53 protein-coding genes and 1 pseudogene (2 of these 54 cut by a window edge) are annotated in these 57,389 nt (G+C 59.3%); 26 read left to right on the top strand and 28 right to left on the bottom strand.

Features of this window, described 5'->3' with window-relative positions; genetic code table 11:
- The 5 genes from rng to mreB form a co-directional block, all read right to left on the bottom strand.
- Positions 1–1,437, bottom strand: the 5' portion of a protein-coding gene (gene rng, locus GJU48_RS04160; protein WP_053254407.1) for a ribonuclease G. The gene continues 21 nt to the left of window position 1, outside the view; 1,437 of the gene's 1,458 nt are visible here — the first part of the coding sequence; it begins with the start codon at positions 1,435–1,437; its stop codon lies off the left edge, out of view.
- Positions 1,438–1,507: 70 nt separating this feature from the next.
- Positions 1,508–2,104, bottom strand: a complete 597-nt coding sequence (locus GJU48_RS04155) for a Maf family protein (protein ID WP_094950417.1) — start codon at positions 2,102–2,104, stop codon at positions 1,508–1,510.
- A gap of 51 nt (positions 2,105–2,155) precedes the next feature.
- A complete protein-coding gene (gene mreD, locus GJU48_RS04150; protein ID WP_094950416.1) occupies positions 2,156–2,644 on the bottom strand; it encodes a rod shape-determining protein MreD in 489 nt (162 codons plus the stop codon).
- A complete protein-coding gene (mreC, locus tag GJU48_RS04145; RefSeq protein ID WP_094950415.1) occupies positions 2,644–3,789 on the bottom strand; it encodes a rod shape-determining protein MreC in 1,146 nt (381 codons plus the stop codon). Before mreC ends, mreD begins: the two co-directional genes overlap by 1 nt.
- Before the next feature lie 139 nt (positions 3,790–3,928).
- Positions 3,929–4,966, bottom strand: a complete 1,038-nt coding sequence (gene mreB / locus GJU48_RS04140; RefSeq protein WP_002555108.1) for a rod shape-determining protein MreB — start codon at positions 4,964–4,966, stop codon at positions 3,929–3,931.
- Between the two features lie 210 nt (positions 4,967–5,176).
- On the opposite strand from mreB, the gene gatC reads away from it, so the two are divergent.
- The 6 genes from gatC to GJU48_RS04110 all read left to right on the top strand — a co-directional run bounded on the left by gatC (position 5,177) and on the right by GJU48_RS04110 (position 10,420).
- Positions 5,177–5,464: an Asp-tRNA(Asn)/Glu-tRNA(Gln) amidotransferase subunit GatC gene (gene gatC, locus GJU48_RS04135; protein ID WP_083360145.1), complete on the top strand. Its 288-nt coding sequence runs from the start codon at positions 5,177–5,179 to the stop codon at positions 5,462–5,464.
- Positions 5,465–5,480: 16 nt separating this feature from the next.
- A complete protein-coding gene (gene gatA, locus GJU48_RS04130) occupies positions 5,481–6,932 on the top strand; it encodes an Asp-tRNA(Asn)/Glu-tRNA(Gln) amidotransferase subunit GatA (RefSeq protein ID WP_094950414.1) in 1,452 nt (483 codons plus the stop codon).
- 10 nt (positions 6,933–6,942) lie between these two features.
- Positions 6,943–8,388 carry an Asp-tRNA(Asn)/Glu-tRNA(Gln) amidotransferase subunit GatB gene (gene gatB / locus GJU48_RS04125; RefSeq protein ID WP_094950413.1) on the top strand — a complete coding sequence of 482 codons (1,446 nt, stop codon included), beginning with the start codon at positions 6,943–6,945 and terminating at the stop codon, positions 8,386–8,388.
- Positions 8,389–8,561: 173 nt separating this feature from the next.
- Complete coding sequence (locus GJU48_RS04120) at positions 8,562–8,933, top strand: septal ring lytic transglycosylase RlpA family protein (RefSeq protein WP_094950412.1); 372 nt, start codon at positions 8,562–8,564, stop codon at positions 8,931–8,933.
- A 60-nt stretch (positions 8,934–8,993) separates the two neighbouring features.
- Positions 8,994–10,040, top strand: coding sequence for a calcium/sodium antiporter (locus tag GJU48_RS04115; protein WP_094950445.1), 1,047 nt, complete (start codon positions 8,994–8,996; stop codon positions 10,038–10,040).
- A complete protein-coding gene (locus tag GJU48_RS04110; RefSeq protein ID WP_094950411.1) occupies positions 10,037–10,420 on the top strand; it encodes a carboxymuconolactone decarboxylase family protein in 384 nt (127 codons plus the stop codon). Before GJU48_RS04115 ends, GJU48_RS04110 begins: the two co-directional genes overlap by 4 nt.
- Before the next feature lie 134 nt (positions 10,421–10,554).
- Here the strand turns inward: GJU48_RS04110 and GJU48_RS04105 are convergent, their stop codons facing one another.
- From GJU48_RS04105 to kdgD, 5 genes are all read right to left on the bottom strand, one after another.
- Entirely contained in the window at positions 10,555–11,496 is a 942-nt protein-coding gene (locus GJU48_RS04105) for an AEC family transporter (protein WP_094950410.1), read from the bottom strand.
- A gap of 179 nt (positions 11,497–11,675) precedes the next feature.
- Positions 11,676–13,229, bottom strand: a complete 1,554-nt coding sequence (gene garD, locus GJU48_RS04100; RefSeq protein WP_094950409.1) for a galactarate dehydratase — start codon at positions 13,227–13,229, stop codon at positions 11,676–11,678.
- An 11-nt stretch (positions 13,230–13,240) separates the two neighbouring features.
- Entirely contained in the window at positions 13,241–14,605 is a 1,365-nt protein-coding gene (locus tag GJU48_RS04095; RefSeq protein WP_094950408.1) for an MFS transporter, read from the bottom strand.
- Positions 14,606–14,788: 183 nt separating this feature from the next.
- On the bottom strand, positions 14,789–16,234 hold the full coding sequence (locus GJU48_RS04090) for an aldehyde dehydrogenase family protein (protein WP_094950407.1): 1,446 nt from the start codon (positions 16,232–16,234) through the stop codon (positions 14,789–14,791).
- A gap of 54 nt (positions 16,235–16,288) precedes the next feature.
- Positions 16,289–17,200: a 5-dehydro-4-deoxyglucarate dehydratase gene (kdgD, locus tag GJU48_RS04085; RefSeq protein WP_064450699.1), complete on the bottom strand. Its 912-nt coding sequence runs from the start codon at positions 17,198–17,200 to the stop codon at positions 16,289–16,291.
- A gap of 236 nt (positions 17,201–17,436) precedes the next feature.
- Here kdgD and GJU48_RS04080 point away from each other — a divergent pair, with 236 nt between their 5' ends.
- Positions 17,437–18,594, top strand: a complete 1,158-nt coding sequence (locus GJU48_RS04080; protein WP_094950406.1) for a phospholipase — start codon at positions 17,437–17,439, stop codon at positions 18,592–18,594.
- Positions 18,595–18,727: 133 nt separating this feature from the next.
- On the opposite strand, the gene GJU48_RS04075 is transcribed toward GJU48_RS04080, so the two are convergent.
- From GJU48_RS04075 to rplM, 8 genes are all read right to left on the bottom strand, one after another.
- Positions 18,728–19,474: a FadR/GntR family transcriptional regulator gene (locus GJU48_RS04075; protein ID WP_083360156.1), complete on the bottom strand. Its 747-nt coding sequence runs from the start codon at positions 19,472–19,474 to the stop codon at positions 18,728–18,730.
- A gap of 159 nt (positions 19,475–19,633) precedes the next feature.
- Positions 19,634–20,053, bottom strand: a complete 420-nt coding sequence (locus tag GJU48_RS04070; protein WP_094950405.1) for a ClpXP protease specificity-enhancing factor — start codon at positions 20,051–20,053, stop codon at positions 19,634–19,636.
- A gap of 17 nt (positions 20,054–20,070) precedes the next feature.
- Positions 20,071–20,688 carry a glutathione S-transferase N-terminal domain-containing protein gene (locus GJU48_RS04065; protein WP_027604841.1) on the bottom strand — a complete coding sequence of 206 codons (618 nt, stop codon included), beginning with the start codon at positions 20,686–20,688 and terminating at the stop codon, positions 20,071–20,073.
- A 149-nt stretch (positions 20,689–20,837) separates the two neighbouring features.
- The gene (locus tag GJU48_RS04060) at positions 20,838–21,617 is read right to left on the bottom strand and encodes a cytochrome c1 (protein ID WP_094950404.1); all 780 of its coding nucleotides are present in this window, start codon (positions 21,615–21,617) and stop codon (positions 20,838–20,840) included.
- A complete protein-coding gene (locus GJU48_RS04055) occupies positions 21,617–22,828 on the bottom strand; it encodes a cytochrome b (RefSeq protein ID WP_094950403.1) in 1,212 nt (403 codons plus the stop codon). The genes GJU48_RS04060 and GJU48_RS04055 overlap by 1 nt, the downstream gene beginning before the upstream one ends.
- Positions 22,828–23,424 (bottom strand): ubiquinol-cytochrome c reductase iron-sulfur subunit, encoded by a 597-nt coding sequence (gene petA, locus GJU48_RS04050; protein WP_094950402.1) that lies wholly within the window; start codon positions 23,422–23,424, stop codon positions 22,828–22,830. The genes GJU48_RS04055 and petA overlap by 1 nt, the downstream gene beginning before the upstream one ends.
- Positions 23,425–23,689: 265 nt before the next feature.
- Complete coding sequence (gene rpsI, locus GJU48_RS04045; RefSeq protein ID WP_003216038.1) at positions 23,690–24,082, bottom strand: 30S ribosomal protein S9; 393 nt, start codon at positions 24,080–24,082, stop codon at positions 23,690–23,692.
- Positions 24,083–24,096: 14 nt separating this feature from the next.
- Entirely contained in the window at positions 24,097–24,525 is a 429-nt protein-coding gene (gene rplM, locus GJU48_RS04040) for a 50S ribosomal protein L13 (protein WP_003171742.1), read from the bottom strand.
- Positions 24,526–24,773: 248 nt separating this feature from the next.
- Here rplM and GJU48_RS04035 point away from each other — a divergent pair, with 248 nt between their 5' ends.
- On the top strand, positions 24,774–25,814 hold the full coding sequence (locus tag GJU48_RS04035; RefSeq protein WP_094950401.1) for an NADP(H)-dependent aldo-keto reductase: 1,041 nt from the start codon (positions 24,774–24,776) through the stop codon (positions 25,812–25,814).
- Between the two features lie 116 nt (positions 25,815–25,930).
- On the opposite strand, the gene GJU48_RS04030 is transcribed toward GJU48_RS04035, so the two are convergent.
- On the bottom strand, positions 25,931–27,067 hold the full coding sequence (locus GJU48_RS04030) for an acyl-CoA dehydrogenase family protein (protein ID WP_094950400.1): 1,137 nt from the start codon (positions 27,065–27,067) through the stop codon (positions 25,931–25,933).
- 220 nt (positions 27,068–27,287) lie between these two features.
- On the opposite strand from GJU48_RS04030, the gene GJU48_RS04025 reads away from it, so the two are divergent.
- Positions 27,288–28,208 carry a GlxA family transcriptional regulator gene (locus GJU48_RS04025; protein ID WP_176462922.1) on the top strand — a complete coding sequence of 307 codons (921 nt, stop codon included), beginning with the start codon at positions 27,288–27,290 and terminating at the stop codon, positions 28,206–28,208.
- A gap of 274 nt (positions 28,209–28,482) precedes the next feature.
- Positions 28,483–28,716: a hypothetical protein gene (locus tag GJU48_RS04020; protein ID WP_094950398.1), complete on the top strand. Its 234-nt coding sequence runs from the start codon at positions 28,483–28,485 to the stop codon at positions 28,714–28,716.
- A 60-nt stretch (positions 28,717–28,776) separates the two neighbouring features.
- Here the strand turns inward: GJU48_RS04020 and zapE are convergent, their stop codons facing one another.
- The 3 genes and pseudogenes from zapE to GJU48_RS04005 form a co-directional block, all read right to left on the bottom strand.
- Positions 28,777–29,871: a cell division protein ZapE gene (gene zapE / locus GJU48_RS04015; RefSeq protein ID WP_012722199.1), complete on the bottom strand. Its 1,095-nt coding sequence runs from the start codon at positions 29,869–29,871 to the stop codon at positions 28,777–28,779.
- 79 nt (positions 29,872–29,950) lie between these two features.
- Positions 29,951–31,307 (bottom strand): annotated as a pseudogene (locus GJU48_RS04010) (tryptophan--tRNA ligase).
- 24 nt (positions 31,308–31,331) lie between these two features.
- Positions 31,332–31,961 carry an alpha/beta hydrolase gene (locus GJU48_RS04005; RefSeq protein ID WP_094950396.1) on the bottom strand — a complete coding sequence of 210 codons (630 nt, stop codon included), beginning with the start codon at positions 31,959–31,961 and terminating at the stop codon, positions 31,332–31,334.
- 147 nt (positions 31,962–32,108) lie between these two features.
- On the opposite strand from GJU48_RS04005, the gene GJU48_RS04000 reads away from it, so the two are divergent.
- A complete protein-coding gene (locus tag GJU48_RS04000) occupies positions 32,109–32,546 on the top strand; it encodes a YhcB family protein (protein ID WP_094950395.1) in 438 nt (145 codons plus the stop codon).
- A gap of 190 nt (positions 32,547–32,736) precedes the next feature.
- Here the strand turns inward: GJU48_RS04000 and GJU48_RS03995 are convergent, their stop codons facing one another.
- The 3 genes from GJU48_RS03995 to GJU48_RS03985 form a co-directional block, all read right to left on the bottom strand.
- Positions 32,737–34,461 carry an ABC transporter ATP-binding protein/permease gene (locus GJU48_RS03995; protein WP_094950394.1) on the bottom strand — a complete coding sequence of 575 codons (1,725 nt, stop codon included), beginning with the start codon at positions 34,459–34,461 and terminating at the stop codon, positions 32,737–32,739.
- A 100-nt stretch (positions 34,462–34,561) separates the two neighbouring features.
- Positions 34,562–35,122, bottom strand: coding sequence for a response regulator transcription factor (locus GJU48_RS03990; protein WP_003171731.1), 561 nt, complete (start codon positions 35,120–35,122; stop codon positions 34,562–34,564).
- Positions 35,115–36,377 carry an ATP-binding protein gene (locus tag GJU48_RS03985; RefSeq protein WP_094950393.1) on the bottom strand — a complete coding sequence of 421 codons (1,263 nt, stop codon included), beginning with the start codon at positions 36,375–36,377 and terminating at the stop codon, positions 35,115–35,117. Before GJU48_RS03985 ends, GJU48_RS03990 begins: the two co-directional genes overlap by 8 nt.
- A 205-nt stretch (positions 36,378–36,582) precedes the next feature.
- On the opposite strand from GJU48_RS03985, the gene GJU48_RS03980 reads away from it, so the two are divergent.
- The 10 genes from GJU48_RS03980 to GJU48_RS03935 all read left to right on the top strand — a co-directional run bounded on the left by GJU48_RS03980 (position 36,583) and on the right by GJU48_RS03935 (position 50,159).
- Entirely contained in the window at positions 36,583–37,299 is a 717-nt protein-coding gene (locus GJU48_RS03980; protein WP_094950392.1) for an SIMPL domain-containing protein, read from the top strand.
- Between the two features lie 263 nt (positions 37,300–37,562).
- Positions 37,563–39,164, top strand: coding sequence for an ABC transporter substrate-binding protein (locus GJU48_RS03975; RefSeq protein WP_094950391.1), 1,602 nt, complete (start codon positions 37,563–37,565; stop codon positions 39,162–39,164).
- A 258-nt stretch (positions 39,165–39,422) separates the two neighbouring features.
- Complete coding sequence (locus GJU48_RS03970; protein WP_094950390.1) at positions 39,423–41,051, top strand: ABC transporter substrate-binding protein; 1,629 nt, start codon at positions 39,423–39,425, stop codon at positions 41,049–41,051.
- 363 nt (positions 41,052–41,414) lie between these two features.
- On the top strand, positions 41,415–42,959 hold the full coding sequence (locus tag GJU48_RS03965) for an ABC transporter substrate-binding protein (protein ID WP_371917669.1): 1,545 nt from the start codon (positions 41,415–41,417) through the stop codon (positions 42,957–42,959).
- 170 nt (positions 42,960–43,129) lie between these two features.
- Complete coding sequence (locus GJU48_RS03960; protein WP_094950388.1) at positions 43,130–44,524, top strand: OprD family outer membrane porin; 1,395 nt, start codon at positions 43,130–43,132, stop codon at positions 44,522–44,524.
- Positions 44,525–44,604: 80 nt separating this feature from the next.
- Positions 44,605–46,203, top strand: coding sequence for an ABC transporter substrate-binding protein (locus GJU48_RS03955; RefSeq protein WP_094950387.1), 1,599 nt, complete (start codon positions 44,605–44,607; stop codon positions 46,201–46,203).
- Between the two features lie 73 nt (positions 46,204–46,276).
- Positions 46,277–47,287, top strand: a complete 1,011-nt coding sequence (locus tag GJU48_RS03950; RefSeq protein ID WP_094950443.1) for an ABC transporter permease subunit — start codon at positions 46,277–46,279, stop codon at positions 47,285–47,287.
- A gap of 10 nt (positions 47,288–47,297) precedes the next feature.
- Entirely contained in the window at positions 47,298–48,209 is a 912-nt protein-coding gene (locus GJU48_RS03945; protein WP_094950444.1) for an ABC transporter permease subunit, read from the top strand.
- Between the two features lie 10 nt (positions 48,210–48,219).
- Complete coding sequence (locus GJU48_RS03940) at positions 48,220–49,188, top strand: ABC transporter ATP-binding protein (protein ID WP_094950386.1); 969 nt, start codon at positions 48,220–48,222, stop codon at positions 49,186–49,188.
- Positions 49,188–50,159, top strand: a complete 972-nt coding sequence (locus tag GJU48_RS03935) for a peptide ABC transporter ATP-binding protein (RefSeq protein WP_094950385.1) — start codon at positions 49,188–49,190, stop codon at positions 50,157–50,159. Before GJU48_RS03940 ends, GJU48_RS03935 begins: the two co-directional genes overlap by 1 nt.
- A 159-nt stretch (positions 50,160–50,318) precedes the next feature.
- Here GJU48_RS03935 and GJU48_RS03930 read toward each other — a convergent pair whose 3' ends face one another.
- The 3 genes from GJU48_RS03930 to GJU48_RS03920 form a co-directional block, all read right to left on the bottom strand.
- Positions 50,319–50,513, bottom strand: coding sequence for a hypothetical protein (locus GJU48_RS03930; protein ID WP_155295926.1), 195 nt, complete (start codon positions 50,511–50,513; stop codon positions 50,319–50,321).
- Between the two features lie 97 nt (positions 50,514–50,610).
- Positions 50,611–50,886 (bottom strand): hypothetical protein, encoded by a 276-nt coding sequence (locus GJU48_RS03925; protein WP_094953911.1) that lies wholly within the window; start codon positions 50,884–50,886, stop codon positions 50,611–50,613.
- Positions 50,887–51,124: 238 nt separating this feature from the next.
- Positions 51,125–52,708, bottom strand: coding sequence for a peptide chain release factor 3 (locus GJU48_RS03920; RefSeq protein WP_094948977.1), 1,584 nt, complete (start codon positions 52,706–52,708; stop codon positions 51,125–51,127).
- A 330-nt stretch (positions 52,709–53,038) separates the two neighbouring features.
- On the opposite strand from GJU48_RS03920, the gene GJU48_RS03915 reads away from it, so the two are divergent.
- From GJU48_RS03915 to GJU48_RS03895, 5 genes are all read left to right on the top strand, one after another.
- Positions 53,039–53,755, top strand: coding sequence for an ABC transporter permease (locus GJU48_RS03915; RefSeq protein WP_094948976.1), 717 nt, complete (start codon positions 53,039–53,041; stop codon positions 53,753–53,755).
- 20 nt (positions 53,756–53,775) lie between these two features.
- The gene (locus tag GJU48_RS03910) at positions 53,776–54,672 is read left to right on the top strand and encodes a glycine betaine ABC transporter substrate-binding protein (protein ID WP_094948975.1); all 897 of its coding nucleotides are present in this window, start codon (positions 53,776–53,778) and stop codon (positions 54,670–54,672) included.
- Between the two features lie 11 nt (positions 54,673–54,683).
- Positions 54,684–55,337 (top strand): ABC transporter permease, encoded by a 654-nt coding sequence (locus tag GJU48_RS03905; RefSeq protein WP_094948974.1) that lies wholly within the window; start codon positions 54,684–54,686, stop codon positions 55,335–55,337.
- Entirely contained in the window at positions 55,334–56,491 is a 1,158-nt protein-coding gene (locus GJU48_RS03900; protein ID WP_094948973.1) for an osmoprotectant ABC transporter ATP-binding protein OsmV, read from the top strand. Before GJU48_RS03905 ends, GJU48_RS03900 begins: the two co-directional genes overlap by 4 nt.
- 470 nt (positions 56,492–56,961) lie before the next feature.
- Positions 56,962–57,389 carry the start of a type III PLP-dependent enzyme gene (locus GJU48_RS03895; RefSeq protein WP_083360185.1) on the top strand. 736 nt of this gene lie beyond the right edge of the window, so 428 of the gene's 1,164 nt are visible here — the first part of the coding sequence; its start codon is at positions 56,962–56,964; the stop codon falls past the right edge of the window.

Genomic DNA, 57,389 nt, shown 5'->3' with positions numbered 1-57,389 from the left:
TTGTTCCTGTGAATACATGGTTTCGACCTGGAAGCGAATGGTGCGCCCGATAAAACCTTCCAATTCGGCGACGTTACCAGACTCCTCGTCCAGCAACCGATCGACCACTTTCTGGTTGGCGAGCACTCTATAACCTTCGGCCTGATAGGCACGCGCCTCCCGTAAGATTTCGCGGAAAATCTCGTAGCAAACCGTTTCTGGGGTCTTCAACTTGCCCCGCCCCTGGCAGCTGCTGCAAGGCTCGCAGAGCACTTGTTCGAGGCTTTCGCGGGTACGCTTGCGGGTCATCTGCACCAGGCCAAGCTCGGTGATGCCGATGATATTGGTCTTGGCGTGATCGCGCTCCAGCTGCTTCTCGAGGGTACGCAGCACCTGACGCTGATGCTCTTCGTCTTCCATGTCGATGAAGTCGATGATGATGATGCCGCCCAGGTTGCGCAGGCGCATCTGGCGGGCAATCGCGGTAGCCGCTTCGAGGTTGGTCTTGAAGATGGTCTCTTCAAGGTTGCGATGCCCCACGAACGCACCGGTGTTGACGTCGATGGTGGTCATGGCTTCCGCCGGGTCCACCACCAGATAGCCGCCGGACTTGAGCGGCACCTTGCGTTCCAAGGCTTTCTGGATTTCGTCTTCGACGCCATACAGGTCAAAAATCGGCCGTTCACCAGGGTAATGTTCCAGGCGATCGGCAATTTCAGGCATCAGTTCGGCGACAAACTGCGTGGTGCGCTGGAAGGTTTCCCGCGAGTCGATGCGAATTTTCTCGATCTTCGGGCTGACCAGATCGCGCAGGGTGCGCAGGGCCAGGCCCAAGTCTTCATAGATGACGCTGGGTGCGCCGATGGTTTTGATCTGCGCGCCGATCTGATCCCAGAGGCGTCGCAGGTAACGGATGTCCATGAGGATTTCATCGGCGCCGGCGCCTTCTGCGGCGGTGCGCAGGATGAAGCCACCCGCTTCCTTGATGCCCTCGGCAGCCACGCAGTCGCTGACCACCTTTTTCAGGCGCTCGCGCTCGGCTTCGTCTTCGATCTTCAAGGAAATGCCGACGTGAGCAGTACGCGGCATGTACACCAGGTAACGCGAAGGAATCGACAACTGAGTCGTCAACCGCGCGCCCTTGGAACCGATGGGGTCCTTGGTGACTTGCACCACCAGGCTCTGCCCTTCGTGCACCAACGCACTGATGCTTTCGACCGCAGGGCCTTCGCGCAGGGAGATTTCCGAAGCATGGATGAACGCGGCGCGGTCCAGGCCGATATCGACGAATGCAGCCTGCATCCCCGGCAACACGCGCACCACTTTGCCTTTATAAATATTGCCGACAATGCCGCGCTTCTGCGTGCGCTCGACGTGCACTTCTTGCAGAACACCGTTCTCTACCACCGCCACGCGCGATTCCATCGGCGTGATATTGATCAGAATCTCTTCACTCATGGCTGGGTCTCGTTCAGGCGTTTTCACAATAGTGACCGATCGCTTAAGGCTTGGCGCGCAAGTAAGGCGTTCAGCGCGCGGTAAGGTTTTGCCAACAGGGTATGCCGAATTGCTCGAGCAGTTGCGCGGTTTCGCACACCGGCAGGCCAACCACGGCGGAGTAACTGCCATTGAGCCCGGCGACAAACACCGACCCGAGCCCTTGGATAGCATAGCCGCCAGCTTTGTCCTGAGGTTCGCCACTGTGCCAGTAGGTCGTAGCCTCCTCGACAGAAATCCCGCGAAACAGTACGCGACTGCTTACACATCGGGTTTCGCAGCGCTCGCCGTCGGTGAGCGCAATGGCCGTGAGCACTTCATGTTCACGCCCTGCCAAAGCCATCAACATGGCCAAGGCATCCGCTTGATCCATCGGTTTGCCGAGGATATGACCCTCCACGATCACAGCCGTGTCGGCGCCTAAAACGCAGGCGCCCGCCGTTTTTTCAAGCGCAGCAAAACCCGCCGTGGCCTTGCCGCGCGCAAGGCGCTCGACGTAGGCAACAGCAGATTCGTTTGTAAGAGGCGTTTCATCAATGGCGGCGCTGACCACGGTGAAGGGCACACCGATCTGGGTCAGCAATTCACGCCGCCTTGGGGAACCCGAGGCCAGATAAAGCAAATTCATTGCAGACTCTCCCTGTAGGGTTCGATAACCAGGCAGAGCCTCGCAATCCATTCAATTGATTTTATAGCGACGAAGTAACCCACGCAGACCAAAACTGACCCATGGCCACAGCAATGCACTGACCAGCGCAGGCAGCACCAACGCCAGGGTTGGCTGGCGGTTACCGGTCAAGGCGCTGAGCCACAGTTGCACCAACTGCGCCAGGCCGAAGATCACCAGGATCACCAGGCACTGCTGCCACATCGGGAACATGCGCAAGCGCTGCTGCAACGACAGCACCAGAAAAGTAATCAGGGTCAGGATCAACGCATTCTGACCGAGCAAAGTGCCATAGAGCACATCTTCCGCCAAGCCCAGGCACATTGCGGTGACCATTCCGACTTTATGCGGCAAGGTCAGCGACCAGAACGCCAGCAGCAGGGCCAGCCATAAAGGACGCAGGACTTCCATGAATTGCGGTAACGGCGAAACGCTGAGCAGCAGGCCGACGGCGAAGGTCAGCCAGACGATCCAGCCATTGTGCGAATGAGTACCGGCCATTATTCCTCCCTCTGCCGTGTGGTGGCCGGGGCTGCGGCCGCTGGCCGGGCTGCCGGGGTGGTAGCAGCAGGCGGTTTAACCGCCGGAGTTGCAGCAGTTGGCGTCGTCGCGGGTGGCTTGGCCGCAGCCGGTTTGGCCGGGCGAGCGTTGTGGGCCGCAGGTTTGACTGGCGTTGCCACTGGCGCTGCCGCGGCGGCCACAGGGGCTGGCGGCCCCACGAACGCAGGTTTTGGCACCGTGGCAGGAATGGTCGGCGCAGCGCCGTTCTGCTTGTCTTCCGCTTCCTGCGCCTGAGCGGCGTCGTTGGCACGCTCTTCCGGCGTGCGGTTGTCGCTGAAGACCAGCAGCAGGTAACGGCTGCGGTTCAAGGCGGCAGTCGGCACGGCACGTACAATGGCGAAGGGCTGGCCGGAATCGTGGATCACTTCCTTGACCGTCGCCACTGGGTAACCCGCCGGGAAGCGCTGGCCCAAGCCGGAGCTGACCAGCAGGTCGCCTTCCTTGATGTCGGCAGTGTCCGCCACATGACGCAACTCCAGACGCTCCGGGTTACCGGTGCCGCTGGCAATGGCGCGCAAGCCGTTACGGTTCACCTGCACGGGGATGCTGTGAGTCGTGTCCGTCAACAACAATACACGCGAGGTGTAGGGCATCAACTCGACCACCTGACCCATCAGGCCACGGGCATCAAGCACCGGCTGGCCGAGGACCACACCGTCGCGCTCACCTTTGTTGATGATGATGCGGTGGGTAAACGGGTTAGGGTCCATGCCGATCAACTCGGCCACTTCCACCTTCTCGTTGACCAGTGCGGAGGAATTGAGCAACTCACGCAGCCGAACGTTCTGCTCGGTGAGGGCCGCCAGCTTTTGCATGCGCCCCTGCAACAGCAGGTTTTCAGTCTTGAGTTTTTCGTTCTCGGCGACCAGCTCAGTGCGGCTGCCGAATTGGCTGGCCACGCCCTGGTAGAGACGTTGCGGCAGGTCGGTGATCCAGTAAGTCTGCATCAACACCAGCGACATCTGGCTGCGCACGGGCTTGAGCAGTGCAAAGCGGGCATCGACCACCATCAGCGCGACCGAAAGCACGACCAGCACCAATAAGCGCACGCCCAATGAGGGGCCTTTGGCGAAAAGCGGTTTAATAATCCGCTCCTCCCAGGCAAATGTTCTCTTTATTCATACGGCATCAAACCGGCCTGGATGCAGATTGAAGAAGATAAACGCCAACAGGCAACACTGCAAAGTGCTGCCTGCGGGCGAAGCATGAACCATCCAAGCGATCTTATTCGCTGGAGAGCAGGTCCATGGTGTGTTTATCCATCATTTCCAGTGCACGGCCACCGCCACGGGCGACGCAGGTCAGCGGGTCTTCGGCGACGATCACCGGCAGACCGGTTTCCTGGGCCAGCAGCTTGTCGAGGTCGCGCAGCAAGGCGCCACCACCGGTCAGCACCAGGCCACGCTCGGCGATATCGGAAGCCAGTTCCGGAGGCGATTGCTCCAGTGCGCTCTTCACGGCCTGAACGATGGTGGCCAGGGACTCTTGCAGAGCTTCCAGCACTTCATTGGAGTTCAGGGTGAAAGCACGTGGAACGCCTTCGGCCAGGTTGCGACCGCGAACATCAACTTCGCGAACTTCGCCGCCCGGGTAAGCGGTGCCGATTTCCTGCTTGATGCGCTCGGCGGTGGATTCGCCGATCAGGCTGCCGTAGTTACGACGTACATAAGTGATGATCGCTTCGTCGAAGCGGTCGCCGCCTACACGCACGGATTCGGCATACACCACACCGTTCAGGGAGATCAGGGCGATTTCAGTGGTACCACCACCGATATCCACCACCATCGAACCGCGCGCTTCTTCAACCGGCAGGCCAGCACCGATCGCAGCAGCCATTGGTTCTTCGATCAGGAACACTTCACGGGCACCGGCGCCAAGGGCCGATTCACGGATGGCACGACGCTCAACCTGGGTGGACTTGCACGGAACGCAGATCAGCACACGAGGGCTGGGCTGCAGAAAGCTGTTTTCGTGAACCTTATTGATGAAGTACTGCAGCATCTTCTCGCAGACACTGAAGTCGGCGATCACGCCATCTTTCATCGGACGAATGGCAGCAATATTGCCTGGTGTTCGGCCGAGCATACGCTTGGCCTCGGTGCCAACGGCAACGACACTTTTCTGATTACCATGGGTCCGAATGGCCACAACCGATGGCTCATTCAGAACGATACCGCGCTCGCGCACGTAAATAAGGGTGTTGGCAGTGCCCAGGTCAATGGAAAGATCGCTGGAAAACATGCCACGCAGTTTCTTGAACATGGGGAAAGGACCCTAGGCAACGCGTGGGTAAAAAAGTGCGGCAAACTCTAACAACGACAGGGATTTTGGGCAAGGCGCCAATGTGCTAAATTGGCCGACTTTCTGTGCACCAACCCCCACAATCGCGGCCTTATGACCGTAGAAATGCGGTAGTGTTCCGACAATCTAACACACGGACGCCCTCCGTTCTGTTTTCCACTGGAGAATCCCATGGCGCTTGAACGCTCCGACGTGGAAAAAATCGCTCACCTGGCCCACTTGGACCTGGTTGAAGCCGATCTTCCACAGACCACCGCAGCCCTGAACAGCATTCTCGGGCTGGTCGACCAAATGCAGGCCGTCAATACCGACGGCATCGAGCCCCTGGCTCACCCACTGGAAGCCAGCCAGCGCCTGCGCGCAGACGTTGTGACCGAGCGTAATAATCGCGAGGCCTACCAGTCCATCGCGCCAGCGGTCGAAAACGGCCTGTACCTGGTTCCGAAAGTCATCGACTAAAGGGAAAGAGCCTGCAATGCATCACATGACTCTGGCCGAGATCGCCCGCGGTCTCGCCGACAAAAAGTTTTCTTCCGAAGAGCTGACCAAGACCCTGCTTGCGCGCATCGCCGAGCACGATCCCAAGGTCAACAGCTTCATCAGCCTCACCGAAGAACTGGCCCTGAGCCAGGCCAAGGCCGCCGACGTGCGTCGCGCCGATGGTGAGAATGGCGCGCTGCTGGGCGCACCGATCGCCCACAAAGACCTGTTCTGCACCCAGGGCATTCGCACCAGCTGCGGCTCGAAGATGCTCGACAACTTTAAAGCGCCCTACGACGCCACCGTGGTGTCCAAGCTGGCTGCCGCCGGGGCCGTGACCCTGGGCAAGACCAACATGGACGAGTTCGCCATGGGTTCGGCCAACGAGTCGAGCTACTACGGCGCGGTGAAAAACCCGTGGAACTTGAAACACGTGCCAGGCGGCTCGTCGGGTGGTTCGGCGGCGGCCGTTGCCGCGCGCTTCCTGCCGGCGGCTACCGCGACCGACACCGGTGGCTCGATCCGTCAGCCCGCCGCGTTCACCAACCTCACTGGCTTGAAGCCGACCTACGGTCGCGTTTCCCGTTGGGGCATGATCGCCTACGCCTCCAGCCTCGATCAGGGCGGCCCATTGGCACGCACTGCCGAAGACTGCGCAATATTGTTACAAGGTATGGCAGGGTTCGATAAACAGGACTCCACCAGCATCGATGAGCCCGTGCCGGACTACAGCGCCAGCCTGAATACGTCGATCAAAGGCCTGCGCATCGGCGTGCCGAAAGAGTATTTCAGCGCCGGCCTCGACCCGCGTATCGCCGAGCTGGTCCACAACAGCGTCAAGGAACTGGAAAAGCTCGGCGCCGTGATCAAGGAAATCAGCCTGCCGAACAACCAGCACGCGATTCCTGCGTACTACGTGATCGCCCCGGCTGAAGCCTCCTCGAACCTGTCGCGTTTCGACGGCGTACGTTTCGGCTATCGCTGCGAAAACCCGAAAGACCTCACCGACCTGTACAAACGCTCGCGTGGCGAAGGCTTCGGCAGCGAAGTACAACGCCGGATCATGGTCGGTGCCTACGCCCTGTCGGCCGGCTACTACGACGCGTACTACCTCAAGGCGCAAAAAATCCGTCGCCTGATCAAGAACGACTTCATGGCGGCCTTTGAAGAAGTCGATGTGATCCTCGGCCCAACCACGCCAAACCCGGCCTGGAAGATCGGCGCCAAGACCGGCGACCCGATCGCCGAGTACCTGGAAGACCTGTACACCATTACCGCCAACCTCGCGGGCTTGCCGGGCTTGTCCATGCCCGCCGGCTTCGTCGATGGCCTGCCGGTCGGCGTGCAATTGCTCGCCCCGTATTTCCAGGAAGGCCGCCTGCTCAATGTGGCGCACCAGTACCAGTTGAACACCGACTGGCACACTCGCACCCCTACCGGCTTCTGAGGAGAACACTATGCAATGGGAAGTTGTGATCGGGCTGGAGATTCATACCCAGCTCGCCACCCAATCGAAGATTTTCTCCGGTAGCGCCACCACGTTCGGTGCAGAACCCAACACCCAGGCCAGCCTGGTTGACCTGGGCATGCCCGGCGTATTGCCGGTGCTGAACCAGGAAGCGGTGCGCATGGCGGTGATGTTCGGCCTGGCGATTGACGCCGAGATCGGCCAGCACAACGTGTTCGCGCGCAAGAACTACTTCTACCCGGACCTGCCCAAGGGCTACCAGATCAGCCAGATGGAGCTGCCGATCGTCGGCAAGGGCTACCTGGACATACCGCTGGAAGACGGCACCATCAAACGTGTCGGCGTGACCCGCGCGCACTTGGAAGAAGACGCCGGCAAGAGCCTGCACGAAGAATTCCCAGGTGCCACCGGTATCGACCTGAACCGCGCCGGCACACCGTTGCTGGAAATCGTGTCCGAGCCGGACATGCGCAGCGCCAAGGAAGCCGTGGCCTACGTCAAGACGATCCACGCGCTGGTGCGCTACCTGGGCATCTGCGATGGCAACATGGCCGAAGGCTCGCTGCGTTGCGACTGCAACGTGTCGATCCGGCCAAAAGGCCAGGTCGAGTTCGGCACCCGCTGCGAGATCAAGAACGTCAACTCGTTCCGCTTCATCGAAAAGGCGATCAACAGCGAAGTGCGTCGCCAGATCGAGCTGATCGAAGACGGCGGCAGGGTGATCCAGCAAACGCGCCTTTACGATCCGAACAAAGACGAAACCCGCGCCATGCGCAGCAAAGAGGAAGCCAACGACTACCGTTACTTCCCCGACCCGGACCTGTTGCCGGTGGTGCTTGAGGACTCGTTCCTCAATGACATCCGCGCCACCCTGCCGGAATTGCCGCAGCAGAAACGCGAGCGCTTCCAGGCGCAGTTCGGCTTGTCGGTCTACGATGCCAGCGTGTTGGCGTCCAGCCGTGAGCAAGCCAACTACTTCGAAAAAGTCGTGAGCATCGCCGGCGACGCCAAACTGGCGGCCAACTGGGTGATGGTTGAGCTGGGCAGCCTGTTGAACAAACAGGGCCTGGAAATCGACGATGCGCCTGTTACCGCCGAGCAACTGGGCGGCATGCTGCTGCGCATCAAGGACAACACCATCTCCGGCAAAATCGCCAAGACCGTGTTTGAAGCGATGGCCAGCGGCGAAGGCAGTGCGGACGAAATCATCGAGAAGCGCGGCCTCAAGCAAGTCACCGACAGCGGCGCGATTTCGGCCGTACTCGATGAGATGCTGGCGGCCAACGCCGAACAGGTCGAGCAATACCGTGCGGCAGACGAAGCCAAGCGCGGCAAGATGTTCGGCTTCTTTGTCGGCCAGGCGATGAAAGCCTCCAAAGGCAAGGCCAACCCGCAACAAGTGAACGAACTGCTGAAAAGCAAGCTCGAAGGCTGATCGCGGTGAAATGGTCCGGGTGGGCTTTCATGCCCAACTCGGACCCCTTGTGGGAGTGGGCTTGTGTGGGAGCTGGCTTGCCTGCGATAGCATCGCCTCGGTGCAACTGAAATACCGAGGTGCCTGTATCGCAGGCAAGCCAGCTCCCACATTTAATTGGGGATTTGCTGAAAATGAAGCGTCTACTCGGCCTCCTGGCCCTGTTCTCTCTGTTGGCCGGTTGCGCCAGCGGCCTCATCGACCCCAACGGCTACGACGAAACCGGCACCGCCTCGTATTACGGCGCCAAGCACCATGGCAACAGAACCGCCAGTGGTGAACCCTTCAACCAGAACGCCCTGACCGCCGCCCATCGGCGCCTGCCCTTCGGCACTCAGGTCAAGGTGACCAACCTCGACAACAACAGGTCCGTGGTGCTGCGCATCAACGACCGCGGCCCGCATACCCGTGGGCGCCTGATCGACGTTTCACGCAAGGCTGCCGAACAACTCGGTATGCTGGGCAGCGGCACTGCACGGGTTCGCGTGCAAGCCATGAGCAACTAAATCAAGGGAGCTTTGGCCATTTCCGCATTAACTGCCCTCTCGCCCTGGAGCCTGATCGAACTGATCAGCGGCCTGGTGCTGCTGATCGTCGGCGCCGAAATCCTGGTGCGCGCCGCCGTGCGCCTGGCAGCCAGCCTCAAGGTGCGGCCGTTGATTATCGGCTTGAGCATCGTCGCCTTCGGCAGTAGCGCGCCGCAAATGACCGTGAGCCTGCAAGCCACCTTGGCCGGCAATACCGATATCGCTGTGGGCAGCGTGATCGGCAGCAGTATCTTCAACACCCTCGTCACCCTGGGCCTGGCTGCGTTGATCATTCCGCTGCGGGTCTCGCGGCAACTGGTGCGCCTGGACATCCCCGTAATGATTTTCGCCGGCTTGCTGGTGTTTACCCTGGCGGCCAATGAAACACTGACACCGTTCGACGGCCTGTTGCTGCTGCTTGCTTTGGTTGCCTACCTCGGCGTGCTGCACTACCAGACCCGCCATTCGCGCCGCCCACGCACGCTGGATACGGTGGCCAGGGCGCCCTGGCTGAGCAGCGCGTTGCTGATGCTCGGCGGGCTGTTGATCCTGGTACTGGCCGGGCATTTGCTGCTGGGTGCGGCAGTGGATGTAGCCAGCGATCTGGGCCTGTCGGAGCGCATCATCGGCCTGACGCTGATCGGTGTCGGCACTTCGCTGCCGTGCCTGGCGACCTCGCTGATTGCCGCGCTGCGCGGCGAGCGGGAGATTGCCGTGGGCAACGTGATCGGCAGCAACCTGTTCAATCTGCTTGGAGTACTTGGGTTTACCGCGCTGGTGGCCCCCTCGCCACTGTCGGTGTCACCCAACGCCCTCGACTTCGACCTGCCGGTGATGCTCGGCGTGATTGTGTTGTGCCTGCCAGTGTTTTATACCGGCTACCGGGTCACCCGTGCCGAAGGCCTGGTGTTCCTGGGCCTGTACCTGGTGTATGGGCTGCATGTGGTGTCGTTCACCTTTGGCATGCCGCTGGCCACCCAGCTTGAACAATTGATGCTGTATTACGTCCTGCCAGCGCTGGTGGCCTTCCTGTTGTTCACCTCGCTGCAAGCCTGGCGCCGCCAACACAAGAGGGAACCGCAATGACCGATCAGAAAAAAACCGGGGTTGAAATGCGCCGCCAGGTCATGGGCGATGTGTTCGTCGACCGCGCCTTGGGCAACGCCACCGCGTTCACCCAGCCGCTGCAGGATTTCGTCAACGACCACGCATGGGGCAGCGTGTGGAACCGCGAAGGCCTGCCGCTGAAGACGCGCAGCCTGATCACGCTCGCCGCCCTTACCGCCCTCAAGTGCCCGCAGGAACTCAAGGGCCACGTGCGTGGCGCGCTGAACAATGGGTGTACGGTGGAGGAGATTCGCGAAGCGCTGCTGCATTGCGCGGTGTACGCGGGCGTGCCGGCGGCGATTGATGCGTTTCGGGCGGCTCAGGAAGTGATTGAGGCGTATCAGGCAGATAAGCAGTGACTGTTAGATAGCTATCGCAGCGGCGCGGCGACCCGACAAGCCAGCTCCCACACTTGACCGAGTTGCAGCATGAGCATGCGGTCGAATGTGGGAGCTGGCTTGTCTGCGATTGGCCTTCAACCCCACCACAACCTTCAGATCCAACCACCCGCCTGCAACACAAAAATCCCGATATTGGTGGTCACCGCCGCCATCAAGGTAGTAATCACAATAATCGCCGCCGCCAGCTCATGATTACCCTCGGCCGCCCGGGCCATGACAAAACTCGCTGCCGCCGTCGGCGCGCCAAAATACAGAAACAAAATCCCCAGTTCCGGCCCCCGAAAGCCCAGCAGCCATGCGCCCAGCGTCGCGAAGAGCGGCAGGCCGATCATCTTCACCAGGCTGGCACTCAACGCCATGCTCCCGCTTTTGCGCAAGGCCGCCAACGACAAAGTGCCGCCGATGCAGATCAACGCCAGCGGCAAGGTCATGTCCGCCAGGTACTGGCCAGACGACTCCAGCCACCCCGGCAGGCCGATCTTGAAGATCGCGAACGGCGCGGCGGCAATCACGCTGATGATCAGCGGGTTGGCCACCACACTTTTGAAGATGCTCCACGGGTCGGACTTGATCACCGGGCTGTACACCGCCAGCACGATGGTCGACAGCGTGTTGTAGAACAGGATCACCAGCGCGGCGAGGATCGCGCCGAGGGAAATGCCATAGTCGCCGTACATGCTGGCCGCCAGCGCAAGGCCGATCACGCCGTTATTGCCGCGAAACGCGCCCTGGGTGTAGATGCCGCGGTCTTCACGCGGGCAACGATAGAGCGCCCAACCCCAGGCCAGGGCAAAGCTGAGCAACGTGGCAACGGCGAAATAGATCAGCAGCCCCGGCTTGAGCGCCGAGTGCAGGTCGGCATGCAGAATGCCCAGAAACAGCAGCGCTGGCATGGTGACGTTAAACACCAGTGACGACGCGGTGTGGATAAAGTTGTCGTTGATCCAGTTGATGCGCTTGAGCAGCACACCGAGGAACAGCATGGCAAACACCGGCGCGGTGATGGTGAGGGTGGTGAGGAAGATAGCCAGCATGCCGGGGAGAACCTTGGTGGGTGTCGTCAGGTGGCTAATGATAAGCCATGCGGCCCGGTTCGTCCGGGCAACACCGATCAAATGTGGGAGCTGGCTTGCCTGCTCCCACACGCCGGTGTCGGGCAACACCGATCAATGTGGGAGCTGGCTTGCCTGCTCCCACAACGTCCGGGTAGGTCTCAGGTAATGGGCGCCGGGTTGAACAAGGTGATGTCGTTATGCAGCTTATGCTGCTCCGCCCACGTCTGCTTCTTGCCGCTGGCCACATCCAGGTAGAAGTGGAACAACTCCCAGCCCAATGCCTCAATGCTCGCACGCCCGGTGGCGATGCGTCCGGCGTCGATATCGATCAGGTCCGGCCAGCGCTGCGCCAATTCCGTACGCGTGGAAACCTTCACCACCGGCGCCATCGCCAGCCCGTACGGCGTGCCACGCCCGGTGGTGAACACATGCAGGTTCATCCCAGCCGCCAATTGCAAGGTGCCGCACACAAAGTCACTGGCCGGCGTGGCGCAAAAGATCAGGCCTTTGCGCTTGAAACGCTCGCCCGGGCCGAGCACGCCATTGATCGCGCTGCTGCCGGATTTGACGATGGAGCCCAGAGACTTCTCGACAATATTCGACAACCCGCCCTTCTTGTTACCCGGCGTGGTGTTGGCGCTGCGATCCGCCTCGCCTTTGGCCAGGTAACGGTCGTACCAGTCCATTTCTCTTACAAGGGCTAGGGCAACTTCTTTGCTTTCAGCGCGCGACGTCAGCAGGTAAATCGCATCACGCACTTCAGTGACTTCGGAAAACATTACCGTAGCCCCAGCCCGCAGCAGCAGGTCCGAGGCGTAGCCCAGCGCGGGGTTGGCGGTGATGCCGGAAAACGCATCACTGCCACCGCACTGCATGCCCAGGATCAACTCCGACGCTGGCACGGTTTCGCGGCGGCGCTGGTCGAGTTTCTTCAAGCGCACCTCGGCCAGCGCCATGATCTGCTCGATCATCTCGGTAAACCCATGGCTGGAATCCTGCAGCCGATACAGCCACGGCTCGCTCAGGTCGACGGAGCTGTCGTTGTCGTGCATCACCTGCCCGGCCTGCAGTTTCTCGCAGCCCAAGCTGATCACCAGCGCTTCGCCGCCCAGGTTCGGGTTGCGCGCCAGGTTGCGCACGGTGCGGATCGGGATATACGCATCCGTCGCAGTGATCGCCACGCCGCAGCCGTAGCTGTGGGTCAGCGCCACCACGTCATCGACGTTCGGGTACTTGGGCAGCAACTCCTCCTTGATGCGCTTGACCGCATGGTCCAGCACGCCGGTGACGCACTGCACCGTGGTGGTGATGCCCAGGATATTGCGCGTGCCCACGGTGCCGTCGGCGTTGCGGTAACCCTCAAACGTGAAGCCTTCCAACGGCGCCTGGGCTTGCGGCACTTCGGTGGACAGCGGCAGGCTGTCCAACGGTGGCGCGGTGGGCATGCGCAGTTGGTCTTCCTGCACCCAACTACCTCGTGGAATCGGCGCCAGGGCGTAACCAATGGTCTGGCCGTAGCGAATAATCTGACCGCCTTCGGGGATGTCTTCCAGGGTCACCTTGTGGCTCTGTGGGATGAAATCCACGGTCACCAGGCCGTCCGGGAACTCGGTGCCCGCAGGTACGCCCTGGTCGTTGACCACGATCACCACGTTGTCGCGCGCGTGCAAACGGATCGAGCGCGGTGAGTCGGCATGTTCAATCAACTGCATTACATCGCCCCTCAGGAATGCGCTTCGGTAAGTTGGGTCAGCTCTGGCCCTTTGCTGGGCGGCTCTTTGAGCACCACACGCTTGATCGGGCCGACAATCACCAGGTAGCTGAATACCGCCAGCAGCGCGTTAGCGCCGACGAACACCAAGGCCCACTTGAACGAGCCGGTGGTGGCGATGATGTAGCCAATCACGATCGGCGTGCTGATCGACGCCAGGTTGCCAAACATATTGAACAGGCCGCCACTGAGCCCGGCTATTTGTTTCGGAGAGGTGTCAGACACCACCGCCCAACCGAGTGCGCCAACGCCTTTACCGAAGAAGGCCAAGGCCATGAAGCCCACCACCATCCATTCGATATCCACGTAGTTGCACGCCACGATGCTGGACGACACCAGCAACCCACCAATGATCGGCGCCTTGCGCGCGAACGTCAGGGAATGGCCCTTGCGCAGCAGGTAATCGGAAATCAACCCACCCAATACCCCGCCGATAAACCCGCAGACCGCCGGCAGCGAAGCAATGAAGCCGGCCTTGAGAATCGTCATACCACGCTCCTGCACCAGGTACACCGGGAACCAGGTGAGGAAGAAATAGGTGATGCCGTTGATGCAGTACTGGCCCAGGTATACGCCGAGCATCATGCGGTTGGTCAGCAACTGGCGGATGTAGTCCCACTTCGGGCCGTCGATTTTCTGGCCCTTGGCCTTGTCTTGATCCATGTCGACCATCGCACCGTTCTCAGCGATGTACTTGAGTTCGGCCGCGTTGATCATCGGGTGCTGGCGCGGGCTGTGGATAAGTTTCAGCCAGATCAGCGAGAACAGGATGCCGATGCTGCCCATCACGATAAACACGTGTTGCCAGCCGAAGGTATAGACGATCCAGCCCATCAGCGGTGCAAACAGCACCGTAGCGAAGTACTGCGCCGAGTTGAAAATTGCCGAGGCCGTGCCGCGTTCAGCCGTAGGAAACCACGCCGCAACAATGCGGGCATTTCCAGGAAACGACGGCGCCTCAGCCAGGCCCACCAAAAAGCGCAGCATGAACAACGCGACGATGGCGGTGGAGACCCCGAATTCACCCACATAGCCTTGCAGCACGGTGAACAGCGACCAGGTGAAGATGCTCAGGGCATAGATTTTTTTCGAGCCGAACCGGTCCAGCAGCCAGCCACCGGGAATTTGCCCGGCCACGTAGGCCCAACCGAATGCGGAGAAGATGTAACCGAGGGTGACCGCGTCGATGCCGAGGTCTTTTTGCAGGCTGGAACCGGCGATGGCGATAGTTGCCCGGTCGGCGTAGTTGATCGTGGTCACCACAAACAGCATGAGCAGGATCAAATAGCGGACGTGGGTCGGCTTGGTCGCTTGCATGAAGAAGTACTCCCACTAATTATTTTTTTTGCGGGTAATCATTTCTGTTTTAACTGCAGGAGCCGCTTTCTGTGGGAGCTGGCTTGCCTGCGATAGCATCGCCTCGGTCTCATTGAAGCACCAAGGTGACTGCATCGCAGGCAAGCCAGCGCCCACACAAGCCGGTGCCTACCGGGGCGTTTCCTACGAACCGATGTAGCTGGTCTTCACCACGGTGTAGAACTCTTGCGCATAGCGACCCTGCTCGCGCGAACCATAAGACGAGCCCTTACGGCCACCGAACGGCACGTGGTAGTCCACCCCGGCGGTCGGCAGGTTGACCATCACCATCCCGGCCTGGGAGTGGCGCTTGAAGTGGTTGGCGTACTTCAGCGAGGTGGTGGCAATGCCCGCCGACAGGCCGAACTCGGTGTCGTTGGCCATGGCCAGCGCCGCCTCGTAATCTGCTACGCGCACCACATTGGCCACTGGGCCGAAGATCTCTTCACGGCTGATGCGCATGGCGGCTTCGCTGTCGGCAAACAACGTCGGCGCCAAGTAGTAACCTTCGGTGTCGCAGGTCACCAAGCCACCACCGCTGACCAGTCGCGCGCCTTCGCTTTGGCCGATGTCGATGTACTTCATGTCCTGGTCCAACTGGGCCTGGGAAACCACCGGGCCGATGTCGGTGCCGCTTTTCAGCGCGTGGCCAACTTTGATCGACTTCATGCGCTCGGCCATGGCCACGACGAACTGGTCGTGGATACCGGCAGTAACAATCAAACGGCTTGAGGCGGTGCAACGCTGACCGGTGGAGTAGAACGCGCTCTGTACCGAGAGCTCGACGGCCTGCTTGAGGTCGGCGTCATCGAGGATGACCTGTGGGTTTTTGCCGCCCATTTCCAACTGCACTTTGGCCTGGCGCGATACGCAACTGACGGCGATCTGACGCCCCACGCCGACCGAGCCGGTAAAGCTGATGCCGTCGACTTTCGGGCTGTTGACCAGCACGTCACCCACCACACGGCCGCTGCCCATCACCAGGTTGAACACACCGGCGGGGAAGCCGGCGCGGGAGATGATTTCGGCCAGGGCCCAGGCGCAGCCGGGCACCCATTCGGCCGGCTTGATCACTACGCAGTTGCCGTAGGCCAGGGCCGGAGCGATTTTCCAGGCGGGGATTGCAATCGGGAAGTTCCACGGGGTGATCAAGCCGACCACACCCAAGGCTTCGCGGGTCACTTCAACGTTGACGCCCGGGCGCACCGACGGCACGTAGTCACCAGACAGGCGCAGGCATTCACCGGCGAAGAACTTGAAGATGTTACCGGCGCGGGTCACTTCGCCGATGGCTTCGGGCAGGGTCTTGCCCTCTTCCCGGGCCAGCAGGGTGCCGAGTTCTTCACGGCGGGCAAGGATTTCGCTGCCGACTTTATCCAGGGCATCGTGGCGAGCCTGGATGCCGGAGGTCGACCAAGCCGGGAAAGCGGCACGGGCGGCGTCGATGGCAGCGTTGACTTGGGCTACGTCAGCCTTGGCGTATTCGCCAATAACATCGGACAACTCCGACGGGTTGATGTTGTTGCAGTAGTCGGCACCGGCCACCCACTCGCCGTTGATGTAGTTTTCAAAACGTTTGGCTTGGGACACACATCTTCTCCTGACGCAAAAGGCCGCTGATCTCTCAGCGGCCTTGTTGATAAGTTACTGCGGACCTTGCTTGTCGATCAGCGCGGCCAGGGCTTCATATTCTTCCGGCAGCAGGTCGGTCAGCGGCGTGCGCACCGGGCCTGCGTCGTAGCCGGCGATTTTTGCACCGGCCTTGACGATGCTCACGGCATACCCGGCTTTACGGTTGCGGATGTCGAGGTAAGGCAGGAAGAAGTTGTCGATGATCTTGCCGACGGTGGCGTGATCGTCTTTGGCAATCGCGTGGTAGAAGTCCATCGCGGTTTTCGGGATGAAGTTAAACACCGCCGAGGAGTACACCGGCACGCCCAAGGCCTTGTAGGCAGCGGCGTAAACCTCTGCAGTCGGCAAGCCGCCGAGGTAGCTGAAACGGTCGCCAAGACGACGGCGGATCGACACCATCAACTCGATGTCACCCAGGCCGTCTTTGTAGCCGATCAGGTTAGGGCAGCGCTCAGCCAGGCGTTCCAACAAAGGCGCGGTCAGGCGGCAGACGTTGCGGTTGTAGACCACCACGCCGATCTTGACCGATTTGCACACCGCTTCTACGTGAGCGGCAACCCCGTCCTGGCTGGCTTCGGTCAGGTAATGCGGCAGCAGCAGCAAGCCTTTGGCGCCCAGGCGCTCGGCTTCCTGGGCGTACTCGATGGCTTGGCGGGTCGAACCACCGACGCCGGCAAGGATCGGCACGCTGGTGGCGCAGGTATCAACAGCGGTCTTCACCACTTGAGAATATTCGCTGGCAGCCAGGGAGAAAAACTCACCGGTGCCGCCGGCGGCGAACAAGGCGGTGGCGCCGTAAGGGGCCAGCCATTCCAGACGCTTGATGTAGCCAGCCTGGTGGAAGTCACCCTGCGCATTGAAATCGGTCACGGGGAAAGACAACAGACCGTGGGAGAGGATGGACTTCAGTTCTTGTGGATTCATTATTCGAACACCCTGGGCGAAGACTTTCTGTCGAAAGGTTGTTGTTGGTTGTGGCGATGTCGTACGTCATCGTACAACTATAAAACTATTCGTCAACTGCAATTCATCGGGCCTCATCTGCGGCTAAGTGTTTAAACGTGACTTCTTGACGTAGGACTTTTTTCCTCTATGCTCGACACAGCTGTATATACATACAGTTATTAAGGAAGATTCCTACGACATAGCAAGGAGCTAACATGTCAGATCTTGAACTCGCAGCACCCGAAAAAATCCCACCGGCCCTGCGCTTCGAAGGCGGTGAACACACTGCTATCGGCGATGAAACCCTGCTGCGTTTCGTCAAGGACGCCCCGGCGATTCCAGCGCACCAAGTCGAGCTGCACTTGCCCAACGGGCTGGCACTGACCTACGGCCAGGTGATCGCCCTGGGCGGTGACTTCTATGGCATTCCCGGCCAGCCCATCAGCGATGGCGCCTCCCCCGCCGAGCGTGTGCAACGCTTTAGCGCTGCGTTCAATTCGTTGGCTGTGCTGCCAGCCTCACGGGCAGAAGCCGGGAAAATCCTCGCGGTGATGCAAAAGGAGATCAACGCGGTCAAGCAGGCGATCAAGGACGGCAAACAACCCCATGAAGCGTATGACGCGCTGGGTGATACGTTGTCCGAGGAATGGAACCGCATCACCGGCGGTGGCAGTGCGGTGTCGGCCTTGATTCCGCTGGGGCGCTATCTGAAATTGGCGGCAGACAACGCCGACCACTTTGGCGAGTGGGCGCTGTCAGCCTATCTGGCCGGCCATACGGCGGCGCTGCAACAGGCGGTGGTGGCGCATCAAACCGGCACCGACCAAGCACTGGAATTGGCCTATGCCATGAACAGCTTTGCTGATCATTTTTTGACCGACCTGTTTTCCGCCGGCCACCTGCGCGTGCCGCGTAAACAATTGGCGGCCGTGGTGACGCCAGGGGAACTGGGCTCGCTGATCAGCCGCTTCATGCACGATGAAGACAGCAAGTTTGGGCTCAAGGTGCGCAACGCCAAGGGTGATCAATGGCATGCCTATGGGGATAAACGCTACTTCGATGCCATCGACGCGGACAATCGGGCGATGGTCAAACGTGCGGTGCAGGCGTCGGCAGATGAAATCTTCGAGACCTTTATCAGCGGTGTCGCGCCCTCCCCGGCCAACTTCAAGGCGCCGCTGTATGTGCCGGATTTGAACGCGGCGCAGAACCCGGCGAATAACTTTTCGCCGCTGTTCAAGATGGAAGGCAACAAGGTGCTGCGCCGCAAGGACGTGAATGACCTGAACGACAAGCACTGGACCAATGATTGGTGGGGTTGGAGTACGTACCTGCTGCTCAAGGACTACAAGCCAAACCAACCTGCGAGCTAAGTAGGTTTGATCATTCCCACGCTCTGCGTGGGAATGATCACTGTGGAAGCTGGCTTGCCTGCGATGCGGGCGACTCGACCTGTCAGACAGACCGAAGTGATGCTATCGCAGGCAAGCCAGCTCCCACACTAGATCAGCGCTGCGCTTGTGCCTCTTCATGGGCATGGCGCAGCCGTTCGCGGCTGTTAGTCAGATGCAGGCGCATGGCCGCGCGTGCCGCGTCCGAATCCTGGCGAGCAATCGCCTCATAAATCTCTTCGTGTTCGCGGCTCAGGCGGCCCATGTAGTGCTGCTGGTCATCATGGGCCAGGCGCGCTGAATTCAAGCGGGTACGCGGAATGATGCTGGTGCCCAGGTGGGTCATGATGTCGGTGAAGTAGCGATTGCCAGTGGACAGCGCAATTTCCAGGTGGAACGCGAAGTCTGACGCGACAGCATCGCCAGCGTGGGCGGCGCTTTCATTCAAGGCGTCGAGGGCAGCACGCATGGCGGCCAGCTGTTCGTCGCTACGACGCAAGGCTGCGAGGCCGGCGGACTCCACTTCCAGGCTGATACGCAGCTCCAGAATCGCCAGCACATCACGCAGCGTCACCACCGTGGCCGGGTCAATCCGGAAGCCGCTGGGGCTTGGCGTGTCCAATACAAAAGTGCCGATACCGTGGCGGGTTTCCACCTGCCCCGCCGCCTGCAAACGCGAGATGGCTTCACGCACCACGGTGCGGCTGACCCCATGGGCTTCCATGATTGCGGATTCGGTAGGCAACTTGTCGCCGCGTTTGAGTTGGCCGTCGCGAATCTGCTCGGACAACACCGTGACCAATTCCTGGGCAAGGCTGCGGCGCTTGCGGGGAAGACGAGGGGCGGTGTTGGCATTTTCCATGATGAATCCATCTTTCTCGGCGAACTTGAGCCCGCATCATAGCCCATGGCGGTTGTACGATCACCGTCCGGTCGCGACTTTCACCCACATCCTTTGCGCAAAAAAAAGCCCCGACACAAGTCGAGGCATTTTTCAGGCTCACCCTAGGGTGAAAGCCGCTTACTTCACCACTTTCAGGCTCGGCCGGCCGCTTGGACGCGGAGGCTCGGAGTCTGGTGGTGGCACATCATCACCGCCTTCGCCTTCGATCGCTTCGTCGTCCTCGAAAGGCGACTCCAGATCGAACACCATGCCCTGGCCATTTTCCCGAGCATAGATCCCGAGGATGGCACCAATCGGCACGAACAGCGTATGCGGCACACCGCCGAAACGCCCTTCGAAGCTGACAGCTTCATTGTCCATATGCAGGTGGCGCACAGCACTGGGTGATACGTTCAGCACGATCTGCCCATCACTGGCGAAACCCTGCGGCACATCAACCTTGGGGAATTCAGAGTTGACCAGCATGTGCGGGGTGCAATCGTTGTCCACAATCCACTCATAGAGCGCGCGGACCAAGTAGGGTCGACTGGAGTTCATCAGCGGCTCCTTAAGCCTTAGCGCATATCGCGTTCGACGCCAGACAGACTCGCCTGGAAAGCCTCACGCGCAAACTGGCGCTCCATGTAATCAAGCAACGGCTTGGCCGGCCGTGGCAGTTCAATGCCCAGGATCGGCAAGCGCCAGAGTATGGGTAATAGGCAGCAATCCACCAAGCTTTGTTCCTCGCTGAGGAAAAAAGGTTTGTCGGCGAACAGCGGCGAAACACCGGTCAGGCTCTCACGCAATTCCTTGCGCGCCTGCACTCGAGCGGCTTCTTTACTGCGTGTATCCAGAATCAAATCCACCAGCCCGCACCAGTCACGCTGAATCCGATGGATCAGCAGGCGGCTGTTGGCACGCGCCACCGGGTAGACCGGCAGCAAAGGTGGATGCGGGTAACGCTCATCCAGGTATTCCATCACCACGGTTGACTCCCACAACGCCAGGTCACGATCGACCAGGGTGGGCAAGCTGCCGTAAGGGTTCACTTCGATCAGTTTCGGCGGATGACGACCCACCTCCACACTGATGATCTCGGCGCTGACACCCTTCTCTGCGAGCACGATGCGTACTCGGTGGGAATAGTGGTCGGCGGGGTCGGAGTAACAGGCCAACCGGTTGGTCACGCCCATGGCGGTCCTCCTCGCTTGTTGAAATTATCGAAAGCTCAAAAACGAGCGCGCCCAGAGAGCATCTCTGCAGTGCCTGGTTCAACCAGAGCGCTACGTGTTCAGAGATGCCGCTGGGCGCGCAAGATTAACAGCAATTGCTTACAGTTGGATCAATGCACATCCTTCCAGTATTCGCGTTTGAGCAGATAGGCGAACACAAAGAAGAAAGCCAGGTACAGCAATACATAGGTACCGATGCGCTGATGTTCCAGTTTGACCGGGTTGGCCGAGTAGGCCAGGAAGGTCACCAGATTCTTGACCTTCTCGTCAAACTGCTCTTCGTTCAGCGCGCCAGTCTTGGGCACGATGGTCAGTTGATCGCACGCTTCATGAGTCAAAGGCGTACCGGTCAACGGATCATATTGCTTCTTGCCGTCTTCGACGACCTGAACCTGCTTGCATCCTACCACTTGGCGACCCTGCAGGCCGACCAGAACGTTAGGCATACCGACGTTCGGGAAGACTTTGTTGTTGACGCCATAAGGGCGCGCCGGGTCTTCGTAGAAGGATTTCAGGTAACCATAGAGCCAATCGGTGCCGCGAACACGGGCCACCAGGGTCAGGTCGGGCGGTGCAGCCCCGAACCAGGCCTTGGCATCAGCCGGTTGCATGCCGATGCTCATGTGGTCGCCGATCTTCGCGCCGGTGAACACCGCGTGGCTGAGCATCACGTCATGGGGGATGCCCAGGTCATCGGCGACACGCTCGTAGCGCTGAAACTTGGCGCTGTGGCAGCCCATGCAGTAGTTGCTGAAGGTACGCAGCCCGTCCTGCATGGCGGCCTTGTCAGACACGTCGATATCGACTTTTTCCAGCTCGGGGCCATGCTCGGCCGCGAAGGACAGTAGCGGCAGTGCCGCAAGCATCAAAGCAACAAATAACTTTTTCATCAGCCAGTCACCCTTTCCGGAACCGGTTTGGTCTTCTCGAGCCGGGTGTAGAACGGCATCAGAATGAAGTAGGCGAAGTACAGGAAGGTGCAGACCTGCGACAGCAACGTTAATTGCGGCGTCGGCGCCTTGACGCCCGTCCAACCCAGCAGCACGAAGCAGATGCAGAACACCCACAGCCAGATCTTGCTCAACCAGCCCTTGTAGCGCATGGACTTGACCGGGCTACGGTCGAGCCAAGGCAGTACAAACAACAGAGCAATCGAAGCCCCCATGGCAACTACGCCCATTAGCTTGTCTGGAATCGCCCGCAAGATGGCGTAGAACGGTGTGAAGTACCAAACCGGGGCGATGTGCTCAGGCGTCTTGAAGGCGTTGGCCTGTTCGAAGTTAGGCTTTTCGAGGAAGTAACCGCCCATCTCCGGGAAAAAGAACACGATCGAGCAGAAGATGAACAGGAACACGACCACGCCGACAATATCTTTCACGGTGTAGTACGGATGGAACGGAATACCATCCAGCGGGATACCGTTTTCGTCTTTGTGTTTCTTGATATCCACGCCATCTGGGTTGTTCGAACCCACTTCGTGCAGCGCCAGAATGTGCAGCACCACCAAGCCCAGAATCACGATTGGCAAGGCCACCACGTGCAAGGCGAAGAAGCGGTTCAGGGTGATGCCGGAGATCAGGTAGTCACCGCGGATCCACTGGGTCAGGTCGTTACCGATGACCGGGATCGCACCAAACAGCGAGATGATCACCTGGGCGCCCCAGTACGACATCTGGCCCCACGGCAGCAGGTAGCCCATGAAGGCTTCGGCCATCAGTGCCAGGTAGATCAGCATGCCAAACACCCACACCAGCTCGCGTGGCTTCTGGTACGAACCGTAGAGCAAGCCACGGAACATGTGCATGTAGACCACGATGAAGAACGCTGAAGCGCCGGTGGAGTGCAATAGACGCAAGATCGAGCCGTACTCGACATCGCGCATGATCCCTTCAACGGACGCAAAGGCCTCTTCTGCCGACGGCGTGTAGCTCATCGTCAGCCAGACGCCGGTGACGAGTTGGTTGACCAACACCAACAGCGCCAGGGAGCCGAAGAAGTAGAAGAAGTTGAAGTTTTTTGGCGCGTAATATTTGCTGAGATGGTCTTCCCACATTTTGGTAGCGGGGAAGCGCGCATCCACCCAATCCATGAACTTGCTCATCAGGCTTTCTCCCCCTCGTCGACGCCAATGACAATGACACTGTCAGTCTCGTAATGATGCGGCGGAACTGGCAGGTTCAGTGGTGCGGGTTGTGACTTGTAGACGCGGCCAGCGAGGTCGTAGTGGGAGCCGTGGCAAGGGCAGAAATAGCCCCCAACCCAGTCTTTTCCCAGGTCTGCTGGAGCAACTTCGGGGCGGAAAGTAGGCGAGCAACCCAAGTGGGTGCAGATACCGATCAGCAGCAGGATCTCTGGCTTGATCGAACGAATTTCCTTATCGACGTAGGCGGGTTGGTCGGAATTCTTCGAGTCGGGGTCAGACAGCTGACCTTCGATTTTCTTCAGATTCCCCAAGATTTCCTCAGTACGACGAACGATGAAGACCGGCTGACCGCGCCACTCAGCAATCATCTGCTGGCCTGGGTCGATCTTGCTGACATTCACCCTCACCGGTGCACCAGCGGCTTTCGCCTTGGCACTGGGAAACCATGACCCCACGAACGGGACCGCAGCCCCCACCGCTCCTGCAGCACCCACCACGGATGTGGCTGCTACTAAGAAGCGACGCCGGCCTGCATTCACGCCGTCATTGCTCATTCAGTCCTCTCCCATCAGCTTTTTGGCCTGTTAAATCAGGCGTCTACTAAGTGTTGAATCTTTACTTATAAAAATTTTGCCGAATGGTAATGAAAAGCCCCACGTATGACAAGGGAATTGCCCAAGGCTCCCTCCCCAGGCCTTGTAGTATAGGGGGTCTACGGATGTGGCAAGTTGTCACGGCGAAATTTATGCATAAATCGTAGGCAATAAAAAACGCCCAGCTCCGTAAGGAGTTGGGCGTTTTTGTGGAACGTAAAGCGAATTAACGCTTCGAGTACTGCGGACGCTTACGCGCTTTACGCAGACCGACTTTCTTACGTTCAACTTCACGAGCATCGCGAGTTACGAAGCCAGCTTTGCGCAGAGCGCCACGCAGGGTTTCGTCGTACTGCATCAGAGCGCGAGTGATACCGTGGCGGATTGCGCCAGCTTGACCACTTACACCGCCACCGATAACGGTGACGTAGATGTCGAACTTTTCAACTGTCTCGGTCAATTCCAGCGGCTGACGAACTACCATGCGGGCAGTTTCGCGACCGAAGAAGTTTTCCAGAGTGCGGTTGTTGATCGAGATGTTACCAGTGCCCGGACGCAGGAAAACGCGTGCGGTTGCGGTTTTGCGACGGCCAGTGCCGTAATTTTGAGTCGCCGACATAATGAACTATTCCGTTAAAACTTCAGTTCTTGGGGCTGCTGAGCAGCATGAGGGTGTACAGCGCCCGCATAGACTTTCAGCTTGCGAAACATATCGCGACCCAGTGGGCCCTTCGGCAGCATGCCTTTGACCGCGATTTCGATCGGGGCTTCAGGCTTCTTGGAAATCAGGCCTTCAAAGTTGGAAGACTTGATACCGCCTGGGAAACCGGAGTGACGGTAGTACATTTTGTCTTGCGCTTTGTTGCCGGTAACACGTACCTGCTCAGCGTTGATGATCACGATGTAGTCACCGGTGTCAACGTGAGGGGTGTACTCAGGCTTGTGCTTGCCACGCAGACGGCTGGCGACTTCAGTGGCCAGACGACCCAGGGTCTGACCAGCGGCGTCGACGACAAACCAGTCGCGCTGAACTGTTTCCGGTTTTGCAGTAAAAGTTGTCATTCTTTAATAGCCTCAGGGGCCGCCCTGTAAATTAGACGGCGGATCTTACTGAATAGTGCGTACTTTGACAAGTCAAAGGCAGCCGGATACAGACGCTATCGGGGGCTCGGGTCGGCGCGTCCGTTCAACGGCAAGATTCTTCGGCAGGCGGCGCATCACTTCCACTGCAGAAAGAGGTGGGCAATTATGCAGATTGCGAAAAAAAATTCAACCTGCTTTTATGATTGTTTTCCCCGAAGGAGTACCGGATGGATTATCGACAGCTGGGCCGCACCGATCTGAACGTAAGCGCGATAGCCTTGGGCACCATGACCTGGGGCGAGCAGAACAGCGAGGCAGAGGCCTTCGCGCAGATCGAACGGGCCAAGGCCGCGGGGATCAACTTCCTCGACACGGCAGAAATGTACCCGGTGCCGCCCAAGGCCGACACCTATGCCACCACCGAGCGTTACATCGGTAATTACTTCAAAAGCCGCGGCGACCGTGCCGACTGGATCCTCGCCAGCAAAATCGCCGGCCCCGGCAACACCATCGACTACATCCGCGACGGCCACCTGCGCCACAACCGCAAACACATCGTCGACGCCCTGGATGCCAGCCTCAAACGCCTGCAAACCGACTGGATCGACCTCTACCAGCTGCACTGGCCGGAACGCAGCACCAACTTCTTCGGCCAACTGAGCTACAAGCACAAAGACGAAGACGACCTGACCCCGCTGGAAGAAACCCTCGAAGCGCTGGACGAACAAGTCAAGGCCGGCAAGATCCGCCACATCGGCCTGTCCAACGAAACCCCGTGGGGCACTATGAAATTCCTCGCCCTGGCCGAAGCCCGTGGCTGGACACGCGCGGTGTCGATCCAGAACCCCTACAACCTGCTCAACCGCAGCTTTGAAGTGGGCCTGGCGGAAGTCGCCATGCGAGAGCAGTGCGGCCTGCTGGCCTACTCGCCGCTGGCGTTCGGCATGCTCAGCGGTAAGTACGAAGGTGGCGCACGCCCGGCAAAGGCTCGCCTGACCGAATACAGCCGCTTCAGCCGTTACTTCAACCCGCAGTCGGAAGCGGCATGCAGCCGTTATGTGGCGCTGGCGCGGGAACAGGGTCTGGACCCGGCACAGATGGCCCTGGCCTTTGTGACGCAACAGCCGTTTGTGACCAGCAACATTATTGGTGCCACGACACTGGAACAGCTGGACAGCAACATTGCCAGTGCTGACCTGAAGCTGTCGAAGGAAGTGCTCGAAGGGATTGAGGCGATTCAGAAGGATCATCCGAACCCCGCGCCTTGATTGATCCCTAAACCCCATCGCGGGCAAGCCCGGCTCCCACATTTTGAACTGTGAACACAGTCAAATGTGGGCGCTGGCTTGCCTGCGATGGAGCCTTACGCAGCACTACAAAACCATCAAAGCGCCCGCGCGATAATCTCCTTCATGATCTCATTGGTCCCCGCATAAATCCGCTGCACCCGCGCATCCGCCCAGGCCCGCGCAATCGGGTATTCCCACATGTAGCCGTAGCCGCCGTGCAACTGCACGCACTCATCGAGCACCTTGCACTGCAGGTCCGTGGCCCAATACTTGGCCATCGCCGCCGTAGGCACGTCTAGCTTGCCCTCCAGGTGCAACGCCATGCACTTGTCGACGAACACACGGCCAATCTGAATCTCAGTCGCCATCTCCGCGAGCTTGAACCGGGTGTTCTGGAAATCGGCAATCGCCTTGCCGAACGCCTTGCGCTCGCGGGTGTATTCCAAGGTCCACTGCAGCGCCGCCTCGGCCGACGACAGCGCGCCAATCGCCACGGTCAGACGCTCCTGGGGCAACTCCTGCATCAAATACGCGAAGCCCATGCCCGCCTGACCCAACAGATTTTCCTTGGGCACGCGCACGTCCTGGAAGAACAACTCCGACGTGTCCTGAGCCTTCATGCCTACCTTCTCCAGGCGCTTGCCCTTGTCGAAGCCCGGCGTATCGGCTTCCACCAGAAACAGGCTGGTGCCCTTCGCACCGGCCTTGGGATCGGTCTTGGCCACCACGATCACCAACTCGGCGAGAAAGCCGTTGGTGATAAAGGTCTTGGAGCCGTTGATCACGTACTCATCGCCCTCCAACACGGCGGTGGTCTTAACGCCCTGCAAGTCGGAACCGGCCCCCGGCTCGGTCATGGCGATGGCCGTGACCATCTCGCCAGAGATCAATTTGGGCAGGTATTTGTGTTTCAGCGCTTCACTGCCGTAATGCAGGATGTACGGCGCGACGATGTCCGAATGCAGCGAGAAACCGATGCCGGTCAAACCAAGGCGGCTGATCTCCTCGATCACTACCGCGCTGTAGAGAAAGTCCGCGCCCAGGCCGCCATATTCCTCCGGCAAGTGGGAGCAGAGCATGCCCGCCTCCCCTGCCTTGCTCCACAGATCACGGTCGATGTAGCCCTGCTTCTCCCATTGCCCATGGAACGGCGCAGCGTGTTTTTCGAGGAAGGTGCGCACGCTCTCGCGGAAGAGTTCGTGCTCCGAGCTGAACAAGGTTCTGGGGATCATGGGTCACCTGTGGGGATTGTCGGACAAAGACCAGACCACAGAGACTAAGCCGCGAAGGCGTCACGGGACACTGGACACATGCGACAAAAAATAAGACGATCCAGCCGTCTGGTGACCACTTTCCCCTATAAGAATAAATGAAATTATGTCTAACCAAATCTCCACGCCCCTACGGCGCGTCAGCATTTTGGCCATTGATCGGGTATTCGCTTCAACCCTCATGCAAGCCAAGGATTTCTTCCATCTCGCCAGCCTGCGGTATGGCAAGCAACAAGGCCTGGGCCTGACCCCAGCGTTTGAAACGCGCCTGGTCAGCCCCGACGGGCAATCGGTGCGCAGCTTCAGTGATGTGATCATGCCGGTGGACGGCGGCCTGGAAGACGCCGACATCATCGTCTTACCGGCCTTCTGGGATGACTTCGACGCGCTGTGCACGCGCTACCCGCAAGTGATGCCTTGGCTGCGCCAGCAACACGCCCGTGGCGCCGTGCTCTGCGGCGAAGCCACCGGGGTGTTCTGGCTCGCTGAAGCCGGGCTGTTGGATGGCAAGGAGGCGACCACTTACTGGCGCTTCTTCAATGCCTTCAGCGAACGCTTCCCCAAGGTGCAGCTCAACCAGGACAAGCACCTGACCGACGCCGACAACCTGTATTGCGCCGGTGGCACCACCTCGGCGTGCGACCTCTACATCTACTTGATCGAACGTTTCTGCGGCGCCAACATCGCCCAAGCCGTGGCCCGCGATATTCTTTACGAAGTGCAGCGCAGCTACGCGCCGGGGCGCATCGGGTTTGGTGGGCAGAAGCTGCACCAAGACGTGATCATCCTGCAGATCCAGCACTGGCTCGAAGAGCATTTTGCCGACAAGTTCCGCTTCGAAGACGTCGCCCGGGAACACGGTATGAGCATTCGCAACTTTATGCGCCGCTTCCAGACAGCGACGGGTGACAAGCCGCTGCATTACCTGCAACGCCTGCGCATCGAGACCGCCAAGGGCTTGCTTTCGGGCAGCCGCAAGAGCATCAAGACCATCAGTTATGAGGTGGGTTACGACGATGCGAGCTTCTTTGCGCGGTTGTTCCGCCAGCACACGGAGTTGTCGCCAAACCAGTACCGGCAGCAATTTCAGCAAGCCGCGTAGATACAGCCCCTGACGATGCAAACGACCCTGCCATACCGCAATGGTGCAGGGTCGAACTGAAAACCCCATGCAGCCTTAACCAAGGCCTTAAGCAATACCTGCCTGCAAGACCTCCAATTCCTACAGCTAGACAGGACGAGGACGAACCCGCAACGCCCGGGACCTCTGGCATTTTAAGCGAGGAAAAAGTCGCCTATTTCTGCCGAACTGCGCTGCGGATCACGAAGGGCTTTTTCTAAATTCACTTGGCTCAAACTAGGACGGAGACTCAATCATGTCATCCATAGGAAGCAGCTCTTTCAGGTCGGCTGTACAGCCGAACGAGACAGGCGCAATTACATCCAAGGAAAATGAGACTGAACAGTTAAAAAAGGATCGAAAAAAGAAGGAAGAGGAAGCGGCGCCCGAATTTGTTAAGGGGGCGGACGGCGCGATCTACAAGGTGGAGGGTGACATAAAGACGCTCGTAAAACCGGCGCCGCCCACTGAAGACCAGATCACTTTTTAACCAACACCCAAAATAAAAAGGCCCGCAATCGCTGCGGGCCTTTTATATCAATCACACCGCTTACGGCTTATGCCCACGCGACAGGAACTCGTGGGACTGCATTTCCAACAAGCGGCTCAACGTGCGCTGGAATTCAAAGTTCAAGCGACCGCCGGTGTAGAGGTCCTTGAGTTCGACTTCCGCCGAGATGATCAGCTTGACGTTGCGGTCGTAAAACTCGTCGACCATGTTGATAAACCGGCGCGCGATGTCGTCGGTGGTGACGCTCATCTGCTCCACGCCGCTCAAAATCACCGCGTGAAAGATCTTGCCCAGTTCGATGTAGTCGTTCTGGCTGCGCGGGCCGTCGCACAGTTGGCGGAATTCGAACCAGGCCACGTCATCGCAGGTGCGCAGCGCGATGATTTCGCGGTTCTCGATCATCAACTTGTCGTTTTCCACCGCCTGGGTGCATTCCGGCGTGAGCGCGCGGAAGCTTTTTTTCAGGCTTTCGTGCGCCGCTTCGTTCAGCGGGAAGTGGAACAGCTCGGCCTGCTCAAGGTGCCGCAGGCGGTAGTCGACGCCGCTGTCGACGTTGACGATCTCGGTGTTCTGCTTGATCAGCGCGATGGCCGGCAGGAAGCGCGCGCGTTGCAGGCCGTCCTTGTACAAGCCGTCGGGCACGATGTTCGAGGTGGCAACCAAGGTCACGCCATTCTTGAACAGCTCTTCCATCAGGGTGCCGAGGATCATGGCATCGGTGATGTCGGAGACGAAGAACTCATCGAAGCAGATCACCCGCGCTTCGTCGGAGAAGCGCTTGGCGATGATGGTCAGCGGGTTTTTCTCGCCCGGCAAGGTCTTCATTTCTTCGTGCACGCGCTTCATGAAGCGGTGGAAGTGCGTACGTACCTTTTCCTTGAACGGCAGCGCTTCAAAGAAGGTGTCGACCAGGTAAGTCTTGCCGCGGCCCACGCCACCCCAGAAGTACAAGCCTTTGACCGGCGTGTGGTCTTTCTTGCCAAACAGCTTGCTGAACATCCCTGGCTTGCTTTGCGAGGCCGCGACCAGGTCGTCGTACAGGCGCTGCAAATGACGCACCGCAGTTTCCTGGGCAGCGTCATGGAAGAATTCAGGACGTTTCAGATCAGCTTGATATCGTTCTAGGGGCGTCATAATTTCGTTAGCAAGGCAACAAAAACGGGCCGTCACTGTAACGACGGCCCTGAAGAATGGCAATCAACCCTTGGTCGGGTTAATCCTCGATGGGGGTCAACGCGACGCGCAGGGCTTCGATGGCAGCATCACGTGATGCCATATCGGCGAAGGTCGCACTGTCGGCCACAGCAGCGCCGTCCAGCCACACGCTGAAGCTCAGCACTTCAGTTCGCACGTCCAGCGCGTCACCATCTTTGCAATTGCTTGGTTACCGCACCGGCCGCTTTGCCATCGGCAAAGTTGCGCGACAGCAGCAGTTGCTCGCCATCGGCCGCCAGCAAGCGGAAGCGGAAACTGCCGTCGTCTTCGCGAAAGCTCACAAAGCGCGCGGCTTTGGCGGTTTTCTTCTTGGTCGCCACCGGCGCCGCAGCCTCATTGACGAATGAACGCAGGCCCACCGCCTCACGCAGCTCGGCCAGGAACGGCGCCGCTACGGCACGGGCCTTCTTGGCGCCGATCAGCAGCAGGTCTTCCATGTCCGAAGGGCGCGACATCAACTGGTGATAACGCTCGCGCGCCTCACCCAGTTGGCTGTCGAGCAGTTGGAACAGACGGCTCTTCGCCTCGCCCCAGCCCAAACCTTGCAACAACTCAGCGCGGAACTCTTCTTCCTGGGCCTTGGTGGCAAACGCCTGGAACAGGGTGAACAGGTGCGAGTTGTCCGGGTCTTTGGCTTCGCCAGGCGCGCGGGAATCGGTGACGATCCGCGAGATGGCGTCTTTCATGTCCTTGGCGCTGGTGAACAACGGGATGGTGTTGTCGTAGCTTTTCGACATCTTGCGGCCATCCAGGCCCGGCAAGGTGGCGACGCTTTCTTCGATCAACGCCTCGGGCATGGTGAAGAATTCTTTACCGTTGCCAAACAGGTGGTTGAAACGCTGGCCGATGTCGCGGGCCATTTCCACGTGCTGGATCTGGTCGCGACCGACCGGCACTTTGTGTGCGTTGAACATCAGGATGTCCGCCGCCATCAGTACCGGGTAGCTGTACAGGCCCATGGTGATGCCCGCGTCCGGGTCTTCACCGGTTTCCACGTTCTTGTCCACCGAGGCCTTGTAGGCATGGGCGCGGTTGAGCAGGCCCTTGGCGGCGACGCAGGTCAGCAGCCAGGTCAGCTCGGGAATTTCCGGGATGTCGGACTGGCGATAGAAAGTCACCCGGTTCACATCCAGGCCACCGGCCAGCCAGGTCGCGGCGATTTCCATACGCGAGCGCTGGATGCGCTGCGGGTCATCGCACTTGATCAAGGCGTGGTAGTCGGCCAGGAAGTAGAAGGAGTCGGCATTCGCGTCTTGGCTGGCAAGGATCGCCGGGCGGATCGCGCCAGCGTAGTTGCCCAGGTGCGGCGTGCCGGTGGTGGTGATGCCGGTGAGGATACGGGTACGAGTCGTCATGGGTAATCGCTTATCAGACTGCTATCAATTCGAGAGGCGCGGCAGCACCAGATCCTTGAGATCGGTCAGCTTGCCATGAAAAAAGTGACCGCATTCTGCCACTTTCAGCAGCTCATGGGGGCGTTTCAAGGCGCCAGACCAGTCGTAGACCAGCTGCGGGTCGACCACTTCGTCGGTTTCCGGCTGGATCAGGGTCAATGGGCAGCCTTGGGGCAGCAGGTCGGTATCGCGCAGGCGCATCACGGCGGCGGCAACCATGAACAGGTTCGCGAGCTTTTCACCCTTGGCTTCCAAACGGCCGCCGAGGCTGGCGGCCACGTAACCGCCAAAGGAAAAACCGAGCAGGGTGATCGGCAGGTCGGGGTGTTTTTCCCGCAGCCAGGTGGCAGCCGCTTCGGCATCGTCCACTTCACCGGTGGCCATATCGTGTGTACCGGCGCTGGCACCGACGCCACGGTAATTGAAACGTAAAGTAATCAAACCGGCATCGCGGGCGGTGCGTTGCAGGGTCGAGACAACTTTATGGAGCATGGTCCCGCCCTGCACCGGGTTAGGGTGGCAGATCAGCGCCAGGCCACGTGGCTCGGGGTGATCAAGGTACAGGGCTTCCAATTGGCCAACCGGGCCATCGATCAAAACGGGGGTTTCACGCATGAGCAAGGAATGAACTCCGTGACCTCTCAAAGGGTCGACTCGTCTAGCTAAAAGTCTGTGCATGGCATCATTGCGAGCTTAATCGCGGTATACAGCGCAGGTTTGAGCCGTTAACGTAAAGCAAAGCCGTTTATAGAGGAAGGACTCGTGGAACACTCGCTCTTAGTTTGGTTGTTGCCGACTCTCGCCTTGGTTGCCGGTGTCGCCATTGGATTCCTGGTTGCCCGCCTGCTGCCGAATGCCGCGCCTAACCGCACGCAGCGTCAGTTGGATGACATTCAGGAACGTTTTGACAGTTATCAGAACGAGGTTGTTACCCACTTCAACAGCACCGCGACCCTGGTCAAGAAGCTCACCCAGAGCTACCAGGAAGTACAGGATCACCTCGCCGATGGCGCCAACCGCCTGGCCCTCGACGACATCACCCGTCAGCGCCTGCTGGCTGCGTTGCATTCCGATGCCCCGCAAACTGCGCGGGAGCGCCTGACCCCACCGCGGGAAAACCAGGAGCCACCACGGGACTACGCGCCAAAAACGCCGAACGCCCCGGGCATGCTGGATGAGCATTACGGCTTGAAGAAGTAAGTCATTTTCAAGCAATAAAAAAAGCCCGGCTGATCGATGATCAGCCGGGCTTTTTGTTGGGCACTCACTTCATCAGCCAACACCGATCAAATGTGGGAGCTGGCTTGCCTGCGATCGCGGTGTGCCAGCTTACACCGCCATCGACCCCCATCGCGGGCAAGCCCGGCTCCCACATTGATCGAGTTCGGCCTCAGGAGACGAGTTGCTCCTGAAGACGCCCACCCTCGATCCGCACATGCCGCCCATGGAAGCGCTTGAGGCTGCTGCGATGGCCGACTCTGACGATGCTCAGCCCCGGCAACTCATCGATCAAGGCTTGGTACAACGTTGCCTCATCCTCTTCATCCATCGCCGAGGTGGCTTCGTCCATGTACAGCCATTGCGGTGCAAACAACAGCGCGCGGGCAAACGCCAGGCGTTGCTGCTCACCCGGCGAGAGCATGCGTTGCCAGTGGTTGGCTTCGTCCAGACGGCCGACCAAGTGCGGCAAGCGGCAGGTTTCGAGCACCTGTGCATAACGTTCCGGCGGGTAGACGCTGTCGGCCTGTGGATAACTCAGCGCGGCCTTCAGGGTGCCAATCGGCAGATACGGTTTCTGCGGCAGGAACAGGTAACGCGCCGCCGGCAGGCGGATGCTGCCGTGGCCCGCCGGCCACAAGTGCCCCATGGCGCGCAGCAAGGTACTTTTACCGCTGCCGGAACGCCCGCTGAGCATCACACGCTCGCCCGGCTCCACGGTCATGTCGCCATCGGTCAGCAAGTGGCGACCGTCGGCCAAGTCCATGCCCAAGTCTTTCACCACCAGACGCTCGCCTTCCGGGCGCACATCAATGGCCGGGGCACGCTGCTCGTTTTCACTCATGGCCTGGTGGAAGCTGAGCAGACGATCACTGGTCGCGCGCCAGCTGGCGAGGTCAGCGTAAGCGCTGATAAACCAGCTGAAGTTGCCCTGCACATTGCCGAACGCCGAGTTGATTTGCATCAGCTCACCCAGTTCGATCTTGCCGGCGAAATAGCGCGGCGCAGCGACGATAAAGGGAAAGATGGTTGCGATCTGTTCATACCCGGCGGTGAAGAAGGTCAGGCGCTTGGACACTTTCATAATGTCCCAGAAGTTGCGCCAGACCTTGCCGAAACGTGCGCTCAAGCGCTGGTTTTCATTCGGCTCGCCGTTATACAGGGCGATGCTCTCGGCATTCTCGCGCACGCGCACCATGGAGAAACGCAGGTCCGCTTCGAAGCGTTGCTGTTGGTTGCTCAGGCCGATCAAGCGACGGCCGATCAAGTGGGTTATCCAACTGCCGATCCCGGCGTAGACCAGCGCACACCAGAACATGTAACCCGGGATGGTAAAGCCAAACACCTCGATGCTGCCGGAAACGCCCCACAAAATAATCGAGAAAGACACCAGGCTGACGATATTGCGCAGCAGACCCAGGCCCAGGCCCAACGTATTCGAGGTGAAGTTATTGAGGTCTTCGGATATTCGCTGGTCCGGGTTATCGGTGTAGCCGCCCTGCTCCATCTGGTAGTAGTTCTTGTCGGCGAGCCACCGTGCGAAGTGCTTTTCGGTGAGCCAGGCACGCCAGCGAATGGTCAGCATCTGGGTCAGGTACAGGCGGTATACCGCGCCGAGAATCGCCACGGCGGCAATCCCGCCAAAATAGCCGATCAACTGCCAGAAGGCGGCGGTGTCCTTCTTCTCCAGGGCGTTGTAGAAATCCTTGTACCAGTGGTTGATCCACACCGAGATCGCCACGCTGAACAGCGACAGGCCAACCAGTGCGACCAGTAGCAACCAAGCCTTGCCCTTCTCTTCACTGCGCCAATAGGGCGTGATCATCGCCCAGGTTCGGCGCAAGAATTGCCCACGCACCGCGTCATTGACCGCGCCATAGTCAGCGTTCTGATTCATCGTTCAGGCTCGATAGGGAAAAGATGACAGGCGTTTGAACCGATCATAGACGATCGGTTCAGAGCTCCCTGCGGCCTGAAGCGGATTGTTCAGACTTTGTTCAGCGCCGTACTGGGCGCTTCTGCAGCTTGCGCTGCAAAGTCCGTCGGTGCATGCCCAGGGCGCGGGCGGTGGCGGAGATATTGCCTTCGTGCTCGGTCAGTACGCGCTGGATGTGTTCCCACTGCAGGCGGTCCACCGACATCGGGTTTTCCGGCACCAGGGTATCGAGGTCAGCGTGCTCGGAGAGCAAGGCGGCCAGCACGTCGTCGGCGTCTGCCGGCTTGCACAGGTAGTTGCAGGCGCCGCGCTTGATGGCCTCGACAGCGGTGGCGATGCTGGAGTAGCCGGTGAGGATCACCACGCGCATTTCCGGGTCGAGTTCCAGCAGTTTAGGCAGTAGCACCAGCCCGGAGTCGCCGTCCATTTTCAGGTCGAGCGCGGCGTAGTCCGGCAAATCGGCCTGGGCGATGGTCAGGCCTTCTTCGGCCGAGCCTGCGGTGCTTACGCGGAAACCACGGCGGCTCATGGCACGCGCCATCACGCGGGTAAAGGTGGCATCGTCATCTACCAGCAACAGGTGCGGCAGTTCTTCGCCTTCGACTTGGATCTCGTCACTCATCGATATCTCCTCGTGCGACACGGGGCAGGCGCAGCTCGGTGAGCGTGCCACCTTCCTCATGACTATAGAGCTTCACTGAGCCGCCCGCGCGGGTCACGCTGGCCTTGCTCAAAAACAGGCCGAGGCCGAAGCCTTTGCCCTTGGTGGTAAAAAAGGGTTTACCGATCTGCTCGGCAATGGCCAGCGGCACGCCAGCGCCGTGGTCACGAATACTGATGGTCACGTCTTCGGCATCCCAATCCAGCTGCACGCCCAGCCCTTCGGGGCAGGCGTCGGCAGCGTTGTTGAGCAGATTGAGCAAGGCTTGGGTCAGGTCCGGCGGCGGCGCCATGCGCGGCACGCTGCCCTGGCCCAGCAGGTTGAAGCGGTAACTGGCTTCGGGGCGCATCAGGTGCCAGCGGTTCAGGGCTTCGTCGAGCCACTGGGTCACGTCCTGCATTTCCACCGCCAGGCGGCGATTGGCTTCGGCGGCGCGCACCAATTGCTGCAGGGTCAGCTTGCACTGCTTGACCTGTTCCTGCAGCACGCTCAAGTCTTCTTGCAGGGCCGGGTCGTGATGGTCCTGGGTCATTTCCTTGAGCAGCACGCTCATGGTCGCCAACGGCGTGCCCAGCTCGTGAGCGGCACCGGCGGCCTGGGTGGCGACGGCCAGGAGTTGCTGGTCACGCAGGCCTTCTTCGCGGCGAATGGCGCGTAATTCTTCCTGGCGACGCAGCTCTTCGGCCATGCGCGCGGCAAAGAAAGTAATCACCGCCGCAGACAGCGCAAAGCTCAGCCACATCCCATAAATCTGCAGATTTTCCATAGCGATAGGGAAGGTCTGCAACGGGTAGAACTGTGCCAGCAGCAAGGTGTACAGCATCAGCGCGATACCCGACAGCACCACCGAGTAGCGCCATGGCAAGGTCACGGCGGCAATGGTCAGTGGCACCAGGTAATACGAGACGAACGGATTGGTGGAACCACCGGAGAAATACAGCAGCACACTGTGGATAAACAGGTCGCAAGCCAACTGCAGGGCGTATTCCAGCTCGGTCACCGGCCAGGTGGTACGCAGCCGAATGGCCGTAAACACACACAGCACGGTGGAAAAGCCGAGGGTCACGGCCAGTTGCAGCCACGGCAATGGCAGCAGGTCGAACCAATACGCGAGCCCGACGGAACCGGCCTGTGCGGCCAGTACCAGGGTACGAATGAACGTCAGGCGCCAGAGGTTCTGGCGGGTGGCGGAAGTCAGTTTTACGGCGGCGAGCATGAGCTCTCCCGGTGAGCGCTGCAGGCGGATCGCCAGGAGTATAAACGAAGCAGGCCGCCTGGCACGGCGCGTGTGGCTCTTTGACGCAGGCCGAGCGAATGACCGTTCGTCGGCACCCCCACAACTTGTAGCGAATGTGTAAACCCGAAGAACCCGACAGCACCGTCTACAGTCATACCGAACACGACTATCCCAAGGAGCTTCCATGTCTCGTTTCACTCGCAGTGCAGCCGTTCTGACCCTGAGCGCCAGCGCCCTGGCCACCCTCCCGGCGATGGCCGCCGATGAGCTGCATTACAACCAGATTTCCCTGCGCGCTGAGGTCAGCCAGGAAGTGGCCCGCGACAAGATGATCGTCACGCTTTATACCGAGTCGCAAAATACCGACCCGGCCAAGCTCGCCGCCGAAATCACCACCACCCTGAACAAGGCCCTTGGCGAAGCACGCGAAGTCAAAGGCGTGACCCTGCGCCAGGGCAGCCGTAGCAGCTACCCGATCTACGACAACAAGAACCAGAAGATCACCGGCTGGCGTGAGCGCGCCGAGCTGCGCCTGGAGAGTGCGGACTTCCCGGCGCTGTCCAAGCTTACCGGCGAGCTGCTCAATACCCTGAAAATGGAAAACATGGACTTCGCCATCGCCGACAACACGCGCAAGGCCAGCGAAGATGCATTGCTCAAAGACGCGGTTGCCGCCTTCAAAGCGCGCGCCCAACTGGCCACCGATGCGCTGGGCGGCAAGGGCTACAAGATCGTTAACCTGAACTTCAACACCAATGGCTATCCGATGCCTTACGCCCGCAGTGGCGGGATGATGATGAAAGCAGCCATGGCGGATTCGGCGCCGACGCCGGAAGTCGAAGCCGGCACCAGCCAGGTCAACATGAGCGCTGATGGCGTGATCGAAGTACAGATGCAGTGACCTCTACCTGACAAACCTGAACGGCGGTAACCTCGGTGACCGCCGTTTTTGTTTGGGCGGCTTTATAGGCCTGCTACTTCAGGAGTTTCCATGCAAAGTCGCCGGAAGTCGAAGCCGGCACCAGCCAGGTCAACATGAGCGCTGATGGCGTGATCGAAGTACAGATGCAGTGACCTCTACCTGACAAACCTGAACGGCGGTAACCTCGGTGACCGCCGTTTTTGTTTGGGCGGCTTTATAGGCCTGCTACTTCAGGAGTTTCCATGCAAAGTTCTGCGTTCAAACCGCTACTCCTGGCTGCAAGCCTGCTGGCTTTTATGCCGATGGCCCAAGCGGCCAACACCCTGGTCTACTGCTCCGAAGCCAGCCCCGCCGGCTTCGACCCCAGCCAGTACACCAGCGGCACCGACTTCGATGCTTCCGCCGAAACCGTGTTCAACCGCCTGACCCAGTTCAAGCGCGGCGGCACCGAAGTCGAACCCGGCCTGGCCACGAGCTGGGAGGTATCCAAAGACGGCCTGACCTACACCTTTCATCTGCGCGATGGCGTCAAGTTCCACACCACCGACTACTTCACCCCTACCCGCGACTTCAACGCGGATGACGTGCTGTTTACCTTCAACCGCCTGCTGGATGCCGACAGCCCCTTTCGCAAGGCCTACCCGTCCGAGTCGCCGTACTTCACCGACATGGGCTTGAACACCACGATCAAAAACCTCGAAAAACTCGACGATCACACCGTGCGTTTCAACCTGAACAACGTCGATGCCTCGTTCGTGCAGAACCTGGCGATGAGCTTTGCTTCGGTGCAATCGGCCGAATACGCCGCCCAGCTATTAAAAGAAGGCAAGGCTTCGGATATCAATCAAAAGCCCGTAGGAACCGGGCCGTTTGTGTTCAAGCGCTACCAGAAAGACTCGCAGATTCGCTACGCGGCCAATAAACAGTATTGGAAGCCCGAGGATGTGAAGCTCGACAACCTGGTGTTCGCCATCACCCCGGACGCGGCCTCGCGCTTGCAGAAACTCAAGGCCGGCGAATGCCAGGTCAGCGGCTACCCACGCCCCGCCGACATTGAAGTGATGAAGCAGGACCCTAACCTTCGCGTGCTGCAGCAAGCCGGTTTCAACTTGGGCTTTCTGGCGTACAACGTCACTCACCCGCCGCTGGACCAGCTCAAAGTGCGCCAGGCCCTGGACATGGCCATCGACAAACCGGCGATTATCAAGGCCGTTTACCAAAGCGCCGGGCAATTGGCGCAGAACGCACTGCCACCGGCGCAGTGGTCTTATGACCCCAACATCAAGGACGCGCCGTACGACCCGACCAAAGCGCGGGCGCTACTAAAAGAAGCAGGGGTTGCACCAGGTACCACCATCAATCTGTGGGCGATGACTGTGCAGCGCGCCTCGAACCCCAACGCGCGAATGTCGGCACAAATGATCCAACAGGATTGGGAAAAAGTCGGTATCAAAGCCAATATCGTTAGCTACGAGTGGGGCGAATACATCAAGCGCGCCAAAAATGGCGAGCACGACGCGATGATTTACGGTTGGACCGGCGACAACGGCGACCCGGATAACTGGCTTGGCGTGCTCTACAGTTGTGCCGCGGTCAAGGGCAGCAACTACGCTAAATGGTGTAACCCGGCCTACGACAAACTGGTGCAACAGGCCAAGGTCAGCAGTGACCGTGAGCAGCGCATCAAGTGGTATCAACAGGCACAGAAAATCCTTAAGGAACAAGTACCTATAACGCCTATCGCAAACTCGACGGTTTTCCAGCCTATTCGCAAAGAAGTGCAGAACTTCAAGATCAGCCCGTTTGGCCTGACACCGTTTTATGGTGTCAGTCTAGATAAGTAACAGCGACGCCCCAACCGAGTGCGCCAGACGCCTCGGTCGGGCTTTTTTGGTGCGTCAAATGCACTGAAAAAACCCTCTATATATATGCATTTATGTACAAACTTTCATAAATGCGACATTCCTGTACGTTCGTACCACAGTTTGGCTCTCGCGACGGTTCAGCATCTTGCAATGGGTATGGCGCCTGCATAAGTATCCGCAGGCCGACTCACGAGGTCGCCCTCACCACCAAAAATGACAACAAATCATGAGGCCAACATGCTTAAACACGCAGTCATTCCGCTTTTAGTGAGCGCTGGCCTTATGGCCGCAGCCCCATTCGCCCAAGCGGCGACTAACCTGGTGTTCTGCTCCGAAGGGAGCCCGGCCGGTTTCGACGCCGCCCAGTACACCACCGGAACAGACTTCGATGCTTCGGCCGAAACCATGTTCAACCGTCTGACCCAGTTCGAACGCGGCGGCACCGCTGTTGTTCCTGGGCTGGCCACCAGCTGGGACGTGTCCCCGGATGGCCTGACGTACACCTTCCACCTGCGCGAAGGCGTCAAGTTCCACACCACTGCGTACTTCAAGCCGACCCGTACCTTCAATGCCGATGACGTGCAGTTCACGTTCAACCGCATGATCAACAAGGACGACCCGTTCCGCAAAGCCTCCCCCACCGAGTTCCCGTACTTCACGGACATGGGGATGGACACCAACATCAAGAACATCGAGAAAGTCGATGACCACACCGTCAAGTTCATCCTTGGCACCGTGGACGCTGCTTTCATCCAGAACATGGCAATGAGCTTCGCTTCGATCCAGTCGGCTGAATATGCCGCCCAACTGTTGAAGGAAGGCAGAGCCCAGGACATTAACCAGAAGCCGGTCGGCACTGGTCCGTTCGTGTTCAAGAGCTACCAGAAAGACTCCAACATCCGTTTCACCGGCAACAAGGATTACTGGAAACCTGAAGATGTGAAGATCGACAACCTGATCTTCGCCATCACCACTGACCCGTCGGTGCGTATCCAGAAGCTCAAGAAAAACGAATGCCAGATCACTCTGTTCCCACGTCCAGCCGACCTGAAGACGCTGAGCGAAGACAAAGACCTGAAAATGCCGAACCAGGCCGGTTTCAACCTGGGTTACATCGCCTACAACGTAATGCCGGTGCTCAAAGGCCAGACTGCGCCTAACCCGCTGTCGGACCTGCGCGTGCGTCAAGCCCTGGACATGTCGGTAAACAAGCAGCAGATCATCGATTCGGTTTACCAGGGCGCTGGCCAACTGGCCGTCAACGCCATGCCACCAACCCAATGGTCCTACGACACCACCATCAAAGATGTTCCGTTTGACGTGACCAAAGCCAAGGCTTTGCTCAAGGAAGCCGGTATCAAGGAAGGCACCGAAATCACCCTGTGGGCGATGCCGGTTCAGCGTCCGTACAACCCGAACGCCAAGCTGATGGCTGAGATGCTGCAGAACGACTGGAAACAGATCGGCCTGAAGGTCAACATCGTCAGCTACGAGTGGGGCGAGTACGTCAAGCGCGCCAAAGGCGGCGAGAACCAGGCCATGCTCATTGGCTGGAGCGGCGACAATGGTGACCCGGACAACTGGCTGAACGTAATGTTCGGTTGCGACTCGCTGGCCGGTAACAACTTCTCCAAATGGTGTGACAAAAAATTCGATGGCCTCGTGAAAGATGCCAAGGCCACATCGGATGTCGCCAAACGCACCGAGCTGTACAAGCAGGCGCAACATATCCTCAAAGATGCAGTCCCGTTGACACCTATCGCGCACTCGACGGTGTATCAACCCATGCGCAACACCGTGCAGGACTTCAAGATCAGCCCGTTTGGCTTGAACTCCTTCTACGGCGTGAGCGTAAGCGGCAAGTAAGGATTAGTAACGGCGACGCGTCATAACGTCGCCGTTATTGCATCCGCCTGGACCATAGGAAACAGACCACATCCGAAACGTTGCCGTCCTACAGCAATGAGCCGCGACCTGTGCATCCGTTACCTACAAGGTCAATCCGTTTTGGCGTATTTACTGCGAAGTCCGAGACCCATAACGTCGTAGGACAGCAGAAGCACCAAGCACGGAAAGGCACTTGCTGTGTGTGGGATCAGTGATGTCTCCCAGGCAAAAGCCTGGGTGATTGCTCGCTGATGACAACAACAAACAAGGATTGGGATCGTCATGCGCCATACCACCGTTCTATCCGCAATTTTTGGCACCAGCCTGCTGGCTGTGGCTACGATGGGCCAAGCCGCCGACAAGAAGAGCCTGGTGTTCTGCTCTGAAGGCAGTCCGGCAGGGTTTGACACCGCGCAATACACCACCGCCACCGACAACGATGCCGCCGAGCCGCTGTACAACCGCTTGGTTGAATTCGAAAAGGGCTCAACCAATGTGGTACCTGGGCTGGCAACCAAGTGGGATATTTCCGAAGACGGCCTGACTTACACCTTCCACCTGCGTGAAGGGGTGAAGTTCCACAGCAACAAGGAGTTCAAGCCGACGCGCGACTTCAACGCCGACGACGTGCTGTTCACCTTCAACCGTATGCTTGACCCTGAATACCCGTTTCGCAAGGCCTACCCCACCGAGTTTCCGTACTTCACCGGGATGAGCCTGAACAAGAACATTGCCAAGGTCGAGAAAACCGACCCTTACACCGTGGTGATGACCCTGAACACGGTCGACGCCGCGTTCGTACAAAACATCGCCATGAGCTTTGCCTCGATTCTGTCGGCCGAGTACGCCGAGCAGCTGCTTAAAGAAGGCAAACCGAGCGACATCAACCAGAAGCCGATCGGCACTGGCCCGTTTGTGTTCCAGCGCTACCAGAAAGACTCGCAGATTCGTTATGTGGGCAACAAACAGTACTGGGACCCGAGCCGCGTGAAGCTCGACCAGCTGATTTTTGCGATCAACACCGACGCATCGGTGCGGGTACAGAAGCTCAAGGCCGGCGAATGCCAGATCACCCTGCATCCGCGCCCGGCCGACGTCGACGCTCTCAAGGCCGACCCGAATCTGCAATTGCTGACCAAGCCGGGCTTCAACCTCGGCTACATCGCCTACAACGTGCGCCACAAACCCTTCGACCAGCTCGAAGTGCGCCAGGCGCTGGACATGGCGGTGAACAAGCAGAGCATCCTCAACGCCGTGTACCAGGGCGCCGGTCAGCTGGCGGTCAACGCCATGCCGCCGACCCAGTGGTCCTACGACGATACCATCAAGGACGCCGCCTACGACCCGGAAAAAGCCAAGGCACTGCTCAAGGCTGCCGGCGTGAAGGAAGGCACCGAGATCACCCTGTGGGCGATGCCGGTGCAACGGCCGTACAACCCCAACGCCAAACTGATGGCCGAGATGCTGCAAAGCGACTGGGCCAAGATCGGCCTCAAGGTCAAGATCGTCAGCTACGAGTGGGGCGAATACATCAAGCGCACCAAGAACGGTGAGCACGATATCAGCCTGATCGGCTGGACCGGCGACAACGGTGACCCGGACAACTGGTTGGGCACCCTGTATAGCTGCGACGCCATCGGCGGGAACAACTACTCCATGTGGTGTGACCCGGCGTACGACAAGCTGATCAAGCAAGCCAAGGTCGTCACCGACCGCGAACAAAGGACTGTTCTGTACAAACAGGCGCAGCAACTGCTTAAAACACAGGTGCCGATCACGCCAGTCGCCCACTCGACGGTCAACCAGCCGTTAAGCGCCAAAGTTGAAGGGTTCAAAGTCAGCCCCTTCGGCCGCAACGTGTTCTCGGGCGTCAGTATCACCCCATAAGAAAATAACCGGATTTGCAGGGAGCGAAGTTAGCTCCCTGGCAAACGTGCAGCCTTTTGTTGGGAAATTTCCTACGGCAAACGTTTGCAAGGCTTGAACGAGTTACACACCCAATAGCCGGTTCACCTAAAAAGACCGGCATTAAAAAGAGAACCAAAGGAGCTTCACCCATGAAACTGAGCAGCAAAGCGCTTCTGGCCTTGGCCATCAGCAGCATCACGGCAACCGCCTTCGCTGAACCTCAAAGCCAGGACTTCGTTCCTACCACATTGGCCGGCACCAGCGCCCAAAGCGAGGCCAAAGGCTTTGTCGACGGTCAAAGCCTGGGCGGTACTACCCGTAACTGGTTCTCCAGCGAGCGTAAATTCCGTGGCCAGCGCTTCTCTTACAAGAAGCACGGCGTGACAGAAACCGACGCGAACCGTACGAACTGGCTGCAAGGCACCATCCTTAACTACTCCTCGGGCTTCACCCAAGGCACCGTGGGCGTGGCGACCGAAGTGGCGGCTTACAACGTTGTGGCCCTGGACCGCAGCAAGCGTGACATCAAGGGCGGTTCCAACCGTACGCTGGCTGACTCCGACGGCGATGCCGTAGGCCAGTGGAGCAAACTGGGCCTGGCCAACGTGAAGTTCCGTGTCTCGAACACCACCTTGACCGCCGGTCGCCAGAACTTCAGCAGCGGCATTGTCGACACCATCGGTAACCGTGCACTGCCTTCAAGCTTTGAAGGTGTGTCGTTCGACAGCCAGGAACTCAGCAACCTGTCATTCCAGGGCGGTATCTTTGACCGCGTTTCGCCACGTACCGAACAGAGCCTGTCGAAATTCCGCTCCGAGTACGGCAATGGCCAGGAAACCGACAAGGTCAAAACCCTGGGCTTCAACTACCAGCCGTTCAAAAGCCTGAAAACCAGCGTTTTTGCCGCTAACGTCGAAGACTTCTGGAACCAGTACTACTTCGGCGCTACCCACGAACTGGGTGATGCCCAGACTCTGGCACTGACCACCGGCTTGAACTACTACAAAACCACCGACACCGGCAGCAAGAAGATGGGCAAAATCGACAACGACACTTACTCGTTGTCTCTGGGCCTGACTCACCAAGCCCACAGCCTGACCTTCTCCTACCAGGCCGTTAACGGTAACGAGTACTTCGACTACCTGCACGAAACCAACGGCATCTACCTGGCCAACTCCCTGACCTCTGACTTTAACGGTCCGAACGAGAAGTCCTTCCAGGTTGCCTACGGCCTCAACATGGCTGAATACGGCGTGCCAGGCCTGAAGTTCAACATCTACTCGGCTCGCGGCTGGGGCATTGATGGTACTCACTACACCGGCGACGGCGGCGTGAAAGGCTTCGCTTACAACGGTATTCAGTCCCAAGACGGCGAGAAGCACCAGGAATACGGCGTAGGTACTTCCTACGCTATCCAGAGCGGCCCTCTGAAAGCCACCACCATCCGTGGCACCTACGTCACTCACCGTGCCAGCGCCCAACAGGCTGACGGCAACATCCGTGAGTTCCGCCTGGTCACTACCATCCCGTTCAACATCCTTTAATTAGCGCCAGGTAGACGGCGGGTTCATGACGAACCCGCCGTCTACGCTTGTCTGGTTCAATCGATTGCAGAGGGCTCTGAATGAAAATGCTCCCGCTACAAGCTGCCATTGCCGCTGCGCTGTTGAGCGTCGCGATCGGCGTTTCGGCCAAACCGCTGGTGGTCTGCACCGAAGCCAGCCCGGAGGGTTTCGACCCGGTCCTGTACACCACGGCCGTCACCGCTGACGCCGCTGCCGAAACCATGTTCAACCGCCTGGTGGACTTCAAGCCCGGCACCACCGAAGTGATTCCTGCACTGGCCAAGGCCCTGCCGGAAATCAGCGCCGATGGCCTGACCTACACCTTTCACCTGCGTGACGACATCAAGTTCCACACCACCGACTACTTCAAACCCACGCGCAACATGAATGCCGACGACGTGCTTTGGAGCTTCCAGCGCCAGCTGGACCCGAACCACCCTTGGCATAACAAGTCCGCTGTGGGCTACCCGTACTTTGAAAGCATGGGTTTCAAGGAACTGCTCAAGAGCGTAACGAAGACCGACGACCACACCGTTGTCTTCACCCTGACCCGTCCTGAAGCACCGTTCCTGGCCGACCTGGCCATGGCGTTTTCCTCGATCCACTCCGCCGAATACGCCGACCAGTTGCTCAAGTCCGGCAAGACCGATGACCTGAACGCCAAGCCGATCGGCACCGGCCCGTTCATCTTCACCCGCTACGCCAAGGACGCCCAAGTGCGCTTCAAGGCCAACCCGGATTACTTCCGTGGCAAGCCGCCAGCTGACCCGTTGATCCTGGCCATCACTACCGACAGCAACGTGCGCCTGCAAAAGCTCAAGGCCAACGAATGCCAGATCGCGCTGTATCCCAAGCCCGATGACGTGCCGAGCGCCAAGGCTGATCCAAACCTGAAAGTCGCGGAACTGGCGGCCATGACCACCAGCTACACCGCCATGAACACCACCCACAAGTACATGAGCGACGCGCGGGTGCGTCACGCGATCAACATCGCGTTCGACAAGAAAGGCTACAACGAATCCCTGTATGGCAAAGGCAACGCCATCGACGCCACTGGCCCGTATCCACAGACGCTGCTGGGTTTCAGCGACAAGCTGAAGAACCCACCGCGCGACCTGGACAAGGCCCGCGCCCTGCTCAAGGAAGCCGGCGTACCGGAAGGCACCGAGTTCACCTTGTTCACCCGTAATGGCGGTGGCCCGACCAACCCTAACCCAATGCTCGGCGCCCAGCGCATGCAGGCGGATCTGGCGCAGATTGGCCTGAAGGTCAACATCAGAGTCATGGAATGGGGCGAAATGCTCAAGCGCGCAAAAAACGGCGAGCACGACATGGTGTCGGCTGGCTGGGCAGGCGATAACGGTGACCCGGATAACTTCCTCACGCCAAACCTGAGTTGCGATGCAGCCAAAAACGGCGAAAACTACGCCCGCTGGTGTAACAAAGAGTTTCAAGACTTGATCGATAAGGCACGCGCCATCGAGGAACCCTCGAAACGGGCTGCACTCTACGAACAAGCCATGGACGTTTTCGAGAAGGATCAACCCTGGATTCCCATGGCTTACCCGAAAATGTTCACCGCCATGCGCAAAAACGTCGAAGGCTTTACCCAAAGCCCTCTGACTACAAATAACTTCGCCACCACCCAGGTGAAGTAATAAGAGACGCTCGGCACCGTCGACATTGACGGTGCCGAACCTGCCTAACCGGCTGATTGAGGTACACAACAAGATGTTTAGCTTTATTGCCCGCCGATTGGGGTTATTGATCCCCACGTTTTTCGGCATCACGTTGCTGACGTTTGCGTTGATTCGCATGATCCCCGGCGACCCTGTCGAAGTCATGATGGGCGAACGACGAGTCGACCCAGAGATGCACGCACAGGCAATGGAACGCCTCGGCCTTAACAAGCCGCTGTACGCGCAATATTTTGACTACGTAGGCAAGCTCGCCCAGGGCGACCTCGGTGAATCCCTTCGCACCCGCACCAGCGTGTGGACCGAATTCACCGCCCTCTTCCCCGCGACCCTGGAACTGTCCATGGCCGCCCTGTTGTTCGCCGGTATCCTGGGCCTGTTGGCCGGGGTGATCGCGGCCTTGAAACGAGGATCCCTGTTCGACCATGGGGTGATGGGCATCTCCCTCGCGGGATATTCGATGCCGATTTTCTGGTGGGGCCTGATCCTGATCATGTTCTTCTCGGTAAGCCTGGGCTGGACCCCGGTTTCCGGGCGTATCGACCTGCTCTATGACATCGAGCCACGCACCGGCTTTATGCTGATCGACACCTTGCTGGCTGACGAGCCGGACGCTTTCTGGGATGCCTTGCACCACCTGATCCTGCCGGCCATCGTGCTCGGCACCATCCCGCTGGCGGTGATCGCCCGGATGACCCGTTCATCGATGCTCGAAGTACTGCGCGAAGACTACATCCGCACTGCCAAGGCCAAAGGCCTGTCGCCGGCGCGCGTGGTGTTCGTACACGGCCTGCGTAACGCGCTGATCCCAGTACTCACCGTGGTCGGCCTGCAAGTCGGCACCCTGCTGGCCGGTGCGGTCCTGACCGAAACCATTTTCTCGTGGCCCGGCATCGGCAAATGGCTGATCGAAGCCATTGGCGCGCGAGACTACCCGGTGGTGCAAAACGGCATCCTGCTGATCGCCTGCCTGGTGATCCTGGTGAACTTCGTGGTGGATATCCTCTACGGCTTCGCTAACCCACGCATCCGTCACCAGCGCTGAGATCATGACCATGACCCCATCTACACAAGCGGTAGCAGTCGATCAAAGCCTGCTGTACCCGTCCCCTTACAAAGAATTCTGGCAAGCCTTCTCCAAGAACAAAGGTGCGGTTGCCGGCCTGCTATTCATGACCCTCATCGTGTTTTGCGCGATCTTCGCCCCGTGGGTTGCGCCGCATAACCCCAGCGAGCAATACCGCGATTTCCTGCTGACCCCGCCGTCGTGGCTGGAAGGCGGGCAGATCCAGTTCCTGCTCGGTACCGACGAGCTGGGCCGTGACCTGCTTTCGCGCCTGATCCAGGGTTCGCGCCTGTCCTTGCTGATCGGCTTGTCGTCGGTGGTGATGTCGCTGATTCCAGGCATCCTGCTAGGCCTGTTCGCTGGCTTCTTCCCGCGCCTGCTTGGCCCAACCATCATGCGCTTGATGGACATCATGCTGGCCCTGCCGTCGCTGCTGCTGGCTGTCGCCATTGTCGCGATCCTCGGCCCTGGCCTGATCAACACCGTGATCGCTATCGCCATCGTGTCGTTGCCATCCTATGTGCGTCTGACCCGTGCTGCAGTGATGGGCGAACTGAACCGCGACTACGTGACGGCCGCCCGCCTCGCCGGCGCCGGCCTGCCACGCCTGATGTTCATCACCGTGCTGCCTAACTGCATGGCGCCGCTGATCGTACAGGCCACTTTGAGCTTCTCTTCGGCGATTCTCGATGCCGCGGCCCTGGGCTTCCTTGGCCTTGGCGTACAACCGCCAACCCCTGAGTGGGGCACCATGCTGGCTTCGGCCCGTGACTACATCGAACGCGCCTGGTGGGTCGTGAGCCTGCCGGGTCTGACCATTTTGCTCAGCGTGCTGGCAATCAACTTGATGGGTGACGGCCTGCGCGATGCGCTGGACCCGAAACTCAAGAACGCCGCCTGAGGAGATTCCCATGTCACTGTTAGAAATCAAGAATCTCAATGTGCGCTTCGGCGACAAGACCGCCGTGCCGGTGGTCGATGGCCTCGACATTTGCGTCGACAAAGGCGAAGTACTGGCGATCGTTGGCGAGTCGGGCTCGGGTAAATCCGTGACCATGATGGCGCTGATGGGCCTGATCGAGCACCCCGGGATCGTCACCGCCGACGCGCTGAACTTCGACGGCAAGGACATGCTCAAGCTGAGTAACCGTCAGCGCCGCCAGATCGTCGGCAAAGACCTGGCGATGGTGTTCCAGGACCCGATGACCGCGCTGAACCCCAGCTACACCGTGGGTTTCCAGATTGAAGAAGTGCTGCGCCTGCACCTGAAAATGTCCGGCAGACAAGCACGTAAACGCGCTATCGAGCTGCTCGAAAAAGTTGAAATCCCAGGCGCCGCCAGCCGTATGGATGCCTACCCGCACCAACTGTCCGGCGGTATGAGCCAGCGTGTGGCCATCGCCATGGCGATTGCCGGCGAGCCGAAACTGCTGATCGCCGACGAACCGACCACGGCCTTGGACGTGACCATCCAGGCGCAGATCATGGAGCTGCTGCTGGCCCTGCAGAAAGAGCAGAACATGGGCCTGGTGCTGATCACCCACGACCTCGCCGTGGTGGCCGAAACCGCCCAGCGTGTGTGCGTGATGTACGCCGGCCAAGCCGTGGAAGTCGGCCAGGTGCCGCAGTTGTTCGACATCCCGGCGCACCCGTACAGCGAAGCGCTGCTCAAGGCAATCCCGGAGCACAGCCTGGGCGCCACGCGCCTGGCCACGCTGCCGGGCATTGTTCCCGGTCGTTATGACCGGCCGCAGGGTTGCCTGTTGTCGCCGCGCTGCCCGTATGTGCAGGAATCCTGCCGTGCCCAGCGGCCTGGCCTTGACCCGAAAAGCAACAGCCTTGCGCGCTGCTTCTACCCCTTGAACCAGGAGGTGGCGTAATGGCCGTCGTTCTTACCGCCCGCGACCTGACCCGTCACTACGAAGTGTCCCGTGGCCTGTTCAAGGGCCACGCGCTGGTACGCGCGCTTAATGGTGTGTCGTTTGAGCTGGAAGCCGGCAAGACCCTGGCGGTCGTTGGCGAATCCGGTTGCGGCAAATCCACCCTGGCCCGCGCCCTGACGCTGATTGAAGAACCGTCGTCAGGCTCGCTGAAAATCGCCGGCCAGGAAGTCGCCGGCGCCAACAAGGCCCAGCGCAAGCAATTACGCAAAGACGTGCAGATGGTGTTCCAGAGCCCGTACGCGTCGTTGAACCCGCGCCAGAAAGTCGGTGATCAACTCGGCGAGCCGCTGCTGATCAACACTAATCTGTCCGCCGCTGAACGCCGCGAGAAAGTCCAGGCGATGATGAAGCAAGTGGGCCTGCGCCCTGAGCACTATCAGCGCTACCCGCACATGTTCTCCGGTGGCCAGCGTCAGCGCATCGCATTGGCCCGCGCCATGATGCTGCAACCCAAAGTGCTGGTGGCGGATGAACCGACCTCGGCGCTGGACGTGTCGATCCAGGCCCAGGTGCTCAACCTGTTCATGGACCTGCAGCAGGAATTCAACACCGCCTACGTGTTCATCTCCCACAACCTGGCGGTGGTGCAACACGTCGCCGACGACGTGATGGTGATGTACCTCGGCCGCCCGGTGGAAGTCGGCCCCAAGGACGACATCTACGCCCGCCCTCTGCACCCGTACACCCAGGCGCTGCTGTCGGCCACCCCGACCATCCACCCGGACCCGAACAAGCCGAAGATCAAAATCGTCGGCGAACTGCCCAACCCGCTGAACCCGCCACCTGGCTGCGCGTTCCACAAGCGCTGCCCGTATGCGACCACGCGGTGCAGCAGCGAGGAGCCGCAGTTGCGTGCCTTGGATAACCGTCAGGTGGCTTGCCACTATGCGGAGCAGTTTGTGGCCTGACCGATAAAAGATGCCTTGGGGGTCAACCCAGGGCATTAAGTGTGTTCTACAAGCCCTTCCCATCAGGTTGCGCATCAGCCTGTTGGGAGGGGTTTTTTTCGGCTTATCACCGAGTGCTTTCTGTTAACAAACCCCATTAAGTATTCGAAAGCAATCTAATCACCTGTGAGTTCTCACAGTAGCCAGCCCGGATTCAGACTTGGCCAACTGCAACCCTTTCCCCTGCGTCGTCTGCACCGCCGAAAAGCCCGCCTGGCTGCCCTGCGCCGGGTTATGCGCCCAGGCCGTCGACATCCCCAACGACAACAGCACCAACACCTTTAGCAACAGCACAACTCGTTGAAAAATACTCATGGTCGATTTCCGTCCAGTCAGTAGATGAATCCTGCACGACAGCTGTTTACCGTCGCCCAGTAAGAAGCTAGTCCCAATGCCCGGTTTGCGCCAGGCTTCAGGTGTCGCCGTCATCGTAGGTTTCGCTGTCTTCACCTTCGTTGTAGGGGTTTTCTGCGTCCTCCTTGGGAGCAGGTTGGGCTTGTGGTTGCCAACTGCCGGAATTGACCTCGTTCTGCTTTTTCTTGGTGACTGGGCCCGTGTCTTTCCACTGGGGCGTTCCCGCATCCGCAAATAGCAGGCCGGAGACCGGCACTGGGGTGTGCGCCCAGGCGTTGGCTACGCCCAAGGTTGCCAGCAGCACCAGTTGGGTAGCACGTTGAATTCTCGGCACGACGGCCTCCTTTTCAGTCGATGGGTGAACTGTTTCAGGCCCCTTTATCAACCTAGTCGCGCATACGGCTTTATCTCACGCCCCGAATACGACCGTTTTATCAATGAGGCAAAGACCGACAGTTATTTTCCAACTAAACGATAGTCAGTTGAATGCCAGCCTGAGTCGTTTGCGTAGTTGTCGCTGATACGAAACACTCCAAGACGGGCCATACGTAGCGTATGGCCCGCATCGGTTTTTAGTGATGCTCGCGGGTCGCGCGGAATTTCACATCCGGCCAGCGCTCTTCCATCAACGCCAGGTTCACCCGCGTCGGCGCCAAGTAGGTCAGGTGACCACCGCCGTCGATCGCAAGGTTTTCCACAGCCTTGTTGGAGAACTCTTCCAACTTCTTCTTATCACTGCAATCGATCCAGCGCGCGGAGTACACGGTGATCGGCTCGTAAGAGCATTCGACCTTGTATTCCTCTTTCAAACGGCTGGCGACCACATCGAACTGCAGCACACCGACGGCGCCGAGGATGATGTCGTTGCTGCGCTCGGGGAAGAACACCTGGGTGGCGCCCTCTTCCGCCAACTGCTGCAAGCCTTGGCGCAGTTGCTTGGATTTGAGCGGGTCACGCAGGCGTACGCGGCGGAACAGTTCCGGGGCGAAGTGCGGGATACCAGTGAAGCCCAGCGCTTCGCCTTCGGTGAAGGTGTCGCCGATCTGGATGGTGCCGTGGTTGTGCAAGCCGATGATGTCGCCGGCAAACGCCTCTTCCAGTTGCTCGCGCTCGGAGGAGAAGAACGTCAGGGCGTCGCCGATGCGCACGTCCTTGCCGGTGCGCACGTGGCGCATCTTCATACCTTTTTCGTATTTGCCCGAGCAGATACGCATGAAGGCGATACGGTCGCGGTGCTTGGGGTCCATGTTCGCCTGGATCTTGAACACGAAGCCGGTGAATTTCTCTTCGACCGGTTCCACGGTGCGCTCGTTGGCAACCCGGGCCAGAGGCTTGGGGGCCCAGTTCACGACGGCATCCAGCACGTGGTCGACACCGAAGTTGCCCAGTGCGGTACCGAAAAACACCGGCGTCAGTTGGCCGTCGAGGAACTCTTGCTGGTTGAACTCGTGGCAGGCGCCCTGCACCAGTTCCAGCTGGTCGACGAAGCGGTCGTACTCGTCACCCAGGTGGTCGCGGGCTTCGTCGGAGTCGAGTTTCTCGATGATCTTGACGTCGGTGCGCTCGTGACCGTGGCCGGCGGTGTAGACAATGATGTAGTCGTCAGCCAGGTGGTAGACACCCTTGAAGTCGCGGTAGCAACCAATCGGCCAAGTGATCGGCGCGGCCTTGATCTTCAGGACCGCTTCGATCTCATCGAGCAACTCGATCGGGTCGCGGATATCGCGGTCGAGTTTGTTGATAAAGCTGACGATGGGCGTGTCGCGCAGGCGGCAAACGTCCATCAGCGCGATGGTACGTGGCTCAACGCCCTTACCGCCGTCGAGGACCATCAAGGCCGAGTCCACTGCAGTCAGGGTGCGGTAGGTGTCTTCGGAGAAGTCTTCGTGGCCCGGGGTGTCGAGCAGGTTGACCATGTGGTCGCGATACGGAAACTGCATGACCGACGTGGTAATGGAAATACCCCGTTGTTTTTCCATTTCCATCCAGTCGGAGGTGGCATGGCGGTCGGATTTGCGGGATTTCACCGTGCCGGCCACCGCGATTGCCTTGCCCATCAGCAGGAGCTTCTCGGTGATGGTGGTTTTACCGGCATCGGGGTGGGAAATAATGGCGAAAGTGCGGCGTTTCGCGACTTCGGCGGCCTGGTGGGTCATGGGAAATCGCCTGGCAGGTGAGTCAAAAAAGGGCGGCGAGTATAGCGCAAACCCAGGGAGCCGGACCACCGTTCAGCCCATTGAGGGTGGCTAAATGCAGCCAAGTGTGGAACCTTTTAAAAGGTAGAGACGTCCACTCCCCTGCTATCGCACTCGGAACAGGGGCTGATAAATCAGCAAGTTAGCCTGACGAGGCTGCGCTCATGGCTTGACCTCATGCCGTCTTACCGGCATTGGCGAGCTGCTTTTCGCGACCACATTCAGAGGCAGCCAGCAATGGCATGCCACGAAGAAATGTGTTCGCCGACAAAAGAAAAAAGGAGTCCGCCTGTGGCTATTCGCTATGGCAAAGGGCTGATAGGTGGAGCGGTTGTCGTCGCTCTCCTGGCCCTGCTGGTCCACTGGATCGGCATCAACACGATCGAACTGTACCGCGACGATTTGTTGTTTTACCTGCAAGCACACCTGATCCTCGTTTTTGTCTCCATGCTGGCAGCCCTCGTTGTAGGGATCCCCGCCGGTATCCTGCTCAGCCGACCGAACATGGTCGGGCGCGCAGAACGCTTCATGCAGATCTTCAACATCGGCAACACCGTCCCTCCCCTGGCCGTACTGGCCATCGCCCTCGGCGTCCTCGGCATCGGCAGTGGCCCGGCCATCTTCGCGTTGTTCCTCGCCTCGTTGCTGCCCATTGTGCGCAACACCTACGAAGGCCTCAAAAACGTTCAAGGCTCGCTGAAAGAAGCCGCCACCGGCATCGGCATGACGCCGCGCCAGGTGCTGTTTCGCGTGGAGTTGCCCAACGCCGTGCCGATCATCATCGGCGGTGTGCGCGTGGCCCTGGCGATCAACGTCGGCACCGCACCGCTGGCGTTCCTGATCGGCGCCAACAGCCTGGGCAGTCTGATTTTCCCCGGCATCGCCTTGAACAATCAGCCGCAATTGCTGCTCGGCGCCGCGTGCACCGCGTTGCTGGCATTGCTGCTCGACGGTCTGGTGACCATGGCCAGCCGCCTCTGGCTGGAACGCGGGTTGCGTCCGTCTTAAGGCTTGGCAAAGGAAATCACATGAAAAAACTGACGTTGATATTAAGCTGCGTCCTGCTGTTTGCAGGCATTGCGCAAGCCGCCGAAAAACCGGTCATCCGCATCGGCGCCCGGGTGTTCACCGAACAGACCCTGCTTGCCGAAATCACCGCCCAGTACCTGCGCACCAAGGGTTACGACACCCGTGTGACCGGCGGCCTGGGCAGTAACCTGGCACGCAGTGCCCAGGAAAGCGGGCAACTGGATATGCTCTGGGAATACACCGGGGTGTCGCTGGTGAATTACAACCATGTAGACGAGAAGCTCGACAACGAGCAGTCCTACGCACGGGTGAAAGAACTCGACGCAAAGAAAGGCCTGGTCTGGCTGTCGCCGTCGAAATTCAGCAACACCTACGCACTGGCGCTGCCAGAAAACGTGGCCAAGGAATTCCCGCAGATCAACAGTATCAGCGACCTGACCCAAGCCCTGGCAGAAAAAAATACAGGCACGCGCCTGGTGGCCCTGGACACCGAGTTCGCCAACCGTTCCGACGGCATGGCCGGCATGGTCAAGCTGTATGACATGAACCTCACGCGCAAAAACACCCGGCAGATGGACGCCGGCTTGGTCTACACCGCGCTGCGTAATGGCCAGGTGTTTGCCGGTCTGGTCTACACCACCGACGGTCGCCTGGATGCCTTCAAGTTGAAGCTGCTGGATGACGACAAGCACTACTTCCCGGACTACACCGCCGCACCGGTAGTGCGCCAGGTTTATCTGGACGCCCACCCGCAGCTGGAAGCTGACCTCAAACCTCTCGCCGCGCTGTTCGACGACGCAACCATGCGCCAGCTGAACGCACGGGTCGACGTCGACCACGAAAGCCCGTCCGCTGTCGCTGCAGATTTCCTGCGCCAACATCCGATCAATCAATAAGAGGAGAAGACATGGAATTCCTGAACGCCTTTTCCCATCTTGATTGGGCACTTGTCCTGCATCTGACCTGGCAGCACATCACGTTGGTCGGCATTGCCGTCATCCTGGCAATCGTCGTCGGCGTACCGCTCGGCGTGCTGATGACGCGCTTCCCGACCCTGGCCGGCCCGCTGCAAGCCAGCGCCACGGTACTGCTGACGGTGCCGTCCATCGCCCTGTTCGGCCTGCTGCTGCCGTTCTACTCCAAGTTCGGCCAGGGCCTGGGCCCGATGCCGGCGATTACTGCGGTATTCCTCTATTCCCTGCTGCCGATCATGCGTAACACCTACTTGGCGTTGACCGGGGTTGATCCGGGTATTCGCGAAGCCGCGCGGGGTATCGGCATGACCTTCGGCCAGCGCCTGCGTATGGTCGAACTGCCCATCGCCGTGCCGGTGATCCTCGCCGGTGTGCGCACCGCCGTGGTGATGAACATTGGTGTGATGACCATCGCCGCCACCATCGGCGCCGGTGGCCTGGGTGTACTTATTCTGGCTTCCATCAGCCGCAGCGACATGTCGATGCTGATCGTTGGCGCCGTACTGGTCAGTCTTCTGGCCATCTTCGCCGACCTGCTTCTGCAATGGCTGCAACGCTCGCTGACTCCAAAAGGACTGCTCAAATGATCGAACTTCAAAACCTGACCAAGACTTTTCAAAGCAACGGCAAAGCAGTCTCTGCCGTGAACGACGTAAGCCTGACCGTCAACGAAGGCGAAATTTGCGTATTCCTCGGCCCGTCGGGTTGCGGCAAGAGCACCACGCTGAAAATGATCAACCGCCTGATCAAGCCCACCTCGGGCAAGATCCTGATCAACGGCGAAGACACCACCGACCTCGACGAAGTGACCCTGCGCCGCAACATCGGTTATGTGATCCAGCAGATCGGCCTGTTCCCGAACATGACCATCGAGGAAAACATCGTGGTCGTGCCAAAGCTGCTCGGCTGGGACAAGCAGAAATGCCACGACCGCGCCCGCGAGTTGATGAGCATGATCAAGTTGGAGCCCAAGCAGTACCTGCATCGCTACCCGCGTGAACTGTCGGGCGGCCAGCAACAGCGTATCGGTGTGATCCGCGCGCTGGCGGCCGATGCGCCACTGCTATTGATGGACGAACCGTTCGGCGCGGTCGACCCGATCAACCGCGAGATGATCCAGAACGAGTTCTTCGAGATGCAGCGCGCGCTGAACAAGACCGTGATCATGGTCAGCCACGACATCGACGAAGCGATCAAGCTGGGTGACAAGATTGCGATCTTCCGTGCCGGCAAGCTGCTGCAGATCGACCACCCGGACACCTTGCTGGCGCATCCGGCTGATGAGTTCGTGAGCAGCTTCGTCGGTCAGGACAGCACCCTCAAGCGCCTGCTGCTGGTGAAAGCCGAAGACGCGGCGGACAACGCGCCGTCGGTGAGCCCGGAAACCCCGGTGGCCGAGGCGCTGGAGCTGATGGACGAAACCGACCGTCGCTACGTGGTGGTCACCTGCGCCGAGAACAAAGCGCTAGGTTATGTACGACGTCGCGACCTGCACCGCCAGACCGGTACCTGCGGCCAGTACCTGCGCGAATTCAACGCCACGGCGGCGTATGACGAGCATTTGCGCATCCTGTTGTCGCGCATGTACGAGTTCAACCGTTCGTGGTTGCCGGTGATGGATGCGGAGCGGGTGTTCCTGGGTGAAGTGACTCAGGAGTCGATTGCTGAGTACCTGAGTTCTGGTAAGTCGCGTGGCGGTAAGACCAGCATTGTTTCGCCCGCCGAGACAGCGTTGGCCTGATAGACCGCTATCGCGGGCAAGCCCGGCTCCCACAGGGAAATGCATTCCAACAGATGAATGCAATGATTCCAACAGATGAATGCAATTCAAATGTGGCAGCTGGCTTGCCTGCGATGAAGGCACCGCAAATCCTCCTGATTTACCCCATCCGGGGAACATCAATCCGTCACACCTGTCGGTTACATAAGTAGCTGCACGAGGTCGCGCGACGAACGCGTGCAAAAACGCGACATTTTTAGTTGATCTATAGCCCCTCACGTCCTAAAGTTCGCGCCGAACGTCCATGCTGGAAACGATCCATCCGGCTCAAGTACTGACGACGAGACAGCAAGGCCAAGGGCAGCGTTTATTCCCATGGCCTTTTTGCTTTCGGCGACATGCCTTGGGAAGTAGGCGAACCAAAGTGGGGATACGGAGGACGTTCATTTGCACCCATTGCTAATTTTAGTTTGCCCTTAGGAGTCCCCAGCATGTCGATCAACGTCGAAGATTATTTCGCGCGCGCCACTTTTGACAAAATGAAGGCGTTCGCCGACAAGCAAGAAACCCCGTTCGTGGTGATCGACACCGCGATGATCAGCCAGGCCTACGATGACCTGCGCGCCGGTTTCGAATTCGCCAAAGTCTATTACGCGGTCAAGGCCAACCCGGCCGTCGAGATCATCGACCTGTTGAAAGACAAGGGGTCGAGCTTCGACATCGCCTCGATCTACGAGCTGGACAAGGTCATGGACCGTGGCGTCAGCGCCGACCGTATCAGCTACGGCAACACCATCAAGAAATCCAAAGACATTCGCTACTTCTTTGATAAGGGCGTGCGCCTGTTCTCCACCGACTCCGAAGCCGACCTGCGCAACATCGCCAAGGCCGCGCCGGGTTCGAAAGTTTATGTGCGTAT

It is taken from the genome of Pseudomonas sp. IB20 (genome assembly GCF_009707325.1).
Taxonomy (GTDB): domain Bacteria; phylum Pseudomonadota; class Gammaproteobacteria; order Pseudomonadales; family Pseudomonadaceae; genus Aquipseudomonas.
This window is presented reverse-complemented; position numbering and strand designations above follow the sequence as displayed.

Excerpts from the sequence above, each read along its gene's own strand:
- GJU48_RS04155 (WP_094950417.1), bottom strand. The coding sequence starts at position 2,104 with ATGAATTTGCTTTATCTGGCCTCGGGTTCCCCAAGGCGGCGTGAATTG.
- mreD (WP_094950416.1), bottom strand. The coding sequence starts at position 2,644 with ATGGCCGGTACTCATTCGCACAATGGCTGGATCGTCTGGCTGACCTTC.
- mreB (WP_002555108.1), bottom strand. The coding sequence starts at position 4,966 with ATGTTCAAGAAACTGCGTGGCATGTTTTCCAGCGATCTTTCCATTGAC.
- gatC (WP_083360145.1), top strand. The coding sequence starts at position 5,177 with ATGGCGCTTGAACGCTCCGACGTGGAAAAAATCGCTCACCTGGCCCAC.
- gatA (WP_094950414.1), top strand. The coding sequence starts at position 5,481 with ATGCATCACATGACTCTGGCCGAGATCGCCCGCGGTCTCGCCGACAAA.
- gatB (WP_094950413.1), top strand. The coding sequence starts at position 6,943 with ATGCAATGGGAAGTTGTGATCGGGCTGGAGATTCATACCCAGCTCGCC.
- GJU48_RS04120 (WP_094950412.1), top strand. The coding sequence starts at position 8,562 with ATGAAGCGTCTACTCGGCCTCCTGGCCCTGTTCTCTCTGTTGGCCGGT.
- GJU48_RS04110 (WP_094950411.1), top strand. The coding sequence starts at position 10,037 with ATGACCGATCAGAAAAAAACCGGGGTTGAAATGCGCCGCCAGGTCATG.
- GJU48_RS04105 (WP_094950410.1), bottom strand. The coding sequence starts at position 11,496 with ATGCTGGCTATCTTCCTCACCACCCTCACCATCACCGCGCCGGTGTTT.
- garD (WP_094950409.1), bottom strand. The coding sequence starts at position 13,229 with ATGCAGTTGATTGAACATGCCGACTCACCGCGCTCGATCCGTTTGCAC.
- GJU48_RS04095 (WP_094950408.1), bottom strand. The coding sequence starts at position 14,605 with ATGCAAGCGACCAAGCCGACCCACGTCCGCTATTTGATCCTGCTCATG.
- kdgD (WP_064450699.1), bottom strand. The coding sequence starts at position 17,200 with ATGAATCCACAAGAACTGAAGTCCATCCTCTCCCACGGTCTGTTGTCT.
- GJU48_RS04080 (WP_094950406.1), top strand. The coding sequence starts at position 17,437 with ATGTCAGATCTTGAACTCGCAGCACCCGAAAAAATCCCACCGGCCCTG.
- GJU48_RS04075 (WP_083360156.1), bottom strand. The coding sequence starts at position 19,474 with ATGGAAAATGCCAACACCGCCCCTCGTCTTCCCCGCAAGCGCCGCAGC.
- GJU48_RS04070 (WP_094950405.1), bottom strand. The coding sequence starts at position 20,053 with ATGAACTCCAGTCGACCCTACTTGGTCCGCGCGCTCTATGAGTGGATT.
- GJU48_RS04065 (WP_027604841.1), bottom strand. The coding sequence starts at position 20,688 with ATGGGCGTGACCAACCGGTTGGCCTGTTACTCCGACCCCGCCGACCAC.
- GJU48_RS04060 (WP_094950404.1), bottom strand. The coding sequence starts at position 21,617 with ATGAAAAAGTTATTTGTTGCTTTGATGCTTGCGGCACTGCCGCTACTG.
- GJU48_RS04055 (WP_094950403.1), bottom strand. The coding sequence starts at position 22,828 with ATGAGCAAGTTCATGGATTGGGTGGATGCGCGCTTCCCCGCTACCAAA.
- petA (WP_094950402.1), bottom strand. The coding sequence starts at position 23,424 with ATGAGCAATGACGGCGTGAATGCAGGCCGGCGTCGCTTCTTAGTAGCA.
- rpsI (WP_003216038.1), bottom strand. The coding sequence starts at position 24,082 with ATGTCGGCGACTCAAAATTACGGCACTGGCCGTCGCAAAACCGCAACC.
- rplM (WP_003171742.1), bottom strand. The coding sequence starts at position 24,525 with ATGACAACTTTTACTGCAAAACCGGAAACAGTTCAGCGCGACTGGTTT.
- GJU48_RS04035 (WP_094950401.1), top strand. The coding sequence starts at position 24,774 with ATGGATTATCGACAGCTGGGCCGCACCGATCTGAACGTAAGCGCGATA.
- GJU48_RS04030 (WP_094950400.1), bottom strand. The coding sequence starts at position 27,067 with ATGATCCCCAGAACCTTGTTCAGCTCGGAGCACGAACTCTTCCGCGAG.
- GJU48_RS04025 (WP_176462922.1), top strand. The coding sequence starts at position 27,288 with ATGCAAGCCAAGGATTTCTTCCATCTCGCCAGCCTGCGGTATGGCAAG.
- GJU48_RS04020 (WP_094950398.1), top strand. The coding sequence starts at position 28,483 with ATGTCATCCATAGGAAGCAGCTCTTTCAGGTCGGCTGTACAGCCGAAC.
- zapE (WP_012722199.1), bottom strand. The coding sequence starts at position 29,871 with ATGACGCCCCTAGAACGATATCAAGCTGATCTGAAACGTCCTGAATTC.
- GJU48_RS04005 (WP_094950396.1), bottom strand. The coding sequence starts at position 31,961 with ATGCGTGAAACCCCCGTTTTGATCGATGGCCCGGTTGGCCAATTGGAA.
- GJU48_RS03995 (WP_094950394.1), bottom strand. The coding sequence starts at position 34,461 with ATGAATCAGAACGCTGACTATGGCGCGGTCAATGACGCGGTGCGTGGG.
- GJU48_RS03990 (WP_003171731.1), bottom strand. The coding sequence starts at position 35,122 with ATGAGTGACGAGATCCAAGTCGAAGGCGAAGAACTGCCGCACCTGTTG.
- GJU48_RS03985 (WP_094950393.1), bottom strand. The coding sequence starts at position 36,377 with ATGCTCGCCGCCGTAAAACTGACTTCCGCCACCCGCCAGAACCTCTGG.
- GJU48_RS03980 (WP_094950392.1), top strand. The coding sequence starts at position 36,583 with ATGTCTCGTTTCACTCGCAGTGCAGCCGTTCTGACCCTGAGCGCCAGC.
- GJU48_RS03975 (WP_094950391.1), top strand. The coding sequence starts at position 37,563 with ATGCAAAGTTCTGCGTTCAAACCGCTACTCCTGGCTGCAAGCCTGCTG.
- GJU48_RS03970 (WP_094950390.1), top strand. The coding sequence starts at position 39,423 with ATGCTTAAACACGCAGTCATTCCGCTTTTAGTGAGCGCTGGCCTTATG.
- GJU48_RS03965 (WP_371917669.1), top strand. The coding sequence starts at position 41,415 with ATGGGCCAAGCCGCCGACAAGAAGAGCCTGGTGTTCTGCTCTGAAGGC.
- GJU48_RS03960 (WP_094950388.1), top strand. The coding sequence starts at position 43,130 with ATGAAACTGAGCAGCAAAGCGCTTCTGGCCTTGGCCATCAGCAGCATC.
- GJU48_RS03955 (WP_094950387.1), top strand. The coding sequence starts at position 44,605 with ATGAAAATGCTCCCGCTACAAGCTGCCATTGCCGCTGCGCTGTTGAGC.
- GJU48_RS03950 (WP_094950443.1), top strand. The coding sequence starts at position 46,277 with ATGTTTAGCTTTATTGCCCGCCGATTGGGGTTATTGATCCCCACGTTT.
- GJU48_RS03945 (WP_094950444.1), top strand. The coding sequence starts at position 47,298 with ATGACCCCATCTACACAAGCGGTAGCAGTCGATCAAAGCCTGCTGTAC.
- GJU48_RS03940 (WP_094950386.1), top strand. The coding sequence starts at position 48,220 with ATGTCACTGTTAGAAATCAAGAATCTCAATGTGCGCTTCGGCGACAAG.
- GJU48_RS03935 (WP_094950385.1), top strand. The coding sequence starts at position 49,188 with ATGGCCGTCGTTCTTACCGCCCGCGACCTGACCCGTCACTACGAAGTG.
- GJU48_RS03930 (WP_155295926.1), bottom strand. The coding sequence starts at position 50,513 with ATGAGTATTTTTCAACGAGTTGTGCTGTTGCTAAAGGTGTTGGTGCTG.
- GJU48_RS03920 (WP_094948977.1), bottom strand. The coding sequence starts at position 52,708 with ATGACCCACCAGGCCGCCGAAGTCGCGAAACGCCGCACTTTCGCCATT.
- GJU48_RS03910 (WP_094948975.1), top strand. The coding sequence starts at position 53,776 with ATGAAAAAACTGACGTTGATATTAAGCTGCGTCCTGCTGTTTGCAGGC.
- GJU48_RS03905 (WP_094948974.1), top strand. The coding sequence starts at position 54,684 with ATGGAATTCCTGAACGCCTTTTCCCATCTTGATTGGGCACTTGTCCTG.
- GJU48_RS03900 (WP_094948973.1), top strand. The coding sequence starts at position 55,334 with ATGATCGAACTTCAAAACCTGACCAAGACTTTTCAAAGCAACGGCAAA.